Source organism: Streptomyces sp. NPDC060002, assembly GCF_042737245.1.
GTDB lineage: Bacteria > Actinomycetota > Actinomycetes > Streptomycetales > Streptomycetaceae > Streptomyces.
On sequence record NZ_JBHWUW010000001.1, the window covers coordinates 172,102 to 226,473 of the forward strand.

The 54,372-nt window shown below is 72.3% G+C and carries 55 protein-coding genes and 1 pseudogene (2 of these 56 cut by a window edge); 23 read left to right on the plus strand and 33 right to left on the minus strand.

Annotation, left to right across the window (positions count from 1 at the left end; genetic code table 11):
- On the minus strand, positions 1-1,287 hold the 5' portion of the coding sequence (locus ACFWBD_RS00705) for a ricin-type beta-trefoil lectin domain protein (protein ID WP_385660641.1). The gene continues 711 nt to the left of window position 1, outside the view; only the first 1,287 of its 1,998 coding nucleotides appear in the window; its start codon is at positions 1,285-1,287; its stop codon lies off the left edge, out of view.
- Between the two features lie 307 nt (positions 1,288-1,594).
- Positions 1,595-2,554 carry a helix-turn-helix domain-containing protein gene (locus tag ACFWBD_RS00710; protein WP_385660644.1) on the minus strand — a complete coding sequence of 320 codons (960 nt, stop codon included), beginning with the start codon at positions 2,552-2,554 and terminating at the stop codon, positions 1,595-1,597.
- Between the two features lie 69 nt (positions 2,555-2,623).
- Between ACFWBD_RS00710 and ACFWBD_RS00715 the strand changes: the two genes are divergently transcribed.
- Complete coding sequence (locus tag ACFWBD_RS00715) at positions 2,624-3,448, plus strand: phytanoyl-CoA dioxygenase family protein (protein WP_385660647.1); 825 nt, start codon at positions 2,624-2,626, stop codon at positions 3,446-3,448.
- A gap of 82 nt (positions 3,449-3,530) precedes the next feature.
- Here the strand turns inward: ACFWBD_RS00715 and ACFWBD_RS00720 are convergent, their stop codons facing one another.
- Positions 3,531-3,668 (minus strand): hypothetical protein, encoded by a 138-nt coding sequence (locus ACFWBD_RS00720; RefSeq protein WP_385660650.1) that lies wholly within the window; start codon positions 3,666-3,668, stop codon positions 3,531-3,533.
- A 108-nt stretch (positions 3,669-3,776) separates the two neighbouring features.
- On the opposite strand from ACFWBD_RS00720, the gene ACFWBD_RS00725 reads away from it, so the two are divergent.
- Entirely contained in the window at positions 3,777-4,010 is a 234-nt protein-coding gene (locus tag ACFWBD_RS00725) for a hypothetical protein (protein WP_385660652.1), read from the plus strand.
- On the opposite strand, the gene ACFWBD_RS00730 is transcribed toward ACFWBD_RS00725, so the two are convergent.
- The 4 genes from ACFWBD_RS00730 to ACFWBD_RS00745 all read right to left on the minus strand — a co-directional run bounded on the left by ACFWBD_RS00730 (position 3,980) and on the right by ACFWBD_RS00745 (position 9,791).
- Positions 3,980-5,995 (minus strand): M36 family metallopeptidase, encoded by a 2,016-nt coding sequence (locus tag ACFWBD_RS00730; RefSeq protein ID WP_385660655.1) that lies wholly within the window; start codon positions 5,993-5,995, stop codon positions 3,980-3,982. The two genes, ACFWBD_RS00725 and ACFWBD_RS00730, sit on opposite strands and share 31 nt — an antisense overlap.
- A gap of 52 nt (positions 5,996-6,047) precedes the next feature.
- The gene (locus tag ACFWBD_RS00735) at positions 6,048-8,024 is read right to left on the minus strand and encodes a M28 family metallopeptidase (protein ID WP_385660658.1); all 1,977 of its coding nucleotides are present in this window, start codon (positions 8,022-8,024) and stop codon (positions 6,048-6,050) included.
- 321 nt (positions 8,025-8,345) lie between these two features.
- On the minus strand, positions 8,346-8,549 hold the full coding sequence (locus ACFWBD_RS00740; protein ID WP_385660660.1) for a ferredoxin: 204 nt from the start codon (positions 8,547-8,549) through the stop codon (positions 8,346-8,348).
- A 9-nt stretch (positions 8,550-8,558) separates the two neighbouring features.
- A complete protein-coding gene (locus ACFWBD_RS00745; RefSeq protein ID WP_385661480.1) occupies positions 8,559-9,791 on the minus strand; it encodes a cytochrome P450 in 1,233 nt (410 codons plus the stop codon).
- Positions 9,792-10,229: 438 nt separating this feature from the next.
- Between ACFWBD_RS00745 and ACFWBD_RS00750 the strand changes: the two genes are divergently transcribed.
- Both ACFWBD_RS00750 and ACFWBD_RS00755 read left to right on the plus strand, forming a co-directional pair.
- Entirely contained in the window at positions 10,230-10,853 is a 624-nt protein-coding gene (locus ACFWBD_RS00750) for a LysE family transporter (protein ID WP_385660662.1), read from the plus strand.
- Positions 10,854-10,960: 107 nt separating this feature from the next.
- The gene (locus ACFWBD_RS00755; RefSeq protein ID WP_385660665.1) at positions 10,961-11,410 is read left to right on the plus strand and encodes a nitroreductase family deazaflavin-dependent oxidoreductase; all 450 of its coding nucleotides are present in this window, start codon (positions 10,961-10,963) and stop codon (positions 11,408-11,410) included.
- A gap of 135 nt (positions 11,411-11,545) precedes the next feature.
- Here ACFWBD_RS00755 and ACFWBD_RS00760 read toward each other — a convergent pair whose 3' ends face one another.
- Entirely contained in the window at positions 11,546-12,649 is a 1,104-nt protein-coding gene (locus ACFWBD_RS00760) for a cation diffusion facilitator family transporter (RefSeq protein WP_385660667.1), read from the minus strand.
- 126 nt (positions 12,650-12,775) lie between these two features.
- Here ACFWBD_RS00760 and ACFWBD_RS00765 point away from each other — a divergent pair, with 126 nt between their 5' ends.
- Entirely contained in the window at positions 12,776-13,828 is a 1,053-nt protein-coding gene (locus ACFWBD_RS00765) for a glutathione S-transferase family protein (protein ID WP_385660669.1), read from the plus strand.
- 7 nt (positions 13,829-13,835) lie between these two features.
- Positions 13,836-14,138, plus strand: coding sequence for a DUF4235 domain-containing protein (locus ACFWBD_RS00770; RefSeq protein ID WP_385660672.1), 303 nt, complete (start codon positions 13,836-13,838; stop codon positions 14,136-14,138).
- A 141-nt stretch (positions 14,139-14,279) separates the two neighbouring features.
- On the opposite strand, the gene ACFWBD_RS00775 is transcribed toward ACFWBD_RS00770, so the two are convergent.
- Both ACFWBD_RS00775 and ACFWBD_RS00780 read right to left on the minus strand, forming a co-directional pair.
- Positions 14,280-14,672 carry a VOC family protein gene (locus ACFWBD_RS00775; RefSeq protein WP_385660675.1) on the minus strand — a complete coding sequence of 131 codons (393 nt, stop codon included), beginning with the start codon at positions 14,670-14,672 and terminating at the stop codon, positions 14,280-14,282.
- Between the two features lie 73 nt (positions 14,673-14,745).
- Positions 14,746-15,210: a pyridoxamine 5'-phosphate oxidase family protein gene (locus ACFWBD_RS00780; protein WP_385660679.1), complete on the minus strand. Its 465-nt coding sequence runs from the start codon at positions 15,208-15,210 to the stop codon at positions 14,746-14,748.
- A 136-nt stretch (positions 15,211-15,346) separates the two neighbouring features.
- Here ACFWBD_RS00780 and ACFWBD_RS00785 point away from each other — a divergent pair, with 136 nt between their 5' ends.
- Together ACFWBD_RS00785 and ACFWBD_RS00790 are read left to right on the plus strand one after the other, a co-directional pair.
- Positions 15,347-15,709, plus strand: coding sequence for a DUF1304 domain-containing protein (locus tag ACFWBD_RS00785; protein WP_054241086.1), 363 nt, complete (start codon positions 15,347-15,349; stop codon positions 15,707-15,709).
- Positions 15,706-16,269, plus strand: coding sequence for a TetR/AcrR family transcriptional regulator (locus ACFWBD_RS00790; RefSeq protein ID WP_385660682.1), 564 nt, complete (start codon positions 15,706-15,708; stop codon positions 16,267-16,269). The genes ACFWBD_RS00785 and ACFWBD_RS00790 overlap by 4 nt, the downstream gene beginning before the upstream one ends.
- A 7-nt stretch (positions 16,270-16,276) precedes the next feature.
- On the opposite strand, the gene ACFWBD_RS00795 is transcribed toward ACFWBD_RS00790, so the two are convergent.
- On the minus strand, positions 16,277-17,131 hold the full coding sequence (locus ACFWBD_RS00795) for a hypothetical protein (protein WP_385660684.1): 855 nt from the start codon (positions 17,129-17,131) through the stop codon (positions 16,277-16,279).
- Between the two features lie 73 nt (positions 17,132-17,204).
- Positions 17,205-18,161 carry a GlxA family transcriptional regulator gene (locus ACFWBD_RS00800; RefSeq protein ID WP_385660687.1) on the minus strand — a complete coding sequence of 319 codons (957 nt, stop codon included), beginning with the start codon at positions 18,159-18,161 and terminating at the stop codon, positions 17,205-17,207.
- 70 nt (positions 18,162-18,231) lie between these two features.
- Here ACFWBD_RS00800 and ACFWBD_RS00805 point away from each other — a divergent pair, with 70 nt between their 5' ends.
- Complete coding sequence (locus tag ACFWBD_RS00805) at positions 18,232-19,182, plus strand: NADP-dependent oxidoreductase (protein ID WP_385660689.1); 951 nt, start codon at positions 18,232-18,234, stop codon at positions 19,180-19,182.
- Between the two features lie 7 nt (positions 19,183-19,189).
- On the opposite strand, the gene ACFWBD_RS00810 is transcribed toward ACFWBD_RS00805, so the two are convergent.
- Positions 19,190-20,296: an NAD(P)-dependent alcohol dehydrogenase gene (locus ACFWBD_RS00810; RefSeq protein WP_385660691.1), complete on the minus strand. Its 1,107-nt coding sequence runs from the start codon at positions 20,294-20,296 to the stop codon at positions 19,190-19,192.
- Between the two features lie 30 nt (positions 20,297-20,326).
- A complete protein-coding gene (locus ACFWBD_RS00815) occupies positions 20,327-21,781 on the minus strand; it encodes an aldehyde dehydrogenase family protein (protein WP_385660694.1) in 1,455 nt (484 codons plus the stop codon).
- Positions 21,782-21,885: 104 nt separating this feature from the next.
- Here ACFWBD_RS00815 and ACFWBD_RS00820 point away from each other — a divergent pair, with 104 nt between their 5' ends.
- Complete coding sequence (locus ACFWBD_RS00820) at positions 21,886-22,350, plus strand: MarR family winged helix-turn-helix transcriptional regulator (protein WP_385660697.1); 465 nt, start codon at positions 21,886-21,888, stop codon at positions 22,348-22,350.
- Between the two features lie 164 nt (positions 22,351-22,514).
- Positions 22,515-22,922 (plus strand): anti-sigma factor antagonist, encoded by a 408-nt coding sequence (locus tag ACFWBD_RS00825; RefSeq protein ID WP_385660700.1) that lies wholly within the window; start codon positions 22,515-22,517, stop codon positions 22,920-22,922.
- Positions 22,923-23,015: 93 nt separating this feature from the next.
- Here ACFWBD_RS00825 and ACFWBD_RS00830 read toward each other — a convergent pair whose 3' ends face one another.
- Entirely contained in the window at positions 23,016-23,969 is a 954-nt protein-coding gene (locus ACFWBD_RS00830) for a ribose-phosphate diphosphokinase (protein ID WP_385660703.1), read from the minus strand.
- A 497-nt stretch (positions 23,970-24,466) separates the two neighbouring features.
- Here ACFWBD_RS00830 and ACFWBD_RS00835 point away from each other — a divergent pair, with 497 nt between their 5' ends.
- Together ACFWBD_RS00835 and ACFWBD_RS00840 are read left to right on the plus strand one after the other, a co-directional pair.
- Positions 24,467-25,147, plus strand: a complete 681-nt coding sequence (locus ACFWBD_RS00835) for a DUF4230 domain-containing protein (protein WP_385660706.1) — start codon at positions 24,467-24,469, stop codon at positions 25,145-25,147.
- 565 nt (positions 25,148-25,712) lie between these two features.
- Positions 25,713-26,261, plus strand: a complete 549-nt coding sequence (locus ACFWBD_RS00840; RefSeq protein ID WP_385661483.1) for a VanZ family protein — start codon at positions 25,713-25,715, stop codon at positions 26,259-26,261.
- A gap of 6 nt (positions 26,262-26,267) precedes the next feature.
- Here ACFWBD_RS00840 and ACFWBD_RS00845 read toward each other — a convergent pair whose 3' ends face one another.
- Positions 26,268-26,504: a hypothetical protein gene (locus tag ACFWBD_RS00845; protein ID WP_351756711.1), complete on the minus strand. Its 237-nt coding sequence runs from the start codon at positions 26,502-26,504 to the stop codon at positions 26,268-26,270.
- 96 nt (positions 26,505-26,600) lie between these two features.
- Between ACFWBD_RS00845 and ACFWBD_RS00850 the strand changes: the two genes are divergently transcribed.
- From ACFWBD_RS00850 to ACFWBD_RS00860, 3 genes are all read left to right on the plus strand, one after another.
- A complete protein-coding gene (locus ACFWBD_RS00850) occupies positions 26,601-27,641 on the plus strand; it encodes a PHP domain-containing protein (protein ID WP_385660710.1) in 1,041 nt (346 codons plus the stop codon).
- Between the two features lie 47 nt (positions 27,642-27,688).
- Positions 27,689-28,345: an HAD family hydrolase gene (locus tag ACFWBD_RS00855; protein WP_385660713.1), complete on the plus strand. Its 657-nt coding sequence runs from the start codon at positions 27,689-27,691 to the stop codon at positions 28,343-28,345.
- Between the two features lie 369 nt (positions 28,346-28,714).
- Positions 28,715-29,677, plus strand: coding sequence for an SDR family NAD(P)-dependent oxidoreductase (locus tag ACFWBD_RS00860; protein ID WP_385660716.1), 963 nt, complete (start codon positions 28,715-28,717; stop codon positions 29,675-29,677).
- A 12-nt stretch (positions 29,678-29,689) separates the two neighbouring features.
- Here the strand turns inward: ACFWBD_RS00860 and ACFWBD_RS00865 are convergent, their stop codons facing one another.
- Together ACFWBD_RS00865 and ACFWBD_RS00870 are read right to left on the minus strand one after the other, a co-directional pair.
- On the minus strand, positions 29,690-30,523 hold the full coding sequence (locus ACFWBD_RS00865) for an alpha/beta fold hydrolase (protein ID WP_385660719.1): 834 nt from the start codon (positions 30,521-30,523) through the stop codon (positions 29,690-29,692).
- Positions 30,524-30,768: 245 nt separating this feature from the next.
- Positions 30,769-31,023: a hypothetical protein gene (locus tag ACFWBD_RS00870; protein ID WP_385660722.1), complete on the minus strand. Its 255-nt coding sequence runs from the start codon at positions 31,021-31,023 to the stop codon at positions 30,769-30,771.
- Between the two features lie 139 nt (positions 31,024-31,162).
- Between ACFWBD_RS00870 and ACFWBD_RS00875 the strand changes: the two genes are divergently transcribed.
- Positions 31,163-31,369: a hypothetical protein gene (locus ACFWBD_RS00875; RefSeq protein WP_385660725.1), complete on the plus strand. Its 207-nt coding sequence runs from the start codon at positions 31,163-31,165 to the stop codon at positions 31,367-31,369.
- A gap of 133 nt (positions 31,370-31,502) precedes the next feature.
- Here ACFWBD_RS00875 and ACFWBD_RS00880 read toward each other — a convergent pair whose 3' ends face one another.
- The 3 genes from ACFWBD_RS00880 to ACFWBD_RS00890 form a co-directional block, all read right to left on the minus strand.
- Complete coding sequence (locus tag ACFWBD_RS00880) at positions 31,503-32,795, minus strand: ROK family protein (protein WP_385660727.1); 1,293 nt, start codon at positions 32,793-32,795, stop codon at positions 31,503-31,505.
- A gap of 92 nt (positions 32,796-32,887) precedes the next feature.
- Positions 32,888-33,850, minus strand: coding sequence for a phosphotransferase family protein (locus ACFWBD_RS00885; RefSeq protein ID WP_385660730.1), 963 nt, complete (start codon positions 33,848-33,850; stop codon positions 32,888-32,890).
- A gap of 466 nt (positions 33,851-34,316) precedes the next feature.
- Complete coding sequence (locus tag ACFWBD_RS00890; protein WP_385660732.1) at positions 34,317-34,565, minus strand: hypothetical protein; 249 nt, start codon at positions 34,563-34,565, stop codon at positions 34,317-34,319.
- A 179-nt stretch (positions 34,566-34,744) separates the two neighbouring features.
- On the opposite strand from ACFWBD_RS00890, the gene ACFWBD_RS00895 reads away from it, so the two are divergent.
- The 3 genes and pseudogenes from ACFWBD_RS00895 to ACFWBD_RS00905 all read left to right on the plus strand — a co-directional run bounded on the left by ACFWBD_RS00895 (position 34,745) and on the right by ACFWBD_RS00905 (position 37,883).
- Positions 34,745-35,998, plus strand: coding sequence for an aromatic acid exporter family protein (locus ACFWBD_RS00895; RefSeq protein ID WP_385660735.1), 1,254 nt, complete (start codon positions 34,745-34,747; stop codon positions 35,996-35,998).
- A gap of 217 nt (positions 35,999-36,215) precedes the next feature.
- Positions 36,216-36,458: pseudogene (locus tag ACFWBD_RS00900) on the plus strand (hypothetical protein); the annotation flags it as partial.
- Between the two features lie 240 nt (positions 36,459-36,698).
- Complete coding sequence (locus tag ACFWBD_RS00905; protein ID WP_385661485.1) at positions 36,699-37,883, plus strand: lactonase family protein; 1,185 nt, start codon at positions 36,699-36,701, stop codon at positions 37,881-37,883.
- Here ACFWBD_RS00905 and ACFWBD_RS00910 read toward each other — a convergent pair.
- Both ACFWBD_RS00910 and ACFWBD_RS00915 read right to left on the minus strand, forming a co-directional pair.
- The gene (locus ACFWBD_RS00910) at positions 37,851-38,576 is read right to left on the minus strand and encodes a DUF2470 domain-containing protein (RefSeq protein WP_385660738.1); all 726 of its coding nucleotides are present in this window, start codon (positions 38,574-38,576) and stop codon (positions 37,851-37,853) included. The two genes, ACFWBD_RS00905 and ACFWBD_RS00910, sit on opposite strands and share 33 nt — an antisense overlap.
- 136 nt (positions 38,577-38,712) lie before the next feature.
- A complete protein-coding gene (locus ACFWBD_RS00915) occupies positions 38,713-39,327 on the minus strand; it encodes a TetR/AcrR family transcriptional regulator (RefSeq protein ID WP_385660741.1) in 615 nt (204 codons plus the stop codon).
- 107 nt (positions 39,328-39,434) lie between these two features.
- On the opposite strand from ACFWBD_RS00915, the gene ACFWBD_RS00920 reads away from it, so the two are divergent.
- Positions 39,435-41,024, plus strand: coding sequence for a cytochrome P450 (locus tag ACFWBD_RS00920; RefSeq protein ID WP_385660744.1), 1,590 nt, complete (start codon positions 39,435-39,437; stop codon positions 41,022-41,024).
- On the opposite strand, the gene ACFWBD_RS00925 is transcribed toward ACFWBD_RS00920, so the two are convergent.
- The 10 genes from ACFWBD_RS00925 to ACFWBD_RS00970 form a co-directional block, all read right to left on the minus strand.
- On the minus strand, positions 40,986-41,819 hold the full coding sequence (locus tag ACFWBD_RS00925; RefSeq protein WP_385661487.1) for a pentapeptide repeat-containing protein: 834 nt from the start codon (positions 41,817-41,819) through the stop codon (positions 40,986-40,988). The genes ACFWBD_RS00920 and ACFWBD_RS00925 overlap by 39 nt on opposite strands.
- A 47-nt stretch (positions 41,820-41,866) precedes the next feature.
- Complete coding sequence (locus ACFWBD_RS00930; protein WP_385660746.1) at positions 41,867-42,610, minus strand: PIG-L deacetylase family protein; 744 nt, start codon at positions 42,608-42,610, stop codon at positions 41,867-41,869.
- Positions 42,611-42,638: 28 nt separating this feature from the next.
- Entirely contained in the window at positions 42,639-43,940 is a 1,302-nt protein-coding gene (locus ACFWBD_RS00935; RefSeq protein ID WP_385660749.1) for an alpha/beta fold hydrolase, read from the minus strand.
- A gap of 126 nt (positions 43,941-44,066) precedes the next feature.
- Positions 44,067-45,104 (minus strand): LacI family DNA-binding transcriptional regulator, encoded by a 1,038-nt coding sequence (locus tag ACFWBD_RS00940; protein WP_385660752.1) that lies wholly within the window; start codon positions 45,102-45,104, stop codon positions 44,067-44,069.
- A 91-nt stretch (positions 45,105-45,195) separates the two neighbouring features.
- Positions 45,196-46,620 (minus strand): BNR repeat-containing protein, encoded by a 1,425-nt coding sequence (locus ACFWBD_RS00945; protein WP_385660755.1) that lies wholly within the window; start codon positions 46,618-46,620, stop codon positions 45,196-45,198.
- Between the two features lie 81 nt (positions 46,621-46,701).
- Entirely contained in the window at positions 46,702-47,022 is a 321-nt protein-coding gene (locus ACFWBD_RS00950; RefSeq protein ID WP_385660758.1) for an L-rhamnose mutarotase, read from the minus strand.
- Between the two features lie 47 nt (positions 47,023-47,069).
- On the minus strand, positions 47,070-48,152 hold the full coding sequence (rhaS, locus tag ACFWBD_RS00955; protein WP_385660760.1) for a rhamnose ABC transporter substrate-binding protein: 1,083 nt from the start codon (positions 48,150-48,152) through the stop codon (positions 47,070-47,072).
- A 34-nt stretch (positions 48,153-48,186) separates the two neighbouring features.
- Positions 48,187-49,179: an ABC transporter permease gene (locus ACFWBD_RS00960; protein WP_385660762.1), complete on the minus strand. Its 993-nt coding sequence runs from the start codon at positions 49,177-49,179 to the stop codon at positions 48,187-48,189.
- A complete protein-coding gene (locus ACFWBD_RS00965) occupies positions 49,172-50,266 on the minus strand; it encodes an ABC transporter permease (RefSeq protein WP_385660765.1) in 1,095 nt (364 codons plus the stop codon). Before ACFWBD_RS00965 ends, ACFWBD_RS00960 begins: the two co-directional genes overlap by 8 nt.
- Positions 50,263-51,780, minus strand: a complete 1,518-nt coding sequence (locus ACFWBD_RS00970) for a sugar ABC transporter ATP-binding protein (RefSeq protein WP_385660767.1) — start codon at positions 51,778-51,780, stop codon at positions 50,263-50,265. Before ACFWBD_RS00970 ends, ACFWBD_RS00965 begins: the two co-directional genes overlap by 4 nt.
- 261 nt (positions 51,781-52,041) lie before the next feature.
- Between ACFWBD_RS00970 and rhaI the strand changes: the two genes are divergently transcribed.
- Together rhaI and ACFWBD_RS00980 are read left to right on the plus strand one after the other, a co-directional pair.
- A complete protein-coding gene (rhaI, locus tag ACFWBD_RS00975) occupies positions 52,042-53,202 on the plus strand; it encodes an L-rhamnose isomerase (RefSeq protein ID WP_385660770.1) in 1,161 nt (386 codons plus the stop codon).
- Between the two features lie 141 nt (positions 53,203-53,343).
- A protein-coding gene (locus ACFWBD_RS00980) for a bifunctional aldolase/short-chain dehydrogenase (protein ID WP_385660773.1) crosses the window boundary here: on the plus strand, positions 53,344-54,372 show its 5' portion. 1,011 nt of this gene lie beyond the right edge of the window; 1,029 of the gene's 2,040 nt are visible here — the first part of the coding sequence; the start codon lies at positions 53,344-53,346; its stop codon lies beyond the right edge, outside the window.

Genomic DNA, 54,372 nt, shown 5'->3' on the forward strand with positions numbered 1-54,372 from the left:
GCGCAGGGTGCCCTGGGCGTCCTCGCCGGCGTCGATCCAGGACGGGTCGGAGGTGGCCGTGTCCGTCCCGGCGGCCGGGGTCTTCGCCGCCTTGCTGCCGGCGGTGGGCGCGGTTCCGTCCCCGGAACCGATGACGGCCCACACGCCGAGCGGCAGCACGACCAGCCCGCTCACGGTCAGCACGGCGGCGGCGAGGTTGCGGCGGCGGGCGCGGCGGGCCGCCTTCTGGGCCGAACGGCTCGCTCCGGGGCGGGAGTCGGCGCCGGGCACGGCTCGTGCGGCGGCACCGACCCGCGATCCGATGCGGGCGATCGCCCCGGCGCGCAGCCCGGCGCGGGAGTCCGTGCCGGCTCCGGTGCCGGGCGCCGCGGGGGCGGGGGTCCCGTCGGTGAAGGCCTCGCCCGCATAGCTCCGGGGCTGCTCCGCGGCGGTCTCGACGGATTCGCCGTCGCCGGCCACCCTGACCTCCACGTACGCCGCGGCGGCCCAGCCCAGGATGCCCTCGGCCAGGGCGGCGCCGAGCAGACCCTCGAACTGCCGCAGCTGGTCGGCGGTGTGCAGGCAGTGCCGGCACTGCTCCAAATGGGCGCGCAGATCGGGGTCGAGATCTGCGCCGCCGCGGCGGCAGGTGACGTCCAGCAGCCGGTCGTAGCGGTGGCACTCGTCGTCGGTGGCGAGTTCGCGGTGCACCTGGAGGCACTCCTCGCGCAGCCGCTCGCGGGCCCTGCGCAGTTCGACCCGGGCGCCCTCGTCCTCGAGGCCCAGCAGTCCGGCCGGGACCGCCAGGGGCTCGGCCTCGACCTCGATGTGCCAGAGCAGGCAGCGCGCGGACTGGGGCAGCCGCTGGAACGCCCGGGACAGGATGCGCCGGTTCAGCGGCGGCAGCAGCCGGGCGGCGGCGCGGTCGCGGTCCTCGCCCTCGGAGCGCAGCGCCGGGTGCAGCAGGTCACGGCGGCCGTCCGCGTCCCATTCGCCGGCGATGCGGCGCACGGTGACCAGCAGATGGGGGCGCCACGCGGCCGTCGGGCCGTTCTGCCGCAGACTCTCACCGAACAGCCGGGTGAAGGCGGCCGTGGTGAGCATGCCCGCCGCGCGCTCGCCGTCGGTGCACAGCCGTGCGTAGGCGAAAGCGGCCGCCCAGTGGCGGTCCAGGAGCTCACCGACGGGATGCAGCGCGGGTGACGCCCCCGTCCACTTCTTCAGCTCGGAGCTCAGCTGTTCGTCCGTCGCGTCGAAGCGGCGCGCCGAAGGGGAATTCGACAGGCCTGCGTCATTCACGGTCTGCATTCCTTCCGGGGGTATGCGGCATAAAGTCCATACCATCGGGTATGCGATCCCGCCGCACGAAGCGGGATCGACTCGCACAGGGTTCGGCACCTCTGACGTCCGCGGGGGGGGGTACCGCTCTTTGAAGCGTGGGGGGTGTGAACGGGAGGTGTCTCGCGCGCACCGGGGAAAATCGTTGCCCGTGCGCCGACAGGGCTCACCTTTGCACAGCCGGACCAGGCGGAACAAGAGATCTCGCGGTTTCATGCATTCCGTGCGAGCCGAATAATTTTGACGAAACGTCAACGGCGGAACCCCTGTGGGGTGGTCACTGTATCGGTGTCCCTTTTGGTGCCACTTTCGATGCGCCTTTCGGGACGGTAATTGCTTGACGCATTCCGTCCCGGTACGCGCCGGGCGGTGTGCCGTGCCGGGCCCGGAAGACGCGGCTGAAGTGGAACGCGCTCGCGAAGCCGCAGGCCGACGCCACGCGTTCCACGGACAGGTCGGTGCCCTCCAACAGCCGGGCGGCGTGCCGCAGTCGCGTCTCGAGCAGGGCCCGCATCGGGGAACGGCCGATCTGCTGCGTGAAGAGGTGGGCGAAGCGCGAGGGCGACAGCGCGACCTCCGCGGCGAGCGTGCGGACGGTGTGCGGGCCGCCGGGATCCGCCGCCATCCGCGCCTGCGCCCGGCGGACGCGGTCGTCGAGGCCGGGCGGGGACGCGGGAGGCCGGGCCGAGGCGGCCGCCAGCAGGACGGCCTCCTCCAGTCCGCACAGGGCGAGTTCCCGGGCCGCGGAGCCGTGGGCCACCACGATCCCCAGATCACCGGAGGGTGTGTCCGCGCCGGTCCACCGGGCGTCGGCGTGCGTCCGCCGCCAGGCTCCCTCCATCCGGTCGTGCAGGGCGGCCGGGACCGGGCCGACGGCGTACAGACCGTCCGGGCCGTCGCCGGTGGCGTACGGGCGGAGCCAGGGTGTCCAGGAGGGCCGGGCCTGGCAGTGGGCCCACCAGAACCGCCAGTGCCGGGCGCCGGGTTCGACGGCGTAGGCGTGCGGGACGCCCGGCGCGAGCACCACCAGATCTCCGGCGCCCGCCCGCACCTCGCTCCCGCCCTGCCGCAGCCTGCCGCACCCGCCCGTCGTCCAGGTGAACAGCCAACTGTCCGAACCCTGAGGCCGGTTGACGCCGTACCCGGCGTCCTCGTCGAAGTGACCGACCACCACCAGACCGGGCGGCGGGGACGGATCCGCGGGCCCGGCAGTCCTGGGCAGGTGGTCAGCACGCATGGGCATCCTCCCGGAGGGCGCGGCGGCCTAGCGTGGCGGGTCGAGACCAGTGGACCGAGGAGGGCAATTATGACCGTCACGGACACCGGCGCCGCCGGAGCACCCGTCCTGACCCCGGTGGGGCTGCGGCAGTACCGGGAGGACGGCTTCACCGTCGTACGCGGGCTGTTCGGGCACGACGAGGTCGAGCGGTTGTGCGGGGAGTTCACGGAGTTGCACGCGGCCGGGCGGCCGGTGCCCGGGCACTTCGAGCCGCGCCCCGGCGCCACCGACCCGCTGCACGCGTACCCGAGGGTGATGCATCCGCACGAGATCAGCGCCCTGGCCCGGCAGGTGCTGCTGGACGCGCGACTGCGGGGCGTGCTGGAGGAGTTGCTCGGCGAGGAGGTGCTGGCCGCGCAGAGCATGTTCTATTTCAAGCCGCCGGGCGCCCGGGGCCAGGCGCTGCACCAGGACAACTTCTATCTGCGGGTCGAGCCGGGCACGTGCGTGGCGGCCTGGCTGGCCTGTGATGTGATCGACCGGGACAACGGCGGCCTGGAGGTCGTGCCCGGCACCCACCGGATGGGGCTGTTCTGCCCGGAGGAGGCGGACGCGGAGGTGTCGTTCGCGCGCGAGTACGTGCCGCCGCCGCCCGGGCTCGCCGCGGTGCCGGTCGACATGGCTCCGGGTGACGTGCTGTTCTTCAACGGCAGCCTGGTGCACGGGTCGGGTCCCAACCGCAGCGACGACCGGTTCCGGCGGTCGTTCATCGGCCACTATGCCGGACAGTCGGCGCAGCGCATCGGCCGGTACTACCGGACGGTCTCCATGGGCGGGGAGCGGGTGCCGCTGGCCGTCAGCGAGGGGGCGGGGCCCTGCGGTACCGAGTTCGCACCGCAAGGCCCGCACTAGCAGTCCGCTCACCGGGCCGCGCTTCGGGTGCCGGTGCGCGGGGGCTGGTCGCGCGGTTCCCCGCGCCCCTGACGGGGCGTTTTCAGTGGCCGGCGACCGGGTGGGGCCTGTAGGGCTCCTCCAGTTCCGCCAACTCCTCTTCGGTGAGTGTCAGTTCGGTGGCCGCCACCGTGTCCTCGAGGTGGTGGGGCTTCGCGGCTCCGACGATCGGGGCGGTCACCGTGGGCCGGCCTTCGTCGCGAGCACGATCTCGCCCCTTGATCGACGGCGGTGCTTCACACAACCTGCCGACGGCCTTCACAGCCGGGCCTTCCCGACGGACGTCGGCGTGATCCTCACAGGGCGTGGAGGGGAGCGCCGGCGCGTCATCGGGGCAGAGTGGGCGAAGCCTTCGTCCGGGGAGCCGCGCGAACGTTTCTGGTGGCTGCCCCTCGGTACGGCGACGGACGTCACCGTGACCGCCGGGATCGACGGCGGCGCCGCCCCGGCGACGGAGGCACGCGAGGCGGCGCGGCTGCTGTCGGGCCGAACTCAGTCCTCGTGCCCGGCCGGGGGCAGCTGACCACCGGCCCGGCAGCCGACGAAGGAGGCATTGGGGCAGAAGGCGTCGAAGCCCATGCCGTACCGGGCGAACGATCCCCAGGCCGCCGTCCGGGCCTCGGCGTACTCGGCCGTGGTGAGCGACGTGCCCTTGAGATCCTTCAGGGCCCGCAGGATCGCGTCGCGGGCGGTGAGCATGGACGGGTTCTTGGGGGTGAGCTTCAGCCCGTCGACGACGGCCTGCCAGGCGACCCGGTAGCCGCGCTGCTTGCTGTCGAGCTTCGCGCTGATCCGGCGGGTCATCTCCATGAGCGCCGCGCACCAGATCTCGCCGACGTTGTGGATCTTCGTGTAGTCGAGCCCGCCCGTGAGCTGCCCGATGTCCCCGAAGCCACCGGGGTAGGCGTCGTCGTAGGGCCGCTGGCGGATGCCGGCCGGATTGTCGATCACCCAGTCGCCGACGACGGTGTGCTCCCGCTCCTGGGAGAAGTTGGGGATGGTCAGCGCGAAGAAGTCCGACCAGCCCTCGCCCATCGCCCTGGACTGGTCCTCGCGCAGGCCGTTGGCGTCGTGCAGGCCGCCGACCAGCCGGTTGGTCACACCGTGCGTGAACTCGTGGCGCACCACCTGCGCCTCGTTGGCCGTGTGCCTTCCGGTCGCGGCGACCAGACCCATGTTCATCTCCGCCGCCAGGCCGTCGGCGCGCGTGAGCATGTTGGCCGTGCCGAAGACCGGCCCGGGATGGGCGTGTGCGACGACCGGGTCGGCGCCCACGCCCAGGCCCGAGGAGTTGACGGTCTGGAAGTTGCCGTGCTCCTCGTCGAAGCCGAGCATCACGAAGATGTCGTGCATGTAGTTGCAGAAGAAGAAGATGTTGGTGACGAGTTGTTCCGGCGTGTCGGGGGTCGGAGTGAACAACCCGTTGCCCGCCGCGTCGACGTCGACCTTGAAGCTCTCCCCGGTGTCCCCGTCGACGGCCTGCACGTTGTTCCCGACGGTCGCCACGCTTCCGTTCTGCCGCTCCACCCACGGGCCGGGGAACCCGGGCCCCGTCGTCGGCCGCGGTGCGACCGGATAGTCGCTCAGCGGCAGCGGGAAGGAGGCCAGGGCGAACCCGGTCTCGACCGGGTTCTGCCGGAACACCAGTCCTCCGACGACATGATTGGTCAGGTCCTGGAGGTACAGGACCTGTGGTGCCGTCCTGTCCGCCTTCATCCCTTCGGCCTCCACGAGCGCGTGGAACTGCACGGCCCCCTGCGCGCGGGAGAACCTGAACGACCAGGCGAGACGGACGGTGTCGCCCATGTAGAAGTACACCAGCCGAGCGGGGATCGCCTCGTCGAAGGCGCCCTTGTCGAACGTCATCGGCTGGTCGTTGCGCGCCTGGGAGCTCAGTCGGCGGAAGCCGTCCGAGACGTCCAGGGCCGGCAGCTCGTCGGTACCGAGCAGGCCGTCGAGCGTGACCGCTTCGGCGGCCCTCGCGGCGCCGGCGGCCAGGGCTGTCCCGACCGGCACGGTCGGCATGGTGGGGACGTTGCCCGGCACACTCGCCGTGTCGCCGACGACCCGGTCGACCGTGCCGTCCTCGCGCAGCCACACCTTGGGGGCCATGCCCCACACATCGATGCCGTTGAGTGTCTGCTGGAGGCTGACCACGTGCATGCCGCCGCTCGTGACCGTCACCTTCGGGTCGGCTTCGAACTCGGCGGATTCTCCGGAGGCGAAGCCGATCGCCGCCGCGACCGAAGAGAAGTACTCCTTGGCCCTGGCGATGTAGTCGCCGTCGGCGGACGCGGCGCCCACCCGGTCGGCGAGACCGGCCGGTGCACCCTCCACCCGTAGCTCGGTCAGGTGGCCGGTGAAGCGGTTCACCTTGCCTTCCTCGGCGATCAGGGTGTGGCGCACCGACTCCGCCACCCGATCGGTCTCGGCGAGGAACGCCTCGGCGCCCGGAAGCCGGGCGAGCCGGTCGTACCCCAGGTCTCGCTTGTCGATCAACTGCGTCATGACGGATGCTCCTCCCGAGGGCGCGAGGCCCGTGTCTGGGCGGACTTGCGGGTCACAGGCCCGCGAGGGTCAGGGCGGTCGCCGTGACGGAGCGGGCTACCGTGGCGGCGAACTGCGTGCTGTGGTCCTGGTCGAGGAGGGTGTCTCCCTGGGTGTGGTACTGCCGGGTGCCCGTGCCGGGCCCGCCGTCGAGGGCGAAGATGTCCTCGGAGACGGCGACGGCCGCCCAGCCCCGCTCATGGAAGCTCGCGTGGTCGCTGCGCCCGATCGCCGGATCGGCGGGGCCCGTGAGCTGCTGGACCGTCACCCCGGTGTCGATGGCCGGGACGGTGTGCGCGACGAGAGCGCCCAGTGCGTCGGACGCGCTCACGACCGGGCCCGACACCGAGGAACCGGCGTGGATCTCCACGGTCGGCGTGCTGCCCTGCCGGCGGCCCGCGATCATGTCCATCTGAAAGACGCCGGCGATCCGCTCCCCCTCCGCGGCGGCGGCCCTGGCGTAGAACTTGCTGCCGACCAGGCCCTGTTCCTCGGCGTTGAAGAGCACGAAGCGCACATTCCGGGAGGGCGCCCTGCCGTCCGCGAGCAGCGCGTGCAGGCACTCGGCGGCGGCCAGGACGGCGGCGGTTCCGCTCCCGTCGTCGTCGGCGCCTGGTGCGGGATCCACGGCGGGGTCGTAGGGACGGGGGTCGCCGTTCGCATCGACGAAGTCGCCGCTGGACGCGGTGGAATCCAGGTGCGCGGTGATGAGCACCGTGGAGTCCGCCCCGGCTTCGCGGTGCTCGGCCTCCACGTTGAACAGCTGGTGCCCCCGCCACCGGAACCGGTGCAGCCGGACTCTCAGATCGAGGTCCTGGAAACGGTCCGCGAGCGCCTCGACGACCCGCGGGTTGTCCTCGGCGGACGCGTCCCGGCTGCGTACCAGCAGCCCCTCGCCGTCTCTCAAGGGCTCGACACCGGAGAGGCGCGCGACATGGCCGCGCAGTACCTCGGGGGTCACGGCCGCGCGCACCGCTGCGATCGTCTCCGGGGAGGGGTGACCGTCCATGGCCGCCATCGCGGCGGGGTCCGGCTCCGCGCCGCCCTCCGCCGGGCGGCCGGCGAGTCCTTCCGCCCATGCCTCGCCGGGCCGGGAGAGCAGCGCCGGGTCCGGCAGCAGCCGTTCGGTGTGCCCCGGCTTCGCACCCGGCAGGTGCACGTCCTCCACCGGAGCACCGGCGGGCGCCGCGAGGTAGACGCCGCCCGGCGCGGGCCCCAGGGGGAGGAGCGGCGCGGTGGCGGCCGCGGCGAGTTCGTCGGCGGCGAGGCCGAAGGCCGCCGTGGCGCGCGCCGTCGCCCCGCCCCGGGCGTCCCCGGCGGTCTGGACGGGGGTGAGCGGACGGTCGTCGCGGATCAGGAAGGCCGCCGTGTCCTCCACCGGTCCCCGCAAGTCGACCGTGAACCCGGCCTGTTCGAGCACCACGGCGCCGAGCGTGCTCGTCATGGCCAGCACGAGCCGCGCCGACGCGACATGCACGGGGACGACTTCGGTCTGGTTCGCGACCCCCTCCAGCGCGGGCAGCCCCAGGCCCTCGGGCAGCACGATCCGCGCCCAATGGACGGAACGGTTCTCCACGGAGGCGGCGGTGAACACGGGGTGGGCCGCCGTGCGCATCCCGGCTTCCCTTGCGAACGCGCGCTCCCGGGCGTCCTCCCCCACGAAGACGCACTCGTCGGCCGCCGAGGCAGGCGTCCCCTCACCCGCCGTGCCGGCCACCGCCCCGTCGAAGGCCTCCCGGCTGTCCTTGGCGCCCCAGTGCACGAGAGCCTCGTCCGTGAAACGGTCCGGGAACGCCTCCCGCAGGGCCGACGCGGCCCGCTCCGCGTCGGCCGCACCCGGCCCCGGGTCGGAGATGACGCCCTTGCGTACGTCGCGGAAGGCGTCGAGCACGGCGAGGACACGCGGTCGGGGCACCAGCGTCAGCGAGCCGTCGGCCTCCTGACGGGCATCCGCCAAGGTCGCCCCGATATCGAAGAAGAGCACAGGCATGGTGTGCCTCCGTGAAGTGAACCGGCCCCGGAGCGACAGGTGACAGGGCGGAGCCGTGCCGCGCAGATGAAGGGCCAAGGGGCTGACAGCCCCACGCCGTCTCCCCAGACGACACTCGCCGCTCCGGAAAGAGACCCCGCCCCTTCCATGGTCCGCCTCGGGTTGCGTTCTCGCATCCCAGGATGTACACGAATGCCGTTTAACGTAGGACAGTTGAAGGGGATACAGGGTGCGGGCGCGGTCGGCCCGACGGCCGCCGAGCTCCGCGCCCGCCCCTGGGGATCCGGCAGTTGATCAACCTCACGGGTGGCAGGCGGAGCCTCAACCGGCCGTCTCGGACACCTTGATCGCACCGACCGGGCAGGCCCGCGCGGCCTCCCGGACCATCAGGTCACCGCCGCCGCCCTCCCGGCCGGGCAGGAGGACGCTGAAGCCGTCGTCGTCCTGGGTGAAGACGCCCGGGGCGGCCAGGGCGCACTGGCCGGCGCCGATACAGACGTCCGTGTCGATGTGAATGTCCGTCACGGGTGCCCCCTACCAGGTCACGGGGAGTTCCAGCATCCCCTGGATGGTGTCGCCGGGCTTCCAGCGGACCTCGTCGGCGGGCACGGCCAACCGCAGGCCGGGGAGCCGGGCCAGAAGCGTGCCCAGGGCGATCTCCAGCTCCGCGCGGGCCAGGTTCTGGCCGAGACACTGGTGGATACCGAAGCCGAACGCCACATGGTGGCGGGCGGAGCGGTGCCAGTCGAGGGCGTCCGGTTCGCGGTAGGCGCTCTCGTCGCGGTTGATGACCGAGGTCGCGAAGACCACGCCCTCCCCGGCCCGGATCGTCGTCCCGGCCACCTCGATGTCCTCGGTGGCCTGGCGCAGCAGCCCGTCCGCGATGGACAGCATCCGCATCAGCTCCTCGACGGCCGCCGGCAGCCGTGCCGGGTCGGCGCGCAGCTCGGCCAGCCGCTCGGGGTGCCGGAGCAGGGTGTAGGTCCCCAGCGAGATCATGTTGGCGGTCGTCTCGTGGCCCGCGACCAGCAGGATCGTGGCCAGCGCGATCGCCTCCTCCCGGTCCACCGTGCCCGCCCGCACCTGCTCGTGGACCAGGGCGTCGAGGACGCCGTCGCCGGACGGCGCCGCCAGCTTCCGGTCGATCAGCGCGCCGAGGTAGGCGTCGAGCCGGTCGCGCGCCGCGCGCACCTCGTCCGGCACCCGGCTGCGCAGCAGCCGCCGCGACTGCTCCTCGAAGAACTCGTGGTCGGCGTACGGGACGCCGAGCAGTTCGCAGATCACCGTGGACGGCACGGGCAGCGCGAAGGCGTTCACGAGTTCCGCGGGCGGTCCCTGCACGAGCATCGCGTCGATGCGCTCGTCGACGATCCGCTGGATGGCCGGGCGCAGGGCGGTGGCACGTTTGAGGGTGAAGCTCGCGGCCAGCAGCCGGCGCTGGACGTGGTGCTCGGGGTCGTCGACGTTGAGCAGGGCGGAGCGGCGGTCGCGCAGCGCCACGAAGCGGGGCGAGGTCGCCGGGTAGCCGGGGCGGGTGCGGTCGGTCGACAGGCGGGGGTCGGCGAGCAGGGTGCGGGCCGCCTCGTGCCCGGTGACCAGCCAGGCGACCCGGCCGTCGTAGAGGGTGACGCGGGCCAGCGGACGGGTGTCGCGCAGGGGGTCGTAGGCGGCGGGCGGTTGGTAGGGGCAGGTGCGGTCCTGGGGGTAGGCGACGGGAGCCGGGCCGGACCGCCCCTCCGTCAGGTCCGGCGCATCCGCCGCGTTCATCCGGTCCGGCGCATCCGCCGCGTTCATCCGGTCCGTCGCATCCGCCGCGTTCATCCGGTCCGTCGTGTCCGTCGCGTTCATCCGGTCCGTCGTGTCCGTCGCGTTCTTCCGGTCCGTCGTGTCCGTCGTGTCCGTCATGGGTGACCTCGCAGACGAAGAGTGCGTCATGCCGATCTTCATTAGATGCCCCGGGCATCTATGGGGCGACGCACAGTTCGGCCAGATCGACCAATGGGGCGATTCGGCCGGAACCATGCGTTCCGAAGCGTCACTCTTGGGACGGCGGCGGGAAAACCGGTTGCCGCCGCCCGGCCCTCACCCGCAGGATCCGGCCATGTCCACATGCGAAGCCCTCCTGCCGCCGACGCCCGCCACCGCTCTCGCGGCGCGCGGCCGGCAGCAGCCCGGCCGTCCCCGGAGGCCCGATACCGCGCGACCGTGACGGCCGCGCTCGTCGCGGGCCTGGTCGCGGGCTACGGCATCGCCGTACCCGTCGGCGCGGTCGCGACCTATCTCGTCTCCCTCACCGCCCGCACCTCCCTGCGCACCGGCGTGTGCGCCGCGCTCGGCGTCGCCCTCGCGGACGGCGTCTACGCCCTGGTCGCCACGGTCGGGGGCTCCGCCGTCGCCGCCCTGCTGCGGCCGGTTCTGACGCCGTTGCGCTGGGCCTCGGCGCTGGTCCTGCTGGCGCTGGCGGCGCGCGGCGCGGCGACGGCCGTACGCCAGTACCGGGCCCGGCGGCTCAGCACCCGGTCCGCTCCCCCGCCGCCGAGCCCGGCCCGGGCCTGTCTGAGCCTGTTCGGCATCACCCTCCTCAACCCGACGACCGTGATCTACTTCGCCGCGCTGGTGCTCGGCACCGGCACCACCGAGTCCGTACGGCCCCTGGAACAGGGCGTGTTCGTGCTGGCGGCCTTCCTCGCGTCCGCCAGCTGGCAGGTTTCGCTCGCCGGTGGCGGCGCGCTGCTGGGCCGGGTCCTCACCGGCCACCGGGGGCGGCTGGTGACGGCGCTGGTGTCGAGCGGGGTGATGACGGTGCTGGCCGTGCGCATGGTGACCTAGACAGCCCCCGGGCGGATGAATCTCGCGGCCACCGGTGTTGAACCAGGTTGCGAGTGGGACGTACGTGACGCGAACGACGCGGCGCGATGACGAAGGGGACGGATGCCATGCCTCTCGAAGGCGAGTACGAAGCCAGCCCGACGCAGTGGGTGCGCGAACAGGTGGAGCAGTACGAGCGCTCCGGCGGCACCGAGGCGACGACTCTGCGCGACACCGGAATGCCCGTCATCCTGCTGACGACCCGGGGCGCGAAGAGCGGGAAGCTCCGCAAGACGCCGTTGATGCGGGTGGAGCACGACGGCCGGTACGCCCTGGTCGCCTCGCTGGGCGGGGCGCCGAAGCACCCGGTCTGGTACTTCAACGTCAAGGCCGATGCGCAGGTGGAGCTCCAGGACGGACCGCGCAAGCAGGACATGACGGCCCGTGAGGTCACCGGCACGGAGAAGGCCGAGTGGTGGGAGCGCGCCGTCGCCGCGTATCCGCCGTACGCCGACTACCAGGAGAAGACGGACCGGGAGATCCCGGTGTTCGTCGTGGAGGCCGCCGCCGGCAGCTGAGACGCCGGCCTCCGTCCGGGCGCGGAAGGTGTCCCTGCGGGGACCGTTCGAGCGATGCTCGAGGACTCCTCGAGCAGCTCGTAGAAAAATCTGTCGCGGACAGGCGTGACGGTGCTCCCACCGGGCACCCGACTGTCAGGCCCCGCCGCGTTCCCCCGTCGCGGCGGGGCTTTCCGCTGCCTCGCGCGCGCCCCGGTCGGTCACATCGAGGAAGATCTGGTCCGCCTCGGGCACCGTCGCCGCGATCGAGCGCTTGATGCGCACGGCGACCTCCTCGACCCGCTCGCTGTCCAGGCCCGGCATGAGGTCGACGCGGGCCGCCACCAGGGCCGCGTCGAGGCCCATCTTCATCGTGAACAGCGCTTCCACGCTGTCGATCTCGGGCTGGGCGTCGAGCAGCGCGCGGATCCGCGCCCCGGTCTCGGGGTCGGCGGCCTCGCCGATGAGCTGGTCGCGGGCCTCGCGCCCGAGCCGGTAGGCGACGTAGACGAGCAGCGCGCCGATCGCCAGCGAGGCGGAGGCCTCCCACACGACCTGCCCGGTCACCATGTGCAGGAACATCCCGATCGCGGCCAGGGTGACGCCGAGCACGGCGGTGCCGTCCTCGGCGACGACCGTGCGCAGGGCCGGGTCGCGCATACCCGCGACACCCCCGCCCTGCTTGTGGACCTGGTGCAGCGCGCGCAGCAGTGAGACGCCCTCGGCGAGGAAGGCTACGCCGAGCACGATCAGGCCCACCACATAGCCGCTGAACTTCTCGTCGGCGCCCGACCGGAGGGCCTCCACGCCCTGGAAGAAGGAGAAACAGCCGCCCATGACGAAGATCCCCACGGCGGCCAGCAGCGACCAGAAGAAGCGCTCCTTGCCGTAACCGAAGGGGTGCCGGGCGTCGGCCGGGCGCCGGCTGCGGCGCAGTGCGGCGAGGAGGAAGACCTCGTTCAGACTGTCGGCCACGGAGTGCGCCGCCTCCGACAGCAGCGCGGGCGAGCCCGCGAACAGGCCGCCCAACGCCTTGGCGACGGCGATCAGCAGGTTGGCGGCGAGCGCCACCAGGACGGTGACGCGGGTCTTGCGGTCGGCGGCCGACTCGGTGGTGCGATCTCCTTTCCCTCGCGCTTTCTCCTCGGCCGCCCGTTCGGTGTTCGCATCGGTGTCCCGTTCGGTGTTCGCGTCGGCGGTCCGGGTGGCGTTCGCGTCGGCGGTACGTGTGGTGTGCCGTTCTGAAGGTGTCCCTGTCACGTTCGCCGACTGCCCAGGCGGGTCGAGCTCATACCGTGCCGTCGGCGGAAATCGGGGAACGCGTTCAGCAGGACGTGCCCGCGACCGGGACACGCACGACAGGACACGACGACGGCGGGAGGCATCATGAGCGGCGGGGGCGACGGCAACAGCGCGTACGGCCACAAGGCGTTCCAGCGGTCGAAGAGTCACTTCACCGACCGGATCACGGCGGACGGCCGCGATGGCTGGCCCGTGGCGGAGGGCCGCTACCGGCTGGTGGTCAGCCGTGCCTGCCCGTGGGCGAGCCGGGCGGTGATCTCCCGGCGCCTCCTCGGTCTGCAGGACGCGCTGTCGATGGCGATCGCCGACCCGATCCAGGACGACCGCAGCTGGCGCTTCACCCTCGACCCGGACGGCCGCGACCCGGTCCTCGGCATCCGCCATCTCGGCGAGGCGTACGACCGGCGGGAGCGCGACCACGGGCACGGTGTCAGCGTGCCGGCGATCGTGGACGTGCCCAGCGGCGAGCTGGTGACGAACGACTACCAGCAGCTCACCCTGGACCTCGCCACCGAGTGGACGGCCCTGCACCGCCCCGGCGCCCCCGACCTCTACCCCGACCGGCTGCGCGACGAGATCGACTCGGTCATGGCCGACGTGTACGAGGACGTCAACAACGGGGTGTACCGGGCGGGTTTCGCCAGTGAGCAGGGCGAGTACGAGGCGGCGTGCGCGGGTGTGTTCCGGCGGCTGGAGCTGCTTGCGTCCCGACTGGCGGGGCAGCGCTACCTGGTGGGCGACACGATCACCGAGGCGGACATCCGGCTGTTCACCACACTGGTGCGTTTCGACGCCGTCTATCACGGTCACTTCAAGTGCAACCGCTGGAAGTTGACGGAGAATCCGGTTTTGTGGGCGTACGTCCGGGATCTCTTTCAGACGCCCGGCTTCGGTGACACCGTCGACTTCGATCACATCAAGCGGCACTACTACCGGGTGCACACCGGCATCAACCCGACCCGGATCGTCCCCCTCGGCCCGGACCTGGCCGGCTGGCACACCTCCCATCACCGCGAGGAACTCGGCGGCCGCCCGTTCGGCACCGGGACGCCGCCCGGCCCGGTCCCCGTCGGCGAAGAGGTTCCCGTGGGGACGACCCTGAGACCCCCATCCACGCAGCACCGGAAGAAGGAGTGAGACACACGTGGCCAAGAAGAAGAAGAGCAAGCTCCCCCTTGCCTACAAGCCCGTCGGATTCGCGCTGAGCTGGGCGAGCGGCGCCCTGGCGGGACTCGCGTTCCGCAAGGCGTGGAAGGTGATCCGACACGAGGACGACGCTCCGGACGCCCTGGACCGGGACCGCGGATGGGGCGAGATCCTGCTGGCCGCGGCGGTCCAGGGCGCGATCTTCGCGGCGGTCCGCAGCGCCGCGGACCGCACCGGCGCCAAGGCGATCGAACGGTCCACGGGAGTGTGGCCGGCCCAGGACAAGGGCGGCCGGGACTGAGCGGGGCGCCCGGGAACTCCCGGGGCCGGCGGTGGCGGCGCGGCGCCCCTGCGGGCTCCGCGGGGCCACCGCCGGCCCGGTCCGGGCCCGGCCCTGCCCGGCGCCGTCCGGGCGGGGGCCGGGCCGCTCCCGTACCCGGCTTCAGCCCTGCTTCGGCGCCGTGGGGGGCTCGAGGCGGATGGTGAAGGAGTGGCCGGACGGGTCGGAGTAGCCGCGCTCCTCGTGCGGACCGGGGGCGCCCCTGGTCTCCAGGGGGCGGCCTCCCAGACCCACGACCCTGCGTTCCACCTCGTCGAGGTCGTCGACGAGGAAGTCCAGGTGGGCCTGAAAGGAGTTCTCGGGGCGGGGCCAGCTCGGCGGGGTCGCGTTCACGTCGCGCCGGAATGCCAGGCGGGTCCCGTCCTCGCCCCTGATCTCCACCCGGTTGGCGGACGCGACGATCTCCTCGGCGTCCAGCAGCCCCTTGTAGAACTCGGCGAGCTTCTCGGGCTCGGCACAGTCGAGCACCACGACGCCCGCTTTCACCAATGCCATGTCGTCGTCTCCTCCGCGAGATCCGGACCGGGGCGGGCGAGTCCCGTCCCCGGACCTTGCGGATACCCCCGTTTCAGTCGGCCACCAGCCATGTCCCGTCCCGCATCAGCTCCCGCCCCTGGATCTCGTTGGCCGCCCGCCAGGCCTGGATCCGGCCGGGGAGGACTCGGAAGTACAGGTAGGGCGCGGCCAGTTCGCGCGGGTCGAAGCCGGTCTTGCCCGCGAAGATCTCGGCGTCCTCCTCCGGCAGTTCGACGGGCGGCACGGCCACGGCGGTGCCCTCGATCATCACGACGTCCTGGGTCGGGCCGACGGCGATGCGCGTGACACCGGTGGCCACCAGGTTGCGGCCGGTGGGGCTGGTGGCGGGCGTGGCGAAGAGCAGGGTCGCGCCGTCCCAGACGAAGGAGAGGGGGACCAGATAGGGGGCGGCGCCGCCCTCGGCGGCCGTGGCGACCCAGGCGTCTACGTCGTGTTCCAGCCGGTGGAGGGTGTCGAGCTTGCGCTGCTTCGCGGGGCGTGCGGGTGCTGGCGTCATGGTTTCAGTGTGGCCGTCACCGAGCGGTTCGCACCAAGAGTTCCGCCCCGGGGGTCACACGAGTCCCACCGGCGACCGACTTCCTGGACAGGTGTCCCGCTATAGTGGACACCTGTCCAAGAAATTGAGGGAGACCATGGAGATCCTGGCGAACGTGCTGGTCGTTCTGGTGGCCGCACTGCATCTCTACATCCTGGTGATGGAGATGTTCCTGTGGCAGAAGAAGCCGGGGATGTCGTTCCACGGCCTGGACGCGGAGATGGCGAAGCGGACCGCCGCGCTGGCCGCCAACCAGGGGCTCTACAACGGTTTCCTCGCGGCCGGCCTGGTGTGGGGGCTGATCGCGGCCGACCCGACCGGATTCCGGGCGCAGGTGTTCTTCCTGTCCTGTGTGATCGTGGCCGGCGTGTACGGCGCGGCCACCGCGAACCGCCGGATCCTGGTCGCCCAGGCCCTGCCCGGTGCGCTCGCCCTGGCCGCCGTCCTGATCGCGCAGTGACCCGCGGCGAGCCCGAGGACCCGCGCGCGGCCCGCACCCGGGCGAGGCTGCGCGCGGCGCTGCTCGAGGAATGCGCCGAGCGGCCGCTGGAGGAGGTCGGCGTCGCCGCGCTGGCGCGGCGGGCCGGGGTCGGCCGGGCCACCTTCTACGTGCACTATCCCGACCTGGAGGCGCTCGCGGTCGACGCCTGCGCGGACGTCGTGCGCGAGGCCGTGGAGGCGCTGCACGCGTGGCGGGGGCGGCCCGACCCGGTACGGGCGCCGGCCGCGCTGCCGGAGTTCTTCGGCTCGCTGACGCCGCACGCCGCGCTGTACCGCACCCTGCTCGCGCCGGGCGGCGGCGGACCGCTCGGCCGTGTGCTGCACCGGGACCTGCGGGCCTACAGCCTGCGGGAGCGGGAACGGGCGGGCGCGGCCGACGCGCCCCTGGTCGCCTCGGCCGTCGCCGCGACCTTCGCGGGGGTGCTGGCGGACTGGCTGCACGGCGACCTCGAGGGCACGCCCGGTGAGATCGCCGACCAGGTGTGGCAGTTGCTGGTCGCGCTGCACGCGAGCCGCTGACCGGCGGTCACGCGCACGCCACCGTCTCCTTCGCCAGGGGCCATGCCTCCACACCCTCGGAGGTGCGGACGTACGCCGTCGAGGCGTCGTCCGTCAGCCACAACCGCCGGTCGCCGTAGCGGTATCCGGTGTCGTGGGCGTCAGCGGGCACAGCGGCGTCACCGTCGTACGGCGAGGTCAGCAGGTCCTTCTCGATCACGCCGTCGGGGTCGCGGACGTACTGCCGGTAGTTCTCGCCGCGGCCCGTTCCCAGGAAGTGCGCCGTCTGCCAGCCGCAGTGCTCGGCACCGGAATGGCTGCTCACGATCGTGGTCGCGACCCGCTCACCGTGCCGGTCGGTCCAGATCTCCGGTTCGCCGGAGCCCGTGACGCTCGCGGGAAGTTCGGCCGGATCACAGGAGGCGTTGGTCTCCGGACCCCAGCCCGGCCGCTCCTTCTGGTCCCGGGCGACGACGACGGCGACCTTCGTCCGGCCGTCCACGTCGTACGAGTACAGCACCCGGTCGGCCTCCTCGCGCTCCGCCCGGAAGCCGGAGTGCGGGCCCGTCGGCTCGAACATGTCGAAGTAGAGCCGCAGCCCCTCCTCCGGGGTGTCACCGCCGTCGCGCTCGCTCCAGCCGTCCGGCCCGCCGCCCCAGAAGATCTCCCCGTCGCACTCCAGCGCCCGGCCCGCGGCGCCGGACACGCTGCGCAGGGCCTCCGGCGTGCTCTCGTCCAGCTCCTTCGTGGCGATGTCCAGGGGACCGGCGTACGGGGTCGCCGGGGGCGTGCCCTCGACGGTCACGTCCTTCTCGTCCCCGGCACCGCATCCGGCGGCCGCCAGCACCACCAGCAGCCCCGACGCCACGAACCGTGCGCGCATACCCGTCCCCCGTTCCCGTCCCGCGGTCGCCCTTTCGCGCCCGCTCCTGTGACGCGGCAGCGATCCGGAACGTTCAGCGGGCCGTCTGGAACGTCCTGCGGTACGCCTGGGGGGAGACCCCGATGGCCGCGTGCAGGTGCTGGCGCAGTGAGGCGCCGGTGGCGAAGCCGACCCGGCCGGCGATCTGGTCGACGGAGAGATCGCTGGCCTCCAGCAGGTGCCGGGCGTGCACCACACGCTGCTGGATCAGCCAGCGGCCGGGACTCATGCCCACCTCGTCCTGGAAACGGCGGGCGAAGGTGCGCGGGCTCATCCTGGCGTGCGTGGCGAGGTCGGCGAGGGCGAGGGACTCGTCGAGGCGCCCCAGGGCCCAGGCGCGGGTGGCCGCCGTGCTCGCCGGGCCGGTCTCGGGAACGGGCTGTTCGATGTACTGCGCCTGACCGCCGTCGCGGAACGGCGGGACCACGCAGCGGCGGGCCACCTTGTTGGCGAGTTCGCTGCCGTGGTCCTTGCGGACCAGGTGCAGACAGATGTCGACCCCGGAGGCGGCGCCCGCCGAGGTCAGCACGCGGCCGTCGTCGACGAAGAGGACGTCCGGGTCGAGGTCGACCTGCGGGTACATCCGGCCGAACGCCTCGGCGACCTGCCAGTGGGTGGTGGCCCGGCGGCCGTCCAGGAGACCGGCGGCGGCGAGGACGAACGCGGCGGTGCAGATGGAGACGATGCGCGCCTCGGGTCGGATCCGGGCGAGCGCCTCGGCGACCCCGTCCGGCAGTTCGGCGGTGATCCAGCCGGACGCCACCGGGGCGACGACGACCGTGTCGGCCGTGGCCAGCGCCTCCGGGCCGTGCTGCACGCCGACCGTGAAGTCGGCGTTGGTCTGGACGGGGCGGCCGTCGACCGAGCAGGTCAGGATCTCGTAGTGGCCGTCGGCCGCGCCGAGGATCCGGCTGGGAATGCCGAGCTCGAAGGGGTAGACGCCGTCGAGGGCGAGGACGACCACCCGGTGCTTGCGCTGCTGTGCCTGCATGGCACGATCCTATCGAAGCTTGGCAATCTTGCCATTTCCCGGTCGGGCACGGCCCGGCAGGCTGGTCACCATGAGCACTGTGAACACCATGCGCGTCATCAGCCAGAACGTCCTCGGCGGACCCGGGGTCCTCGAGGAACAAGAAGTGGAGCGACCCGCACCGCGTCCCAACGAGGTGCTGGTCCGGGTGCGCGCCGCCGGCGTCAACCCGACCGACTGGAAGCACCGCGCGACGGGCGGATTCCTGGGCGAACCGCCCTTCGTCCTGGGCTGGGACCTCTCCGGGACCGTCGAGGCGGTCGGCATCGGCGTGGCCGCCTTCCGGCCGGGCGACGAGGTCTTCGGCATGCTGCCGTACCCCTACGGCCACGGCTCGCACGCCGAGTACGCCATCGCCCCGGTCCGTGCCCTGTGGCACAAGCCGGCCGGGATCGACCACGTCCAGGCGGCCGCGCTGCCGCTGGTCTCGCTGACCGCCTGGCAGGCCCTGGTGGAGAACGCCGCACTCGAGGCCGGACAGCGGGTACTGATCCACGCGGCCGCGGGCGGTGTGGGCCATGTCGCCGTGCAGATCGCCAAGGCGCGCGGCGCGTATGTGATCGGTACGGCCAGCGCGGGCAAGCACGAGTTCCTGCGGGAGCTCGGCGTCGACGAGGTGATCGACTACCGGGAGAACGACGTCACCGAGGCCGTCAAGGACGTCGACGTGGTCCTGGACACGCTGGGCGGGGACACCTCCGTGCGGTCCCTGCGCGTGCTGCGGCCGGGCGGGACCGTGGTGTCGATCCTGCCGGTGGGGTCGAACGAGTTCTACGAGGAGGCGGAGCGGCTCGGCGTACGGGCGGTGCGGATGCTCGTGGACGCCGACCGGGCCGGGATGCGGACGATCGCCGAACTGGTCGGGACGGGGAAGCTGCGCGCCACGATCGCGGGAACGTTCGCGCTGGCCGATGCCGCCGAGGCACACACGCTCGGCGACACCGGCCGGACCACCGGCAAGCTGGTCCTGACGGTCGACTGACGAGCCGTCAGAACAGCAGCACGGGCTTGATGGTCCTGCCCGCGGTCATGTCCCGCACCGCCTGGTCGATGTCCGCGAACGGATAGGTGCCGATCAGGCGGTCCAGCGGGAGCCGCCCCTCCTTGACCAGCTCGACCAGGGCCGGGATGAAGGCTTGCGTCTCGCTGTCGCCGAGGGTGAGCCCGACGACCCGTTTGCCGCCCAGCAGCCCGTTGACGTCCAGGGCGACCTCACTGCCGAAGGGCGGTGCGCCCACGACGACGAGGGTGCCGCGGGCGGCGAGCGCGTCGACGCCCTGGCGCAGCACGGCCGTGTTGCCCGTGGTCTCGACGATGCCGTCGGCGCCCCGCCCGCCGGTGATCTCCGCGACCGCCTCGCCCAGCGGGGTCCCGCCCGCGTCGACGGTGTGCGTGGCGCCCAACTCCTTGGCCAGCTGCAGGCGTTCGGCGACCCGGTCGACCGCGATGATCGTGGTGGCCGGGGTGAGGGCGGCCGCCATGACCGCCGACAGGCCTACGGCGCCCGCGCCGAGGACGACGATCGTGCTGCCGGTCGCCGGCTTCAGCACGTTCCAGACGGCGCCGACGCCGGTCTGGACTCCGCAGCCCAGCGGGGCGATCGACGCCAGCGGTACGCCGCGGTCGACCTTGACGAGACTGCGCTCGTCGACCAGGGCCCGCTCGGCGAAGGAGGACTGGCCGAAGAAGTGGCCGCCGAGGGGCTCGCCGTCCCGGCTGATGGTGCTGGTGCCGTCGGCGCGACGGCCGCCGATGAGGTTCAGCGGCAGCCAGGTGGCGCAGTAGGCGGGGTGGCCGCCGTGACAGTTGCGGCACTCGCCGCAGGAGGTGAAGGACAGCACGACATGGTCGCCGGGCGCCACCCCGGTGACGGCCGAGCCGACCGACTCCACGACGCCCGCGCCCTCGTGGCCGAGGACTCCGGGCAGCGGGAAGGGCAGCCCGCCGCTCGCCACACCGAGGTCGGTGTGACACAGTCCGGCCGCCACCAGACGGACGACCGCCTCGTGCGGGGCGGGGTCGTCGAGGACGACGTCGGACAGGGTGAAGGGGACTCCGCCGGACTCTACGACGGCGGCGCGCGTGGTGATGGACATGGGTTGGACTCCCTGTGCTTCGCGGCGCGTTCAGTCGAGCGAGACGACGACGGACTTGACCTTGGTGTACGCGTGGAGCGCCTCGGGGCCGTACTCGCGGCCGAAACCGGAGTCCTTGACGCCGCCGAAGGGGACGGCCGGGTCGAGCATCGCCCAGTCGTTGACCCAGACGATGCCTGCCTGGAGGCGGTCGGCGACGCGGTGGGCGCGGGCCAGGTTGCCGGTCTGGATGCCCGAAGCCAGGCCGTACGGCGTGGAGTTGGCCAGCGCGACGGCCTCGTCCTCGTCGTCGAAGGGCTGGACGGTGAGGACCGGGCCGAAGATCTCCTCCTGGACGACACGGGAGTCGTTCGCGAGGTCGGCGATCACGGTGGGCTGGTAGTAGTAGCCGCCGTCGAGGTCGAGGCGCTCGCCGCCGCAGACGACGCGGGCGCCCTCCTTGCGGGCCAGTTCGACGTACTCCTCGACCTTGTGCAGGTGCTTCTCCCCGGCCATCGGGCCGACGACGGTCTCCACCTGCCGGGGGTCGCCGACCGGCACGCCGGGGACGGCCTCGGCGAGGATGTTCAGCAGCGTGCTGTAGACCGGGCGCGCCACCAGCAGACGTGGGCCGCCCATGCAGAACTGGCCGGTGTTGAAGACGAATCCCTTGATGACCGCGCCGACGGCCTTCTCCAGGTCGGCGTCCTCGAAGACGATGTGCGCCGCGTTGCCGCCGAGTTCCATGGTCACCGGCGTGAGGTTCTCACCCGCGATGCTCGCGGCGTGCCGGCCGACCGCGGTGGAGCCGGTGAAGGCGATCTTGTCCACGCCGGGGTGCCGCAGCAGCGCCTCGCCTGCGACCGGACCGGCGCCGGTGACGACGTTGACCACCCCGTCCGGGACGCCGGCCCGCTGGAACAGTCCCGCCATGTACAGGGCACTGAGCGGGGTCTCGTCGGCGGGCTTGTGGACGACCGTGTTGCCGGCGGCGAGCGCCGGGGCGATCTTCGAACCGGCCAGGATCAGCGGGAAGTTGAACGGGGTGATCGCGGCGACCACACCGATCGGACCCCGCTTGGTGTAGGCGAGGGCGTTCATCGGGGTGTCGCGGGTCGCGCCGTCCAGGGAGAAGGCGAGGGAGGCGAAGTACTCGTAGTCGTTGGCCGCGTTCGTGACGTCGACCGCGTGCGCCAGGGTGATCGGCTTGCCGACGTCCAGGCTCTCCAGCCGGGCGATCTCGTCGGCCTCCGCACGGATCAGTTCCGCCACCCGGAGCAGGACGCGGCCGCGCTCCCGGCCGCTCAGTCCGGACCACTGCCCGGCGTCGAAGGCCGCGCGCGCGGCCTGTACAGCGGCGTCGACGTCGATGGCGCCCGCCTCCGCCACGGTGGTGACGACCGTGCCCCGGGACGGGTCGACCACCTCGGTCCGCGCTCCGCCTGCGGCCTCACGCCACTGTCCCCCGATGAACAGCCGACCGGGGTCGGTCTCGAAGGTGGTCATCGCCACTCCTCAGCATCGTCGCCAAGATTTCAACCAACAGGATTCCTGTTGGTCCGCAGTCTCATTACAGACAGGTTTCCTGTCAATGGTCTACGCTCGGACTCATGGCCGGCACCCAGACAACCAAGACAGCGTCCGCACCTCAGCCCCACAAGGAGCCCCCGTCCCTGCTCTACATGGTGAAGCAGGTGGAGCTGGTCGTGCGATCCCACCTGGACGAGCTGGTCAAGCCGTCGGGGATCACTGCCCTGCAGTACACGGCGCTCACCGTGCTGGAACGGCACGACGGTTTGTCCGCCGCCCAGCTGGCCCGGGACTCCTTCGTGACCGCCCAGTCCATCGCCGACCTGGTGCGCTCCCTGGAGACCCGCGGTCTCATCCGCCGCGAACGCAATCCACGCAACCGGCGCGAGCTGCTGATCCTGCTCACCACGGAGGGGCGCGAACTGCTGGACCGGCACGCCGGGCCGGTGCGGGAACTGGAGGAGCGCATGGTGCGGGAGCTCACCGCACACCAGGCGGAGCAGTTGCGCACAGCGCTCTCCAAGGCGTGGCACGCCCTGTCGTAGCACTCGGCGCACCCCTTCGCTCACGGCGCGAAAAAACTCCGGCGGAGTCGGTTGCATTTCGAAGACATATGTCAATCGAACATGCTGGAATTCACTCGATCAGGGGTAACTTGCTGGGGCGGGGAACGGCTGTCTGCTCCCCGCCCGTTGGAGGCTCCCGACCGGTGGAGCGGGTTGGAGGCGATGTCGTCGTGCTGGAGAAACCCGCAGCGGACACCCCACATCTGCGCGTCCGCGAGGACCGGGGGTACACCGTGCTGGAGTTCCGCGGCGAGATCGACATCGTCGCGGCGACCGAGATCTCCCCGCTCCTCGACGACGCGACCGGCGGTCCTGCCCCCCGGATCGTGATCGACCTGAGCCGGATCGAGTTCTTCGACTGCTCCGGGCTGCGCCTGCTGTACCGGGCGCGCGGGCGCGTCCTCGACCACGGCGGCCATCTGCACCTCGTCTGCACCCATCGGCTCACCCTGCGGATCCTGCGGGCCACGGGGCTGTACCGGCTGCTGCCGCCCGCCACGACGCTGGACGCGGCCCTGGAACACCCCGAGGCCACCTCCGGCACGTTATGACGGCGCTCGAAGCGCTCCTCCCGTTACCTCAGTCCCCTCAGTCCCGCAGCCCCCTGGTCCCCGGTCCCCAAGCCCCCTGGTTCCGGTCCCCGGCTATGGGCCGCGCGCCGCGTCGAACAGGGCACTGACGGACTCACCGTTGTGAATACGGCGCACGGCCTCCGCGAGGGCGGGCGCGATGGACAGGATCCGCAGCTTGTCGGTGTGCTCCTCGGCGGGCACCGGCACCGTGTTGGTGCACACGATCTCCAGCACGTCGGGCTGCTCGCTGAGCCGCTTGAGAGCACCGGCCGCGAACAGGCCGTGCGTGCACGCCACCCGTATCGACCTCGGCTCCGACTCCCGCAGCCGGTCGAGCAGTTCCAGGACCGTACTGCCCTTGGCGATCTCGTCGTCGAGGACGATCACGTCCCGCCCGGCCACCTCGCCGATCACGGCGCTGATACTGACCCGGTCGTCGGCGTACCGCTGCTTGGCGCCGGCCGCCACCTGGGCGCCGATCATCCGGGCGAAGGCGGCGGCCTCCTTGGCGTTGCCGAGGTCGGGCGAGACCACGGTGGTGCGGGTGAGGTCGTAGCGGCGGAAGTGGGCGGCCAGCTCCCGGTGGGCGTGCAGGTGGTCCACGGGCATCGAGAAGAAGCCGTGCACCTGGGGCGAGTGCAGGGTCATGGTGAGGACCCGGTGGACGCCGGCCGCCGCCATCAGGTCCGCGACCAGGCGTCCGCCCAGGGAGATGCGGGGCGCGTCCTTCTTGTCGGAGCGGGCGTAGGAGTAGTGCGGCATGACGACGGTGATCCGGCCCGCCGACGCCCCGCGGGCCGCGTCGCACATCAGCAGCAGCTCGACGAGGTGCTCCTGCACGGGCCGGACCAGGGGCTGGACCAGGAAGACATCCCGTTCCCGGCAGTTCGCCTGGAGCTGGACCTCCAGGCAGTCGTTGGCGAACCTGCTCAGTCGGGTGGGGCTCAGGGGCACGCCGAGGTGGGCACAGACCTCGGCGGCCAGCTCGGGGTGGGCACTACCGCTGAACACGGAGATGTCTCGCACGATCGGCTCCTCGCTGACCATGTCCGGCTGGGGCGGGAGCTCTCATGCTACGGACCGCGTCCGTTTTGCCCACCCCCAGGAGTGCGCGGGAGTCCCGCACGGCCACTCGAAGTCACTCGGAGTCCCTCAGACCCCGGGGAAACCGGTCGCCGCCTGCCACCGCGAGCCCCGGACCGCTCGAAGCGGCCAACCGGGTGGAGCGGCCACAACCACGCCGGTCGCGGCGGCGGACGTCGTCACCACGCCGGTCGCGGCGGGCGGACGTCGTCTGCGAGCGCTGCTTCCTCTCCCCCAGCCGGCGCTCGTTGGTCCCGGGCGGCCACCGGCCCGGCGGGCCGGGACCGTCACCCGGCGCCCCCGGGGCTGCCCCGCGGCACGCTCCAGCCCGCTCACCCGGGCGGCCGGTCGTCCCTGCCCTCACTGTCACAGGTTGTCAACAGCGCGGTCTGACAGGGCGATTGGCGGGCATCCGGACAGCAGGAAGGAGGGCCGTTCGCATGACGACTTCCATCAAGCCCGACAAGCCCACCACGCGCCTGCCCCGGCGCATGCCCGGCTGGGCCAAGGTGCTCACCGCCGTCGTGGTCGTACTCGTCGTGATGTTCGCCGGGATCCGGCTGAGCCTGCTGCCGGGACTGCGCGACTTCTTCGGCACCGAGACCCATGACCGCTCGGGCCCCGCCCTGCTGGAATCCATCCAGGACATGAGCCGTTACGACGCCGCCTCCGGCAACTTCCAGGTCGTCGTCGACCTGGAGAAGGACGCCAAGTACCTCCCCGACGCGATCCGCGGCACCCGCACCCTGTACGTCGGGGCGGGCACCGTGGACGCCTATGTCGACCTCGGCAAGGTCGGCGACAAGGACGTGACGGTCGACGAGGACCGCACCTCGGCCACGCTCCGGCTGCCGCACGCCCTGCTCGGCAAGCCGGCGCTCGACCCCGACCGCTCCTACGCGGTCTCCAAGCAGCGCGGCCTTTTCGACCGCCTCGGCGACCTCTTCTCGGACAACCCGAGCGGCGAGCAGGCCGTGCAGAAGCTGGCGGTCAAGCACATCTCCGAGGCGGCGAAGGAGAGCGAACTGACCGCCCGCGCCGAGACCAACACCACCGACATGCTCCAGGGGCTGCTGCACTCCCTCGGCTTCAAGGAGGTGAAGGTGACCTACCACACCTGACCGCCTACGCAGGGCGCTCGTCCCGCCGCGTCAGCCGCCGAACACCCCCGACAGCACCGGCGCGGCCTGTAGTGGGGCGGTTGTGGGCGACGACGCGGCGGCGCGGCGGGCCGGGGCCACGCCCCGCAGGGACGCCCCCACTCACCCGGCCAGGGCGACGGCCGCCGCGAGCGGCCGGCCGTTCACCGGTCGGTCACGCTCGTCGCCCGCGCCGCTCGGGCGGCCTCCGAGCACCACCCCTGTCGTGCCGGGGACCGGGGGGTCGGCACGTGCAGGCCTGCGCCCGGAGTTCCACGGCAGCTCGAACGCAAACGCGGGCCGCGGCGATTCGGACCGCATCCCTCGGCAGTTCGGGGGTAAGCGCCCTACCACGCAGGGAACTTGCAGACTGGAGGACCGGATGGCCCGTACAGCCCTACGTCCGCTTGCCGTGTTCCGCCCACGCGCCGGCAGGACCAAGGAGCCCGCCCCGCCGAAGGACGGGACCGGGAAGTCGGGCCCGAAGCGCGCTTTCCCCTTCGGGCCGCGCTCGAGATCCGGCCCGGAATCCGGCCCGAAGCCCGGCCTGAAGCCCCGCTCGAAGTCGGGACCGAAGGCCGGTTCGTCGAAGAAGCCGGAACGCGCCGAACGCCGGCCGTTGCCGCTCCCGCTCCGGCTGCTGGCGATGCTGTTCGCCTTCGGGTTCATGGTGGCGTTCGCCGTCGTGCTCGCCCGGCTCACACTGGAGCCGTCACCGGCCTCCGTGGCACTGGTGCACTCCAACCTGCGTCCGGGCGACTCCCTGCGTGCCTACCTCGACCAGCCCGAACTCCGCGACGCGGTCAAGCAGATCGGCGGGAACATACTGCTCGGCGTGCCCTTCGGCGTCCTGGTGCCGGTGGTCGCACCCCGGGCGCGCGGGGTCCTGCGCGTCCTGCTGCTGACCGCGACCGTCATGCTGCTGGTGGAGTTCGCCCAGGGCGCGGTGGTGACCGGACGCGCCTTCGACATCGACGACGTCATCCTCAACACCACGGGCGCACTGATCGGTTACCTGCTCGTGGGCCGCCGGATGAGCCGTGCGGTGCACGCACGGGAACGGCACCTGCGGCGGGACGCCCGAGAGGGAGCCTGACCGCCGTCAGCGCGGGGTCCAGGTGTACCGGTCCCCGCCCACCCATCGCACGACGTCGGGGTCGTCGAGGTCGTGGACCGTGATTCCGAACGCGGCGGCGATCTCGAGGACGTCGGTCACGTCCCTCGCCTCGCCGACCACCTCGGTGTCGATTTCCACGATGCGGAACGGCGCCGGGCCCGGCTGCACCCCGAGCACCATGATCCGCGGGTGGGAGATACGGAGACTCGCGATTTCGGTCATGACATAGAGGGTAAAGCGGAATCTCCCGGTACGAATCATCCGATTTCCTGGTGCGGTCCCTGCGCCGGTGGGGAACTCTGGAGCCAGGAGGTGGCGATGGATCCCGTCGAAGCCCTGGACCGGATCGCCTTCCTGCTGGAGCGGTCCCTGGCGCCGACCTACCGGGTCCGCGCCTTCCGGACCGCGGCCGGCGTGCTGACCCCGCTGCCCGCGGCGGAGGTCGCGCAGCGGGCGGCCGACGGGACGCTGGAGTCGCTGAAGGGCGTGGGCCCCAAGACCGCCCAGGTGGTGCGCGAGGCGCTCGCCGGGCAGGTCCCGTCCTATCTGGAGAAGCTGGAGGACGAGGCCGGCGGGCCGCTCACGGACGGTGCGGGGTCCGAGCTGCGGGCGCTGCTGCGTGGGGACTGCCATGTCCACTCCGACTGGTCGGACGGCGGCAGCCCCATCGAGGAGATGGGCCGGGCGGCGGCAGCGCTGGGCCACGAGTGGGCCGTGCTGACCGACCACTCACCCCGTCTGACGGTGGCCCGCGGGCTGTCGCCGGAGCGGCTGCGCCGGCAACTGGAGGTGGTCGAGGAGCTCAACGCGACCTGGGCGCCGTTCCGGCTGCTGACCGGCATCGAGTGCGACATCCTCGACGACGGATCCCTGGACCAGGAGCCGGAGCTGCTGGAGCGGCTCGACGTGGTGGTCGTGTCCGTGCACTCCAAGCTGCGCATGGAGTCCCGTGCGATGACGCGCCGCATGGTCAACGCCGTGCGCGATCCGCACGCCGACGTCCTCGGCCACTGCACCGGGCGGCTGGTCACCGGGCGGGGACGGCCGGAGTCGGAGTTCGACGCGGACGCGGTGTTCGCCGCGTGCGCCGAGTCCGGTACGGCGGTCGAGATCAACAGCCGGCCCGAGCGGCTCGACCCGCCGCGCCGGCTGCTGCGCCGGGCCGTGGAGGCGGGCGCGCTGTTCTCGGTCGACACCGACGCGCACGCGCCCGGCCAGCTGGACTGGCAGATCCTGGGCTGCGCGCGGGCCGTGGAGTGCGAGGTGCCGGAAGAACGGATCGTGACCGCCTGGTCGCAGGCGGACCTGCTGGCCTGGACACGGGAACGGCGGCTGCCGGCGGGCGTGACGGTTGCCTGAGGTGGTACCCGGGGGCTACTGGAGGGGCTCGAGAGAAAGGACCCGTGATGACACGCGCCGCCGTGTTCGACGTCGACGGCACCCTGGTCGACACCAACCACCTGCATGTCACCACCTGGTGGGAGGCCTTCCGGCAGGCAGGCCACCGGGTCCCGATGCACGCCGTGCACCGGGCGGTCGGGCTGGGCTCCGACGATCTCATCGCCCACCTGCTCGGCGACGACCGGGACAAGGACGAGGACGCCGGGATCGGCGCCGCGCACAAGGCGCTCTACGGGCAGTACTTCGACCGGCTGCCGGCACTGCGGGACGCCGGTCCGCTGCTGCGCAGGCTGCACGACGACGGCTGGACGGTCGTGCTGGCCACCTCCGCGAGCGGGGCCGAGCTGTCCGCCCTGCGGAGCGCCATCGACGCCGACGACGTCATCGCCGCCACCGCGAGCGCGGACGACGTGGAGGAGGGCAAGCCCGCCGCGGAACCCGTGGAACACGCGCTGGAGCTGGCCGGGGCGAGCGCCGAAGGGGCCGTGTTCGTCGGGGACACCGTGTGGGACATGCGCGCCGGCCGCCGGGCCGGGGTGCGCTGCGTGGGCGTCCTGTGCGGCGGCATCCCGCGCGCCGACCTGCTGGAGGCGGGTGCGGAAGCGGTCTACGCCGACCCCGCCGAGCTCCTGGCGTCCCTGTCGGACAGCCCGCTGGCCTGAGGGAAGGTGATCCGCGCGGTCCCTTCGGAGCCGGTGACACACATCACCGCGCGTGGCCACGGGCCCGGGAACACCCATAGAAAGTTCCCCGTTGAACCATTCGTGGGTGTGGATGGGACAGTGTCCCCGGGCCTCACCTTTTGCCCGCAGGGACGATCGTCCGGCTGAAGCCCTGTGGAGCCTTTCGCCGACAGGCGACCGCCATCCGTGCCCACGCTCAGACCGCCCCGACCGTGATTCCCCCGTCCGGTCGGGGCTTTCCCCTGTCCGCCCGGCTCAGACCCCACCACCGGGCCCGGACCCCACGGCTCCGCCGCTCGCATCGGAGCACTTGACTTCGAGCGCACTCCAATCCGTAGCGTTCCGGACATGAGCGACACGGCACAGCACAAGATCGGCTCGGGCTTCGGCGCCACGAGCACCGCCGACGACGTCCTGCGGGGCATCGACCTCACCGGGAAGCTGGCCGTCGTCACCGGCGGATACTCCGGCCTCGGTCTGGAGACCACCCGCGCGCTGGCCAAGGCCGGCGCCCATGTCGTCGTGCCCGCGCGCCGCCCGGACACCGCTCGCGAGAACCTCGCCGGCCTCGACGGCGTCGAGACGGACACCCTCGACCTCGGCGACCTGCAGAGCGTGCGCGCCTTCGCCGACCGTTTCCTCGCCTCCGGCCGGAGCATCGGCCTCCTCATCGACAGCGCCGGGATCATGGCCTGCCCGCAGACCCGGGTCGGCCCCGGCTGGGAGGCCCAGTTCGCCACGAACCACCTCGGCCACTTCGCCCTCGTCAACCGTCTCTGGCCGGCGATCGAGCCCGGCGGCGCCCGGATCGTCTCCGTGTCCTCGCGCGGCCACCACTTCTCGGGGATGCGCTGGGACGACGTCCACTGGCGCGACGGCTACGACAAGTGGGAGGCGTACGGGCAGGCCAAGACGGCGAACGTGCTGTTCGCCGGCCACCTCGACCGGCTCGCCCGGGACCGGGGCGTCCGCGCGTTCTCCCTCCACCCCGGTGGCATTCTCACGCCCCTCCAGCGGCATCTGCCGAAGCAGGAGATGGTGGACCGCGGCTGGATCGACGAGGACGGGAACGTACTCGACGTCGAGGGCTTCAAGACCCCGGAGCAGGGCGCGGCCACCCAGGTGTGGGCGGCGACCTCGCCGCAGTTGGCCGGTATGGGCGGCGTCTACCTCGAGGACTGCGACATCGCCGAGCCCGCCCCGGCGGACGGCGAGCGGGTCGGCGTCAAGGACTGGGCGACGGACCCGGAACAGGCGGCTCGGCTGTGGGAGCTGTCGGCACGGCTGACCGGTGTGAACGCGTTCGCGTAGCCGGACGCCGGGTCAGCCCCCGGCCGCGAACTTCCGCAGATCCGCGGTGAGGCGGTCGGCGTGGGTGGCGAAGAGGCCGTGGCCGGCGTTCTCGTACACCTCGAGGGTGGAGTTCGGGGCGAGGCGCGCGGCGCGGCGGCCGGTCAGCTCGATGGGCCCGGAGGTGTCGTGGGTGCCGTGGACGACGAGCACGGGCAGGTCGAGCGCGGCCAGTTCGGGGGCGACGTCGAGTTCGGCGATCAGCTCACCGAGGGCGACACCGGCCCGTGCCGTCGAGCCGTGACAGCTCCGGATCATGGACTCGACGTACGCCTCGGACAGCTCGTTGCCCGGCCGGTCCAGCGCGAAGAAGGCGTGCGCGCCGTCGGCGAAGAACGCGGAGCGGTCGCGCCGGAAGGCCTCGGTGCCCGCCCGTATGAGCTCCGGGTCGACGCCCTCGGGGTGGTTCGCCGACCGGGCCGGACCGGGCGCCATGCCGGCGATCAGCGCCACCCGGGCCACGCGGCCGGCGCCGTGCCGGGTCAGGCAGCGGACGATCTCGGCGGTTCCGAGGGAGTGCCCCACGAGGGTGGTCCCACTCAGGTCAAGACGGTCGAGGAGGCCCTGCACGTCGTCGGCGAGGCTGTCCAGGTCGAAGCCGCCCCACACGTCGTCGGAGCGGCCGTGGCCGCGCCGGTCGAAGCCCACGCAACGGTGGCCCTCGCGGGCCAGCGGCAGCATCTGGTACTCCCACATCCCGGTCCCGAAGTACAGGCTGTTCACGAAGACGATCACGGGCCCGTCCGCGGGCCCGTAGTCGACGTAGTGCAGCCGTGCGCCGTCGACGGGACTCGTGAAGTACGGCATGGGTCGCTCTCCTGAGGTGCTGGGGGACGCGGTGGCCGGGTACGTCGCCCATGCTTGCGGCCGGCACCGCCGGCGTCGATTACCTCTGGGGTCATGGCCGCGTGCGACGGGCCGGTCCTGGGTGCCCGGTCGGTGCCGAAGAGAGTCGGGCGCCGGCGGAGAGTCGGGCGTCGGCGGACAGGCGCGGCCGGTCAGTGCGTCCCGGCCACGAGCGGATCCGGTCGGCCGTACCCATGAGGTGCTCCTCAGTCGGACGGCTCGTCGGGCACGGGGTGGTCGGACTGACCGCTGCCCGCGCGGGGCGCGCCCCGCCGGCCGGTGCCCGACTCGTCGGTGTCGGGGACGTCAGGGGCGTCCTCCGCGGATCCGTCGGACTCGCCGGGGCGCTCGGGGGCGTCGACGTCCCAGGGGTCCTCTCCCCCGTCGGCCTGCTGGTCCGGCAGATCGCGAGGGATCGGCGTGCCGTTCTCGCCGGGGCCTTCGGGGCGCTGTGCGGCCACGACGTCCTCCCTTCACCGTCGCACCACGCCGGACGCGGGCGACTTCCCCGGACGGCGATCGCCCGGGCGAGGAGGCGAGTACCTCCACGGTGATCGGCGAAACGTGGCCGCGCGGCCGGGTGTGCGGAGGCAGGTCCGGATGGCGCGGTCGGGCGGCGGCGCGGAGTCGACGCGGGACGTCCTCGCGGCGCGGACCCGGCAGGGGGTGCCGACCTGGCGCGGGGCGCGGGATGCCGACCTGGCGCGGGGCGCGGGCTCAGCGGGGCGCGGACTCACCGCCGGGCGTCGTCGCGGCGCGGACCCGGAGCAGAATCCCGAACCGGCGCGGGGCGTCGTCGCGGCGTAGACCCGGCGCGGAATGCCGACCCGGCAGGACTGCCGACCCGGCACGCACTGGCGACCCGGCGCGTGGGCCCGGCCGGCGCGGGGCCCGGCCGGGCGTGGGGCCCGGCCGGCGCGGGGCCCGGCCGGGCGTGGGCTCAGCGCGGGGCGCGTTCCTCCAGGACTGTGCGCCAGGCGGGAGCGGGGCCGGTGGGGGTGGGCTCGGGGCGTCGGCCGCCGCGGGCGAAGAAGTCGGCGAGCGGAAGGATCGCCGCGCCGACGGTGACCGCGTCGGGGCCGAGCCGTCCCAGCTCGACGGTGACCTTCTGCGCGGGGTGACGCAACGCGTACGCGGTCGCGTGGCGGCGTACGGCGGGCAGGAAGCGGGCGCCGAGCTGCAGTCCGGCCCAGCCGCCGATGAGGATGCGCTCTGGCTGGAAGAGGTTGATCAGGTCGGAGAGGCCGGCGCCCAGGTACTCGGCCGTCTCCTCCAGAACCTCGAGCGCGACGGGGTCGGGCGACTCCTCGCTCTCCAGGGGATAGGCGGCGCCGAGCATCGCCGTCAGCGCGGTCTCCTCGTCCACGCCCTCCGGCGGCCGGCCTCCCTGCTCGCGCCAGCGTTCCAGCAGCGCCTCGGCGCCCGCATAGGCCTCCAGACAGCCGAGGGCGCCACACCGGCAGCGGCGGCCCCGCACGCGTACGGTCAGATGCCCCCATTCGACGGCCCGGCCGTGTTCCACCTCGGGCGTGACGAGACAGGCGCCGACACCCGAGCCGAAGAGGACGACGACCGCGTTGTGCGCACCGCGTCCGCCGCCGAACCACATCTCGGCCTGGCCGAGGGTCTTGGCGCCGTTGTCGATGAAGTACGGCACCGATTCGGGAAGGATGGACCGCTCGCGGAGCAGCGCCTCCAGGGGGACGGCGTCCCAGCCGATCGTCTGGCCGTGTACGACGGCTCCGCGCTCGGGGGTGTGCTCGATGATGCCGGGGACGCCGATACCGACCCCGAGCAGCTGTTCCGGGCCGATGCCGGCGGCGTCCAGCACTTCGGCGACGCCGTCCCGGATGTGCCCGACGATCCCGTCGACCTCGTACCGCCGCTGCTCCAACGGCCTTTCCACGCGCGCGAGTTCGGTCAGGGTCAGGTCGAAAAGCTCGATCCGCACCCGGGTCTCGCCGACGTCGACGCCGATCATGTGACCGCTGGCGGGCACGACCCGCAGCAGGATGCGGGGCCGACCGCCGTCGGAGTCGACGCTGCCGGCCTCCTCGACCAGCCCGTCGGCGACCAGGTCGGCGACGACGTTGCTGACCGAGCCGGAGCTCAGGCCGGTGGCCGGACCGAGCTCGAAACGGCTGAGGGGCCCGTCGAAGTAGAGCCGTTGCAGCACTGCCGTGCGGTTGGCCCGCCTCAGGTCGCGTACCGTGCGCCCGTTCCGCCCCGTCATGTCGTTCCCCTTCGCACCCTGCCCGACCTGCAACATACCCCTGCGGGCGGGCGGCACGCGACATTCCTCCAACCCTTAGTTCACGATGTGAGCTAAGAGACGCCCGCGGACTCGATCTCGTCCAGTGCCGCCACGAGCTGCGGGGCGACCACTTTCTGCACCCACTCCTCCTGATCCGCGCCGACCGCCCGCGGAATCGTCTCGGTCAGCATGATGAGGTAGAGGTACGCGCGGTAGAGGGCGAGACGGAGCCGGGCCGACGCGTCGAACACGGCGTGCCCTCCGGCGTCCCGGTAGCCCGCCAGGAACGCCTCGTCGTCTCTGATGTCCTGCAGCAGCGCCAGGGAGACGAAGTCGGCGAGGGGATCGCCCCAGAACATGCGCTCGCCGTCGATGAGTCCCCCGATCCGGGGCTTCGCGCCGGCACGGTCGACCAGGACGTTGCCCGGCCACAGGTCGAAGTGGACGAGGCGGGCGACGGTCACCTCGTCGAGGGCGTCGTACGCGGCCCGCGCGACGGCGGCCACCTCGTCGGCGGGGCGCGGCAGCCGGGCGCCGTAGCGGCGGGCGTCGGCGAGCACGGCGTCGAAGATCGCCGTGAACGCGGAGCGCCAGTCGGCGGCGAGCGGGCCGAAGGCGCCGGAGGGGTAGCCGAAGCCCGGCCCGGTCACCTGGTGCAGCCGGGCGACCTGACCTCCCAACTCCCTGCGCAGCTCCACCTGTTCGGCGGGCGCCAGCGATCCGTTCCAGGGTTCCCCCGGGCACACCGTCATCAGCAGCCACTGCCCGTCGAGGGCTATGACACGCGGTGCCGTCACTTCGGCCCGGGCCGCCCCGCGACAGAACTCCGCCTCTGCGGACAGCAGTCGGCTCTCGTAGCTCAGGCCCGGCGCCGTGGGCGCGACCTTCAGTACGTAGTGGCCGCCGTCCGTCAGACGGAGCTCCTCGACGGTGTTGTACGTGCCGCCGCCGAGCGGCCCCACGTGGGCCAGCCGGTCGGGCGGGATGCCCGCCGCCGCCAGGACGCTCCGGGCCCGCTCCCAGGAATCCGTCACCCCGCCCGCTCCTTCCTCCGAGTCACCCCGCCGCGTAGACGTCCTCCACACGACGGCCGTCCGCGATCAGCCCGTCGAGCCACGCCTCGGCGGCCGTGTCGCCGGGCAGCACGTGCGGTCCGGTACAGGGTACGGAACGCCTCCCGCGCACCCGGCGCCATTAGTGAACCGTCGCCGCACACGTACACCCGCGCTCCCGCGGCCGGCAGCCGCCGCACTTCGTCGGGCTCGGCGGCGATGCGGTGCTGGACGGGACATCACCCCGTTCCCGGGGCCGCGCTGAAGGCGGGGCGCAGCGAGACCGCTCCGAGGGTCTCGGCGGCGCGCGGCTCCCGTGCGTGCGGGAGGTCCGCGTCGGGGCCGTCGCAGCCGAAGCAGCAGAGTGCGGGCGGGGTTGGCGGCTTGCCGACGACGTGTAGACGCGCAGGTGACGCGTAGGAGGTCGGCGGCCCGTCCCGCCGCGCCCTCAGGTCGCGCGCGGGGACCAGCGTGGGTCGCGGCCGAGGAAGGCCAGCAGTGTCGCCGACCGGTCGTGGCCGTCCGGGGTCTCGCGCGCCGGGGCGAAGACCTTGAACGAGTCCCGCAGGTGGTCCAGAGGTGTTCCGCCGTCGGCCCGATCCCTTCGGCCGTCTCGGCCGGGGATGCCCGGTGCGCCCGCCCCGTCGGCCCGGTCGGCCGTGGCCGTCTCTCCGGCCCCGGCTGCCTTGTCCGCCATGGAGCTTCCCCCTCCGCTTCATGCACCCGGTGTCTCCCCGGCCGATGAGAACGATCCAGGCTCACTTGAGGACAGTCACGGTCCTCGATACAGCCGATCGACGCAGCAGGTCGCCCTTCGCGTGCCGCGAGGTGGTGAAGAAGCGTTCGAGGTCGCGGGTAAGGGGAACTGGACTGTCGATGCAAGAAGTAAGTGAGCGAGCGGCGCCGCTCGTGCGATTCGTACAGCGCCACCGGGAACCCGTCGTCGTCCAGGCAGTGCGGTCCGCCACCGCGGCGACGATCGCCTATGTCATCGCCCTGCGCCTGAGCCCCGAGGCGCTGCCCCTCACCGCACCGCTGACCGCGCTGCTCGTCGTCCAGGTCACCCTGTACGCGACGCTCACCAACGGGATCCGCCGGGTGAACGCGGTGGTGGCCGGTGTGCTCGTGGCCATCGCCTTCAGCCTCCTGGTGGGTCTGACCTGGTGGAGCCTCGCGCTGCTGATCGTGGCCTCGCTGGGGGTGGGGCATCTGGTGCGGGTCGACGAGTACGTCCCCGAGGTGGCGATCAGCGCCATGCTGGTGCTGGGCGTGACCACCGTCGGGGACACGGCGTGGGCGCGTGTGGTGGAGACGCTGATCGGCGCGTTCGTCGGGCTCGGCTGCAATCTGCTGCTGCCGCCCCCGGTGTGGGTGGAGGAGGCGGGCGAGTCGATCGAGGGCCTGGCCCGTCGGCTGCGCCGGCTGATGCTGCGCATCGGCGAGGAGGCTTCGGACCGTACCCCGGTGGAGCAGGCGGCCGCCCGGCTGCACGAGGCCCGCCGTCTGGACCACGACATCGTCGAGGTGGACGCGGCCCTGCGGCAGGCCGAGGACAGCCTGCGCTTCAATCCACGCGTGCGGGAGGGGCTGCTGCACCGGGTGGTGCTGCGCACCGGTCTGGACACGCTGGAGATCTGCACGGTCGTACTGCGGGTGCTCGCCCGCACCCTCACCGACCTCGCCAAGGAGCGCGAGCCGCGGCCGCTCTTCCCGGCCGGGACCGGCGAGATCGTGGAGCGGCTGCTGTCCGAGATCGCCGACGCGGTGGTCAGCTTCGCGGTGCTGGTGACCACGAGCGTCAGCCTCAACGCGGACGCCGCCGAGGAGCGGCTCACCGCAGAGCTGCGGCAGGCCGCGGCCACCCGCGACAAGCTCGCCCAGCTGCTGCTGGAGCAGCTCCAGCACGACGCCCGCCAGTGGCAGCTGCACGGCGCGGTGCTGACCGAGGCCACCCGCATCATCGACGAGCTCGACACCGAGCACCGCTCCCGCCGGCTTCTGGAGGAACTGGACCGCAACAGCCGTGAGCAGCGTGAGCGCCGGCCGGGGCTGTACCGGCTGAGGCAGCGGCTGCGCGTTCCGGCCCGGCTGCGACGGAACCGGGCCGGCGCCCCCCGTCGTTCCAGCTGATGTGCGCGACGACGAGGGGAGCACCCGGATCGCCGACACCACCGTACGGATCGCCGGGGACACGCCGAGGCTGCCGGGCGGGGTGGCGGTCCGGTTCATGCGGACGCTGCCGCTGCCGGAGAAGGGAACGCGCACGCACTGCCGCCCGGTCTCGGGGTGTTCCCCGTCCGGCGGGTTTCCGACCACCCCGACACCATGCCCGCCGAGTGGCTGACGGCGCCGCATCACCGGCGAGGAGCCGCCGCCGTCCCCGGTGGACCGCGCCGTGTACACCAGGGCCGCGCTGCCCTGGTACGACTACTACGACGACGCGCGGGACGTGGCCCCCGGCGACACCCTGACCGCCGTGCGGCCGTTCGACGAGTGGCTCGGCGCCGGCCTGGACCCGTGGGAGCCGCCCGCCCCCGGCCAGGTGCGCCACCTCGAGGACAAGCCGGGCAAGCCGGTGGGGGACGGCGACCGGTGGCCGGGCCCGGCCGCCGTCCGTCCGCCTGCGGGGCGACCCCGGCCGTCCGCACCGCCGGGGTCCGCTTTTGCGTTCGACGGCCGGTCCGGGTCAAGGTGGCTGTCACGGCGGAGGCGTACGACGACCTGAGGTGCGGGCATGGGCAGTGGGACGGAAGCGGCACGCTGGGGGTCGCCCCGGCCCGGGCGAAGCCGGGAGCTCGGCGGAGGCTGGAGCAGGCGCCGTTTCGTCGGGATGCTCGGCGGCACGGCCGCCGCGTCGGCCCTCGCCGGGTGCGGCGGCGACGGCGAAGGCGGCCGGGCGACGGCCCGGGAATCACCGCAGGCCGCGCCGCCCGGGCAGCCGTCCTCGTCGGCGTCCGCCGCCCCCGGGTCCTCACGGAGTTCTTCCGGCCCCCGCGCCCTCTACCTGGGCACCTATACCTCCGCCGAGGGCGGCGGGAAGGGCGTCGGGGTCGCCTCGTACGACCCCGTCTCGGGGCGGATCACCGGCCGGGGCACGATCACCGGTGTCCAGGATCCGTCGTACCTCGCGGTGCACCCGGACGGCGGAACGCTGTACGCGGTCGACGAACGTGAGCGGGGTGCCGTGACCGCCGTGCGGCTGTCCGACGAGAAGGTACTGGGCAGTCGGCCGACGGGCGGGGCGCACACCTGCCATCTGTCGGTCCATCCGGGCGGCCGGTGGCTGCTGAGCGCCGACTACGGCTCGGGCAGCGTGGCCGTGCACCCGATCGACGCCTCGGGGGCGCTCGGTGAGCGCACCGACAAGGTGACGCACCGTCGTCCGGCGCCCCGGTCGGGGCAACAGGGCCCGCACGCGCACCAGTTCATCACGGCTCCGGACGGCGGCCATGTCCTCGCCGTCGACTTCGGCACGGACACGGTGTACAGCTACCGACTGGACGAGCGGGCCGGGACGCTCACGGAGGTCGCGCAGGCGCACACCCGGGCGGGCGCCGGTCCGCGCCATCTCACGTTCCATCCCGGCGGCCGGTACGCCTACCTCGCCGACGAGGCCGACGACACGGTCGCGGTCTGCGCTTACGAGCCGTGGAGCGGCCGGCTGACGATCGGGAGGCCGCAGTCCACGGGCGCGAAGGCGGACACCAACTACCCGGCGCAGCTGGCGGTCACGCCGGACGGCGCGTACGCCTTCCTCGCCAACCGCGGGGACAACACCCTCGCCCGCTACGCGGTGGAGGCGGACGGGGCCCGGCTGCGGTTGCTCGGCACGGTGCCGGTGGAAGGCGACTTCCCCCGGCAGATCGCCCTCTCGCCGGACGGCGGCCTGCTGTTCGCCGCCAACCAGCGCTCCGGCACGGTCAGCGTCTTCCTGGTGGACGGCACCGACGGTGAACTGCGGCTCGCGGGCGAGCCGTTCGCGTCACCCGTCGCCGTCTGTGCGCTGCCGCTGTAGGGCGCGGGGGCAGGCCGCGGCCGCCGCCTGGGTGAGCAGGACGTGCATGCGCTCGGTGAGCTGGCCGACGTCGTCGGCGGGCGCGTGGAAGGGCAGGCGTACATCGCCGTGGGTGCGGGCGCGCTCGATGCGCAGCGTCAGTCCGTGCCGGTCCACGGCGAGCGGCTGGACCCGGACGGCGCCGTGCAGACTGTCCCGCTGGACGAGCCGGGTGAGCCGCTCCACCGCGTCGGGGTGGGCGTCGGCGAGATGCGTGAGCAGCTGTGCCTCGGCGGTGGCGAGCGGGTCGGGCTCGGCGCCGGCGAACTCATCGAGGTCGACGACGACCGCGCCGGTGGACTCCTTGAGCACGACGCGGGTGGCGTGGAAGGCGAGATGGCCGTCCTCGGGGGTGAACCAGCCGGCCAGCCAGAGCCGGGCGCGGATCCGGCCGCGTACGGGAACGGGCGCCACGTCCGCGAACTCCAGCACGGCGGACGGCTCGCCGCGGGGCGCGCAGATCGCGGCCGTGAGCAGGGCACTGTCCTCGGGGACGTGCAGGATCACCCGGCCGTCCTCGTCGACGGTGTGCGCACCGACGAACTCCTCGCGCCCGCCGTCCGCGGTCACCGCGCAGGACCATGAGGCCGCGAGTACCGAACGGGCCCGCTCGGCAGCGGCAGGCACGGCCGCCCAGCTTTGGCTGTCACCCATTCCAAAACCTCCTTAGGTAAGGCTTGCCTAACTTATCGGAGATCCGGACGTTCGCCAACCGTGGGCGCACCTCGTCGCACGCGGACATCGGCCCCCGGCCCTCGCGGAGCCGGGGCCGTGACCGTCCCGTCGATGATCACGCCGGACCTGCGATGACCCCCAGCAGCGCCCGCGCGCACAACTCCCCCACCTGTTCCCGTGACAGGTCCGACCCCCGCAGCCACTCCAGGCAGACCGCCGTCGTGAACGCCAGCCAGCCGCGCACCGCCAGCCGCACGTCGGGGCGCTCCTCGAAGACCGGACCGAACTCCGGGTCGGCGCCGAGCGCCGCCAGGATCTGCCTCTCCTGCGCCGCGAGCGCCCGCCGGTAGACCCGGCGCACGGCCTGGTCACCGGAGGCGTCGGCACGGTGGAAAGCCCGGTAACCGTGCGCGTGGGCCGCCACGTACGCCAGATAGGTGTCGAGGCCGGACGTCAGCTGTTCGCGGACCGGGATGCCGGGAACCGCCGCCGTCATACGCAGCATCCGCTCGCTCTCGCGCTCCACGACCGCCGCGAAGAAGTCCCGCTTGGTGGGGAAGTAGTGGTACAGCAGCCCACGGGAGACCCCGGCGATCTCGGCGACCTGCTCGATCCACACGTCGTCGTACGGGCTCTCCGAGAACAGCCGCGCACCGACCGACAGGAGCTGCTCCCTGCGCTCCTCGGTGCTGAGTCGGCGCCGGATGCGCTCCCCCTGATTCGCGGCCATGCCCGCACCTTACTTGACGTCGGTTCAACAGCGGCACCAGACTGAGTCCGCTATTGAACCCACGTACAACATGCTCAACCTGCCGCTGCATCAAGGGAGATCGGGTCATGGCGGAGACGACGGGGACGACAGGCGGACCGGCCACGACGGAGACGACGGGGCCCACGACGGCGGACGCCCTGCCGAAGGGGTTCCGCAGCGCGGAGCTCGGCTGGCCCGAGCTGGAGCGCATACCGCATCCGCCGCGCAGGCTCCCCCTGCTCGGCGACGTTCTGGGAGCGAGCCGGCGCACGCCGCTCCAGGACTCCCTGCGCTACGCCGGGCAGCTGGGGCCGATCTTCCGCCGCAAGGCGTTCGGCCGGGAGTTCGTGTTCGTGTGGGGCTCCGAACTGGCCGCCGACATGGCGGACGAGACGCGGTTCGCCAAGCATGTGGGGCTGGGCATCGCCAACCTGCGGCCCGTCGTCGGGGACGCCCTGTTCACGGCGTACAACCACGAGCCGAACTGGCAGCTGGCGCACGACGTCCTGGCTCCGGGGTTCAGCCGCGAGGCGATGGCGGCCTACCACCCGATGATGCTGGACGTGGCGGAGCGGCTCACCGGTCACTGGGACCGGGAGCTGGCCGCGGGCCGGGCCGTTGACGTGCCCGGCGACATGACCAAACTGACCCTGGAGACGATCGCCCGCACCGGCTTCGGGCACGACTTCGCGTCCTTCGAGCGGGCCCGGCCGCACCCCTTCGTCACGGCGATGGTGGGCACCCTCACCTACGCGCAGCGCCTCAACACCGTGCCCTCTCCCGCTCTGCTGCGGCGGGCCACGCGCCGCAACGAGGCCGACATCGCCCATCTGAACCGCACGGTCGACGAGCTGGTACGGGCGCGCCGCGACGGCGGCGGCGGAGACGGCGACCTGCTCGACCGGATGCTCGACACCGCCCACCCCACGACGGGCGAACGGCTGTCGGCGCAGAACGTGCGGCGTCAGGTCGTCACCTTCCTGGTCGCCGGCCACGAGACCACCTCGGGCGCGCTCTCCTTCGCCCTGCACTACCTCTCCCTCAACCCCCGCGTCGCGGCCCGCGCCCGCGCCGAGGTGGACCGGGTGTGGGGGGACGCGGCCGTACCGGGGTACGAGCAGGTCGCGAAGCTGCGCTATGTCCGCCGGGTCCTCGACGAGGCACTGCGGCTGTGGCCGACGGCGCCCGCCTTCGCCCGCGAGGCCCGGGCGGACACCGTGCTGGGCGGGGAGCATCCGATGCGGCGGGGCGGGTGGGCGCTGATCCTGACGGCCATGCTGCACCGCGATCCCGCGGCGTGGGGGCCGGACGCCGACCGGTTCGACCCGGACCGGTTCGACGCGGCGGCCGTACGCGCGCGTGCCCCGCACACCTTCAAGCCGTTCGGCACCGGGGCCCGGGCCTGCATCGGACGGCAGTTCGCGCTGCACGAGGCCACGCTGGTGCTCGGGCTGCTGCTGCGCCGCTACGAGCTGCGGCCGGACCCGGCGTACCGGCTGCGGGTCACGGAACGGCTGACGCTGATGCCGGAGGGGCTGCGGATGCACCTGGAACGGCGGACGCCTACGCCGACACCGACACCGACGCCGACTTCGTCCGGCGGGCCGGTCGGCGAGGGGCGCGCGGCGACGGCGCCCTCAGAGCCGCGCTGTCCAGTGCACGGGGCGGGTGACTGACTCCGGCAGCCTGGTGCCCGCGCTCCCCCGGGCCGCGTTCAGCTGCGGCTGGGTCAGGAAGAACGCGTCGGTCAGGTCGGCGTCGGCGAGGCCGGTGTCGCGCAGGTCCGCGCCGATCAGATCCGCTCCGCGCAGATCCGCGCCGGTGAGGTCGGCGGCGATCAGACAGGCCCCGCGGAGGTTCGCGCCCCGCAGGTCGGCGCCGCGGAGACGGGCGCCCATCAGGTCGGCGCCCCGGCGCTCCTTCCTGCGTCCACGGATACCCGCCCGGGCCAGTTCGCTGGTCTTCAGCAGCAGCACGTTGACGTCCTGACGGTGCGCCGGGACGTCGAGGGCGATCAGCTCGTCCGGGGACAGACGGGTGAGTTCCTCGGTCTTCGCCAGGGTCCGGCGCAGATCGCCGTGGATCGGGCGGGCGGCGGGGAGGCCGAGCGCCTCGGTGAGATACCAGAGGAGTTCGTGGAGCTGCCGGACGACCGGGAACACCTCGGACATCCGGCGGGCGTCCTCGGGTTTTGCCGTACGCCGGTCCCGGCCGCCGAAGGTGAGCTGCGAGACCTTCTGCCCGGCGCCGAAACAGTCGTAGACCGTGCAGCCGGTGAAGCCGCTCTGCCGCAGTCGCGCGTGGATCCCGCAGCGATGGTCCTCGCCGAGGTTGGGGCACTCCCTGCCCGCGGGCTTGTCGATCGCGAAGTCCGCGGAGCGGGCGAAGGGCAGGGCCACGCAGCACAGGCCGAAACAGTTCTCGCAGTCGCCGCGCAGTCCGGTCCCCTCCACCGCCGTCTTGTCGTGCATGCCGTCCAGCTCGTCTTGCATGCCGTCCAGCCTACTGACCGGCTCGGCTACCGGTTGAACAGCTCGAACGCCACGGCGGGCCTGCCGCCGAACCGTTCGCCCACCGACTTCGCAACCCCGGTCAGGAACCCCCGTACGTAGCTCTCCGGCTCCTCGTCGGTCAGCGCCTCGATGTAGGCGCGGTGTTCGAGCAGCGAGCCCACCGCCCGCTCCAGTCCCGCGGACGCGTCCACGGCGTGGGTGGGCGTAGAGGAACCGGCCACCGCGACCCAGCGCACGCCGCTCCAGGGCTCCAGGCCCTGCTCGACGAGTTCGGGGAAGATCCAGCGGTTCCCCGCGTCCCCCGCCGCGTCGAGGGTGGCGCGGCCGACCGCGACATGGTCGGGGGTGTTCCAGGCGACCCCGCCCCAGGTGTCGCGGTGGTTGAGGGTGATCACCAGCTCGGGGCGGTGTCTGCGGATCGCGGCGGCGATGTCGCGGCGCAGGGCGGGACCGTACTCGACGACGCCGTCCTGGTGGTCCAGGAACTCGACCCGCGACACGCCCACCACGGCGGCACTGGCCCGCTGCTCCCGCTCGCGCAGCGGACCGCACTCGGCGGGCGCGAGGGTGTCGATGCCCGCCTCGCCGCGGGTCGCCAGCACATAGGCGACCTCACGGCCGGCGTCGGTCCAGGCGGCGACCGCCGCGGAGCACCCGTACTCGAGGTCGTCCGGGTGCGCCACCACGGCCAGGGCGCGCCGCCAGTCCTCGGGCATGGGCTGGAGCTGGGTGATCGTGGGCTCGGTCATGCCCGCAGACTAACGCGTAACCGAGCCGTCACACCTCGTCACGGGCGAGGGCGAGCAGCCGGTCCAGGACGCGTGGGCCGCCGGCCCTGACGCCGTCGTGTTCGAACTCGTCGGTGACCCAGGTGCGCAGGCCGCGGATGGCGCGGGCCGTGCGCAGGGAGTGGGCGGTGTCGACGTACAGGTCGTCGTGGTAGATCGCCGCCGCGACGGGGACCTCGTTGGCGGCGAGGCGCGCGGAGTCGTACAGGGGCGGCCAGTCGGTGCGGGCGGCGAGGAGTTCGGCGGTCTCGCGGAGCGGGCGCAGCGCGGGATCGGTGTCGAACATCCAGGGGTGGACCGTCTCGCCGGTGAGCAGCAGCGGTCCGTCGCCGGTGAGCGCCTTCGCCGCGTCGAACTGCGGGAACTCGGCGCGTACCCGGTCGGCGGCCCAGGCGGTGGGGCGGCCGCCCTGACCGTAGATCGCCTCGTGGACCAGGGCGTAGAGGGGGTGCCCTGCGTAGGAGAGCTGGCTCTGCATCTCCTCCTGGAAGGCGTCGGACAGCGCCGGGCCGTGCGGGGTGGGGACGAAGGCCTCTTCGAGGAGGTGGTGCAGGCGGTGGCTGCCCTCGGCGCCGCCGAGGAGGATGCCGAGCGTCTGGAAGGCCTCGGCGGTGAGGCGGTAGCCGTTCGGGAGGCTCACCTCGTGGTGGAGGAGGTGGTCGGCGATACGGCGGACGCGGTCGACGTCCTGCGGGTAGCGGGCGTAGTGCGCGGCGACCTTGCGTTCCATGCGCGGGTAGGCGGCCCGGTACACGTCGTCGGCGTCCGCGTCGAGGGCCGGCAGACCGCCGGTGATCAGCGCGGCGGCGAGGCCCTCGGGGGCGAGGGAGAGATAGGAGACCGTGCAGAAGCCGCCGAAGCTCTGGCCGAGGACGGTCCAGGGGGCGCCGCCGGTGACCTCCGGGCGGATCAGCTCGCAGTCGCGGACGATGGAGTCGGCGCGGAAGTGCGCCAGGTAGTCGGCCTGTTCGGCCGGGCCGCCGCGCAGCGGGAGCGTCTGGCGGTTGGCCGGGGTGGAGTGGCCGGTGCCCCGCTGGTCCAGGAGGAGGACGCGGTACTCCTTCAGCGCCCGCTCGAGCCAGGCCGGCCGGCCGACGAACCGGTTGGCGCCGAAGCCGGGGCCGCCCTGGAGGTAGAGCAGCCATGGCAGGTCCTGGCCCGCCTTCTCGCCGGCGACGACCTCGCGGGCGTAGAGCCCGATCGTCTCCCCGTCCGGGTCGGCGTGGTCGAGGGGCACGGTGAAGCGGCGGTCGGTGAGGACGACGCCGGGCTGGCGGTAGCTGACGGACAACGGAGGCTCCCGGGACGATCGGTGTACGGGCCGCGTCCCAGTTCAGCACATGTCCGGGCGGTCCCGGAGCCCGGGGGATCATGAACAGCTACTGAACGGGCACTCAGCGCGGTACTGAACAGCCGCTCAGCGCGCCGAGAGGCTGGACCTGCGCACCACCAGCTCCGGCTGGAGCACCACCCGCCGGTGTTCGTGCCGGCCGGCGCCCGCCCCGCCCGCCCCGCCCTCTTCGGTCTCCTCGAGCAGCATCTCGGCGGCCAGGGCGCCCATGGTGACGGCGGGCTGCCGGACCGAGGTGAGGGGGACGGCCGCTGCGGCCGCGAACTCGATGTCGTCGTATCCGACGATGGCCAGGTCCTCCGGGACGTTCACCCCCGCCGCGTACATCGCCTGGAGCACGCCGAGCGCGAGGAGGTCGTTGGCGCAGAACACGGCGGTCGGGCGCTCGGCCAGGCCGAGCAGCCGGGCGCCCGCGTCCCGCCCGGCGGCCACGTCGAGCCGCTCGGTGGCCAGCTCGCGCAGGCACTCCGGGCCGAGGCCCGCCTCGGCCAGCGCGTTCAGGGCCCCGGTGCGGCGGTCGCGGACCTGGGTGAAACCGGGCGGGCCGCTGACATAGGCGATCGAGCGGTGTCCGGCGTCGATCAGATGCCGGACGGCGAGCGCGCCGCCCGCCACGTCGTCCACGGACACCGAGCACTCGGTGGTGCCCTCGGAGACCCGGTCGACGAGGACGAAGGGGATGCCGTGCCGGCGGAAGGAGGCGATGTTGCGGCCGGTCGCGTCGGCCGGGGTGAGCAGCACGCCCCGCACCCGCTGCTCGGCGAAGAGCGACAGGTACTCGGCCTCCTCGCCCGCGCTCTCGGCGCTGTTGCAGACCATCACACCGAGCCCGGCGTCGCGGGCGGCCCGCTCGGCGCCGCGGGCGACGTCCACGAAGAAGGGGTTGCCCATGTCGAGGACGAGCAGCCCCATGATCCGGCTGCGTCCGGCGCGCAACTGGCGGGCGGACTCGCTGCGCACGTAGCCGAGCCGGTCTATCGCCGAGAGCACACGCGCCCGGGTTTCGGTGGCGACGGTGTCGGGGCGGTTGATGACGTTCGACACCGTGCCGACGGAGACTCCGGCGGCACGGGCGACGTCCTTGATTCCCACCGGCTGGGCCATCAGGCGGGGACCTCCAGGTGAACGGGGTACGGCGGGACGGCCTTCACATTACCGTCACCCCGCCGCGCCCCTGTCCGAGTACGGGTACGGGTCACGCGGGCAGTGCGAAGTCGACGACGTGGAGCGCCGAGGGGGTCGTCCCGCTCGACTTCTCCTGGTACATGAACGACAGCACGTTGTCGGCCTTGACGCGCAGTTCGTCGATCACGACCTCGCCGAAGGCGTTGAGGCCACTGCCGTCGAAGAGCACCGTCCAGTCCGTGTGGCCGGAGGCCCTGGAGGCGCCGGCGATCCGGCCGAAGGGGAAGACCGCGTACGCGTTGTCGTACTTGTCCAGGACCAGCTTGGTGCGCTGGCTGGAGCCGAGGACGACGGGGATCTCCGTCTTCTGCCAGCTCCCGGAGGAGTTCTTGCGCAGATGGAAGGCGCGGCCGTTGGCGGTGCGGTCGCTGACGTAGTCGGTGGTGCACTGGCCGAAGCGGCCGGGCACGTAGCTGATGATCGCGTGCGGGAGGCCGGTGGAGTCGGTGGCCTGGCTCTCCTGGTTCATCAGGGAGTGGTCGGGGTTGAGCGCGTCCACGACGAGTCCGGGGTCCGTGACGGCGACCTTGTCGGAGCCGCCCGTGGTGCTGACGACGGTGCCCGCGTTGTCGAGCCAGGTGCGGCCGCGGTCGGTGGAGTAGACGTAGCCGGTGTCGTGGTTGGTGATGCCGCCGCCGGAGCACATCACGGCGCCGTTCTGCTCGCGCCAGGTGAAGAAGGAGTGCAGCCGGCCGTTGACGTCGTAGTCGATGCCGTGCAGGTACATGTTGCGCGCGGTCGAGGAGCCGTGCTCGCTGGTGTAGGTGCCGGTGGAGCCGGACCACTCACCGAGGTTCGTCCAGCTCGAACCGTCGTACTCCGCCAGCGCGTTGCGGCCGTTGCCGGAGATGCCGACCCGGTAGCTGAGCTGGAGCCTGCCCTCGGGGGTGGCGACGAACTGCGGGTAGGTGAACTGGGTGGTGAGCGCGAGGCCGTCGAGGGTGGTCTGCACGGCGCCGAAGACGGACGACGTCCAGGAGGTGGTCGCCGGGTTGTCGAGGAGTCCCGCGGCCGACTTCACGTAGAAGAAGCCGTCGCTGTGGGAGTCCATGTTGAGGTGCAGACGCCCGTCGGCCTTCGAGACGCCCATGGAGATGACGTTGTGCGAGTCGCTGGCCTTGAGCTGGTGCGCGAGGGTGACCGTGGACCAGGTGGTGCCGCCGAGGACGCGGCGGGCGACGACCGCGTTCCTGGTGGAGGTGTACCAGGCGGCGTACTGGTAGCCCTTGTAGGTCAACAGGCCGTTCTTCTGGAACGAGTTGTTGTTGACCAGGCCGTCGTAGGACACGAAGAACACGGCCGTGGCGTCGAGTTGGGTGGTCGCCTTCTTGGTGACCGAGGGGCCGGGGTCGGCGGCGCGCGCGGTGCCGGCGGCGAGGACGGGGGACGCCGCGGCGCTGAGGAGGGCGCCGGCCAGCAGGGTGCGTCGTCTCATCTCGGGGGACTCCATCGTCTGCGAGAGCGGGAAACGGAGAGGAACAGAGGGAAACGGAAGGGAACGGAGGGGACGGGGGTGTCAGGCGAGGTGGAACACTTCGGTGAGAGGTTTCATCGCCTCGTCGGGCCGGGCTCCGTCGAGGGACTCGAAGAACGGGGCCATCTCCGCCTGCCAGCGGGCGTTGACGTCGGTGGCCTCCATGCCGGCCTGGGCGGCGGCGAAGTCCTCGGTCTCCAGACAGCCGACGAGCAGGCCGTCGTCTCTCAGGAACAGGGAGTAGTTGTGCCAGCCGGTGGCCGAGAGAGCTTCCAGCATCTCCGGCCACACGGCGGCATGACGTTCGCGGTACTCCGCCAGCCGGTTCTGACGGACCTTGAGCAGGAAACAGACGCGCTGCATGAAGTACCGCTCCTTCGTGGGGGGTTGAAGCGACCGTCGAGCGGTGACTAGAAGTTGAACTGGTCGATGTTCTTGGCGTCGAACACGGTCGGCTTGCCGAGGCTGATCACGCCGTCCTTGCCGATGGTGTACGTGGTGCCGCCGGCCTTGAAGGTCTCGCCCTCCGCGCCGGTGATCTGGCCCGAGACCAGCGCCACCGCCGTCTGGGCGGCCAGCGCGCCGAGCTTGGCCGGGTCCCACAGCTCGAAGGCCTCGACGGTGCCGTTCTTGACGTAGGTGCGCATGTCGTTCGGGGTGCCGAGGCCGGTCAGCTTGACCTTGCCCTTGTACTTGGAGCCCGACAGGTACTGGGCGGCCGCCTTGATGCCGACGGTGGTCGGGGAGATGATCCCCTTCAGGTTCGGGTACTCCTGGAGCAGGCCCTGGGTCTGCTGGAAGGACTTCTGGGCGTCGTCGTCGCCGTACGCGACCTTGACGAGCTTGATGTCCTTGTACTTGGCGTCCTTCAGCTCGTCCTTCATGAAGTCGATCCAGGTGTTCTGGTTCGTCGCGGTCTGCGCGGCGGACAGGATCGCGATCTCGCCCTTGTAGCCGATCTGTTCGGCGAGCAGCTGCACCTCGGTACGGCCCAGGTCCTCGGCGGACGCCTGCGAGACGAAGGCGTTGCGGCACTCGGGGTTGGTGTCCGAGTCGTAGGTGACGACCTTGATCTTGTTGCTCATGGCCTGCTTGAGCGCGGTGCACAGGGCGCCCGGGTCCTGGGCGGACACGGCTATCGCGTCGACCTGCTGCTGCGTCAGGGTGTTGACGTAGGAGACCTGGCCGGAGGTGTCGGTTCCGCTGTTGGTGCCGACCTCCTTGTAGCTGGAGCCCAGCTCCTTCAGAGCCGCCTCGCCGCCCTTGTCGGAGCTGGTGAAGTAGGGGTTGTTGACCTGCTTGGGCAGGAAGCCGACGGTCAGGCCCTTCTTGGTGGCCGCGTTCGGGTCGGCTTTGCCGGCCGGGACGGCCGCGCCGGTGCTCTCGTTCTTCACGTCCTCCTTGGTCGTGCCGCCGCAGGCGGTGGCGGCGAGCGCGAGGGAGGAGACGGCGGCGAGGGCCGCACAGGCACGACGGAGGGATGACTTACGCATCACGGGGTTCCTTTACGAGGTGTGCGAGGCGGAGTTAAGCCGTCGGAGTCGGGGCCGTGGCTCTACGGCCCGCCCGTGCGACGGAGATCTGCCGTGCGACCCGGGGGCCGAGCACGGAGACGACGAGCAGGACGCCGGTGACGACGATCTGCGACTGCGCGGAGACGTCCTGGAGGCTCATCACGTTCTGCGCGGCGCCGAGCAGGAAGACTCCCGCGATCGCGCCGCCGAGCGTGCCCCTGCCGCCGTCGAAGTCGATACCGCCGAGCAGGACGGCCGCGATGACGGAGAGTTCGAGGCCGGTGGCGTTGTCGTAGCGGGCGCTGGCGTAGTGCAGGGCCCAGAAGATGCCGGTGAGGGAGGCCAGCAAGCCGGTCACCGTGAACAGGATCAGCTTGTGCCGCCTGACCCGGATGCCGGCGAAGCGGGCGGCCTCCTCGCTGGCGCCGATCGCGAACAGCGAGCGGCCGAACGGGGTGGCGTGCAGGACGACCACGGCGATCGCGAGCAGGACGACGAAGGGCAGGAAGGCCTGCGGGAGGAAGGTGTCCCCGAGCCGGCCGGCCGCGAAGTCCAGGTACTGGGTGGGGAAGTCGGTGACCGCGTCGGAGCCGAGCACGATCTGCGCGATGCCCCGGTAGGCGGCCATGGTGCCGATGGTGACGGCGAGCGAGGGTAGCCCGAGGCGGGTCACGAGCAGGCCGTTGACCAGCCCGCACACCACGCCGAGCAGCAGGCAGACCGGGATGATCGCCTCGATCGTCAGGCCCTGGTTCCACAGGGCGCCCATCACCGCGCCGGACAGCCCGGCGGTGGAGGCGACGGACAGGTCGATCTCGCCGGAGACGACCAGCAGGGTCATCGGCAGCGCGATGAGCGCGATGGGCAGGGTGTTGCCGATCAGGAACGACAGGTTGAGGGCGTTGCCGAAGCCGTCCACGAAGGAGAACGAGAACAGCAGCAGGACGATCAGGAGGGCGCCGACGACCGTGTCCCAGCGGACGGCGCGGGTGAGCGACTCAGGCATGGCCGGCGTCTCCCTTCTTGACGGTGGTCTTCTCGGGGGCGGTGGTGGTCCTGGCCGCGGCCGACTTCTTCTTCAGCGCGGACGCCACCCGCAGGGCGACGACCCGGTCGACCGCGATGGCCAGCAGGAGCAGCACGCCGTTGATGGCGAGCACCCAGACCGAGCTGACGCCGAGCGCGGGCAGGACGCTGTTGATGGAGGTGAGCAGCAGCGCGCCGAGGGCCGCGCCGTAGACGCTGCCGGAGCCGCCGGTGAAGACGACGCCGCCGACCACGACCGCGCTGACGACGGTGAGTTCGTAGCCGTTGCCGGTCCCGGAGTCGACGTTGCCGAACCGGGCCAGGTACATCGCTCCCGCGAGGCCGGCGAGGCCGCCGCAGAAGGTGTACGCGGCGAGGATCCGCTTGCGGACCGGGATGCCGGCGAGCCGGGCGGCCTCCGGGTTGGAGCCGAGCGCGTACAGCTCGCGGCCGCTGCCGAAGTGCTTGAGGCAGTACGCGGTGGCGATGAGGACGGCGAGTGCGATGAGCGCCAGCCACGGCACGGCCGAGAGTCCGCCGGAGCCGAAGTCGACGAACGAGTTCGGCAGGTCGGCGGCGGTGATCTGGCGGGAGCCGACCCAGATGGAGTCGATACCGCGGATGATGTACAGCGTGCCGAGGGTGACGACGAGGGCGGGCACCTGACCGAGGCTGACCAGCAGGCCGTTGAGGAGCCCGAAGCCGACGCCCAGCAGGACCGCCAGCACGATCGCGATCACCGGGTCGCCGCCGCCGTGCAGATACGTACCGGCGGCGAAGGCGCTGATGCCCAGGGTGGAGCCGACCGACAGGTCGACGTTGCGGGTGATGACGACCAGGGACTGGCCGGTGGCCACCAGCACCAGGATGGTCGCGTTCAGCAGCAGGTCCTTGATGCCCTGCTCGGACAGGAACTCGCTGTTTCCGGCCTGGGTGACGGCGATCATCACCAGGAAGACGACCAGGATGGCGAGTTCGCGCATCTTGAAGACGCGGTCGACCAGCCGGGTGCCGCTGGACTTCGGCACCTCGGCGACGGGGGCCTCGTGGGAGGTGGTCACCGTCATGCGGCGGCCCTCCCGGTGGCTGCGGCCATCACGGTTTCCTCGGTGGCTTCGGTGCGGGGGATCTCGGCGGCGAGCCGGCCCTCGTGCATCACCAGCACGCGGTCGGCCATACCGAGGATCTCGGGCAGGTCGGAGGAGATCATCAGGACGGCGACCCCGTCGGCGGCCAGCTCGCTGAGGAGCCGGTGCACCTCGGCCTTGGTGCCGACGTCGATGCCGCGGGTCGGCTCGTCGACGATGAGCACCTTGGGGCCGGTGGCCAGCCACTTGGCGAGCACGACCTTCTGCTGGTTCCCGCCGGAGAGCGTGTTGACGGTGTCCGCGATCCGGGCGTACTTCACCTGGAGCTTGACCGCCCAGTCGAGGGAGCGGCTGCGCTCGGCGCCGCGGTCCATCAGGCCTGCCTTCACAGTCGTCCGCAGGCCGGTCAGGCCGATGTTGCGCTCGATGGACATGTCCATCACCAGGCCCTGGGCCCGCCGGTCCTCCGGGACCAGCGCGAGGCCGGCCGCCATCGCGGTCGAGGGTGCGCCGTTCGTCAGTGTGCGGCCGTCCACCGTGACCTCTCCGGCGTCCCAGCGGTCGATGCCGAAGACCGCTCGGGCGACCTCCGTACGCCCGGCGCCGACGAGTCCGGCGAGGCCGACGATCTCACCGCGGCGGACCTCGAAGGAGACGTCGGTGAAGACGCCTTCCCGGGTCAGCCGGCGGACGCTGAGGGCGACCTCGCCCGGTGTCACGTCCTGCTTGGGGTAGAGCTCGTCCAGGTCGCGGCCGACCATCCGGCGGACCAGGTCGTCCTCGGTCATGTCCGCCAGCGGCTCGCTGGCGATCCAGGCGCCGTCGCGCAGGGTGGTCACCCGCTGGCAGATCTCGAAGATCTCCTCCAGCCGGTGCGAGATGAACAGCACCGCCGCGCCCTGCTCACGCAGGGTGCGCACGACGCCGAAGAGACGGGCGACCTCGCTGCCGGTGAGAGCGGCGGTCGGCTCGTCCATGATCAGGACCCGGGCGTCGAAGGAGAGCGCCTTGGCGATCTCGACGATCTGCTGGTCCGCGATGGACAGGCCGCGCGCCGGACGGTCGGGGTCGAGCTCGACGCCGAGGCGCCGCATCAGGGCGGCGGTGGCCGCGTGGGTGGCCTTGTGGTCGATGCGGCCGAGGGCGCGCCGGGGCTGGCGGCCCATGAAGATGTTCTCGGCGATCGACAGGTCGGGGAAGAGCGTGGGCTCCTGGTAGATCACGGCGATACCGGCGTCGCGGGCGTCGCCTGGGCCGTGGAAGACGACGGGCTCGCCGTCGAGCAGCACCCGGCCCGCGTCGGGTCGGTGCACTCCCGCGAGGGCCTTGATGAGCGTGGACTTGCCCGCGCCGTTCTCGCCGGCGAGGGCGTGCACCTCGCCGGGGTACAGCTCCAGGGAGACGCCCCGCAGGGCGCGCACGGCGCCGAAGGACTTGGTTACGTCCTTCAACGCCAGCACCGGGGCCGGTCCCGCGTCGGACGGGTAGGTCATGGATGGCTCCTCGACGACGCCCGGGACGTGCCCTCACGGCGTCGTGAAAGGTTTCAACTGGATTGCCGGGACGTTAGGCATCCGGGCCATGTCACGTCAATGGGTACGTCTCGAAAAGTTTTCGATAGCCGAAGTTCACGCGGCGGTCACGGACAACGGTGCGACCCGGAGGGGTTGACACTCTCCCCGCGGCCTCATAGCTTCCCGTTCTGAATCGTTTCATCCGGGAGTTGTTCCGGACCGATGTCACAGGAGCCCGAAGTGACCGACCTCGCCGCGGTGAAGGCCGCGCTGAAGACCCAGGCCGTCGAGACGCCGTCGTGGGCGTACGGGAACTCAGGCACCCGTTTCAAGGTGTTCGCCCAGGAGGGCGTCCCGCGCACCCCGCAGGAGAAACTGGACGACGCGGCGCAGGTGCATCTGTTCACCGGCGCGGCCCCGACCGTGGCCCTGCACATCCCGTGGGACAAGGTGGAGGACTACTCCGCACTTGCGAAACATGCCGAGGACCGCGGGGTGAAGCTGGGGGCGATCAACTCCAACACCTTCCAGGACGACGCCTACAAGCTGGGCAGCGTCTGCCACCCGGACGCGGCGGTGCGGCGCAAGGCTCTCGACCATCTGCTCGAGTGCGTCGACATCATGGACGCGACCGGCTCCGCCGATCTGAAGCTGTGGTTCGCCGACGGCACGAACTATCCCGGCCAGGACGACCTCCGGGAGCGCCAGGACCGGCTCGCCGAGGGCCTCTCCGCGGTGTACGAGCGGCTCGGGGACGGGCAGCGGATGCTGCTGGAGTACAAGTTCTTCGAGCCCGCCTTCTACTCCACGGACGTGCCGGACTGGGGCACGGCGTACGCGCACTGCCTGAAGCTCGGGCCGAAGGCGCAGGTCGTGGTGGACACCGGGCACCACGCGCCCGGCACCAACATCGAGTTCATCGTCGCCACGCTGCTGCGTGAGGGGAAGCTCGGCGGGTTCGACTTCAACTCGCGGTTCTACGCGGACGACGACCTCATGGTGGGTGCCGCGGACCCGTTCCAGCTGTTCCGGATCATGTACGAGGTCGTGCGCGGGGGCGGGTTCACCTCCGATGTGGCGTTCATGCTCGACCAGTGCCACAACATCGAGGCGAAGATCCCGGCGATCATCCGCTCCGTGATGAACGTGCAGGAGGCCACGGCGAAGGCGCTGCTGGTCGACCGGTCGGCGTTGGCCGCCGCGCAGGCCTCCGGTGATGTGCTGGAGGCGAACGCGGTGGTGATGGACGCGTACAACACGGACGTACGTCCACTGCTGCGTGAGGTGCGGGAGGAGTCGGGGCTGGACCCCGACCCCATGGCCGCTTACCGGGCGTCCGGATGGGCCGAGAAGATCGTCGCTGAGCGGGTGGGAGGGGAGCAGGCCGGTTGGGGCGCGTAGGCCTCTGCCTTCACCTGTTCGTCGCGGACTGCGGGCCCGTCGTGGCTGGTCGCGCCCGCGCGGCGGGAGCCGCATACCGACAGAGCCCCGCGCCCCTCTCGGGCGCCCCCCTCACCCGCGTTCCAGAAGTAAGGAATCTGCATGACCACCCACCCCGAAGCCGCCGCCCTCCTCGGCCGGTCCCGAAGGCTCGGCGCTGATCCCCGTAACACCAACTACGCCGGCGGCAACACCTCCGCCAAGGGCACCGACACCGACCCCGTGACCGGTGGGGACGTCGAGCTGATGTGGGTGAAGGGGTCCGGTGGAGACCTGGGCACCCTCACCGGGACCGGGCTGGCCGTGCTGCGGCTCGACCGGCTGCGGGCTCTGCGGGACGTCTACCCGGGCGTCGAGCGCGAGGACGAGATGGTCGCCGCGTTCGACTACTGCCTGCACGGCAAGGGCGGGGCGGCGCCTTCGATCGACACCGCCATGCACGGGCTCGTCGACGCAGCCCACGTCGATCATCTGCACCCCGACTCCGGGATCGCGCTCGCCTGCGCGGCCGACGGGGAGAAGCTGACGGCCGAGTGCTTCGGGGACGCGGTCGCGTGGGTGCCCTGGCGGCGGCCCGGGTTCCAGCTGGGGCTGGACATCGCCGCCATCAAGGCGGCCAACCCGCAGGCCATCGGTGTGGTCCTCGGCGGACACGGGATCACCGCCTGGGGCGACACCTCCGAGGAGTGCGAGCGCAACTCGCTGCACATCATCAGGACCGCCGAGGCCTTCCTCGCCGAGAAGGGGAAGGCCGATCCGTTCGGACCGGTCCTCGCGGGCTACGAGGCGCTGCCCGAGGACGAGCGGCGGGAGCGGGCCGCCGCCCTCGCGCCGTACGTGCGGGCGATCGCCTCCCAGGACCGGCCCCAGGTGGGGCACTTCACCGACTCCGACGCCGTGCTCGACTTCGTGGCCCGGGCCGAGCACCCGCGGCTCGCCGCGCTCGGCACCTCCTGCCCCGACCACTTCCTGCGGACCAAGGTGCGGCCGCTGGTCCTGGACCTGCCGCCCGCCGGCACGGTGGAGGACGCGGTCGCGCGGCTGAAGGAGCTGCACGCCGAGTACCGCGAGGAGTACGCCGCCTACTACCGGCGGCACGCCGATGCCGACTCGCCCGCCATGCGCGGCGCC

Excerpts from the sequence above, each read along its gene's own strand:
- ACFWBD_RS00710 (WP_385660644.1), bottom strand. The coding sequence starts at position 2,554 with ATGCGTGCTGACCACCTGCCCAGGACTGCCGGGCCCGCGGATCCGTCC.
- ACFWBD_RS00715 (WP_385660647.1), top strand. The coding sequence starts at position 2,624 with ATGACCGTCACGGACACCGGCGCCGCCGGAGCACCCGTCCTGACCCCG.
- ACFWBD_RS00730 (WP_385660655.1), bottom strand. The coding sequence starts at position 5,995 with ATGACGCAGTTGATCGACAAGCGAGACCTGGGGTACGACCGGCTCGCC.
- ACFWBD_RS00735 (WP_385660658.1), bottom strand. The coding sequence starts at position 8,024 with ATGCCTGTGCTCTTCTTCGATATCGGGGCGACCTTGGCGGATGCCCGT.
- ACFWBD_RS00745 (WP_385661480.1), bottom strand. The coding sequence starts at position 9,791 with ATGAACGCGGCGGATGCGCCGGACCTGACGGAGGGGCGGTCCGGCCCG.
- ACFWBD_RS00755 (WP_385660665.1), top strand. The coding sequence starts at position 10,961 with ATGCCTCTCGAAGGCGAGTACGAAGCCAGCCCGACGCAGTGGGTGCGC.
- ACFWBD_RS00765 (WP_385660669.1), top strand. The coding sequence starts at position 12,776 with ATGAGCGGCGGGGGCGACGGCAACAGCGCGTACGGCCACAAGGCGTTC.
- ACFWBD_RS00775 (WP_385660675.1), bottom strand. The coding sequence starts at position 14,672 with ATGGCATTGGTGAAAGCGGGCGTCGTGGTGCTCGACTGTGCCGAGCCC.
- ACFWBD_RS00780 (WP_385660679.1), bottom strand. The coding sequence starts at position 15,210 with ATGACGCCAGCACCCGCACGCCCCGCGAAGCAGCGCAAGCTCGACACC.
- ACFWBD_RS00785 (WP_054241086.1), top strand. The coding sequence starts at position 15,347 with ATGGAGATCCTGGCGAACGTGCTGGTCGTTCTGGTGGCCGCACTGCAT.
- ACFWBD_RS00795 (WP_385660684.1), bottom strand. The coding sequence starts at position 17,131 with ATGCGCGCACGGTTCGTGGCGTCGGGGCTGCTGGTGGTGCTGGCGGCC.
- ACFWBD_RS00800 (WP_385660687.1), bottom strand. The coding sequence starts at position 18,161 with ATGCAGGCACAGCAGCGCAAGCACCGGGTGGTCGTCCTCGCCCTCGAC.
- ACFWBD_RS00805 (WP_385660689.1), top strand. The coding sequence starts at position 18,232 with ATGAGCACTGTGAACACCATGCGCGTCATCAGCCAGAACGTCCTCGGC.
- ACFWBD_RS00810 (WP_385660691.1), bottom strand. The coding sequence starts at position 20,296 with ATGTCCATCACCACGCGCGCCGCCGTCGTAGAGTCCGGCGGAGTCCCC.
- ACFWBD_RS00815 (WP_385660694.1), bottom strand. The coding sequence starts at position 21,781 with ATGACCACCTTCGAGACCGACCCCGGTCGGCTGTTCATCGGGGGACAG.
- ACFWBD_RS00820 (WP_385660697.1), top strand. The coding sequence starts at position 21,886 with ATGGCCGGCACCCAGACAACCAAGACAGCGTCCGCACCTCAGCCCCAC.
- ACFWBD_RS00835 (WP_385660706.1), top strand. The coding sequence starts at position 24,467 with ATGACGACTTCCATCAAGCCCGACAAGCCCACCACGCGCCTGCCCCGG.
- ACFWBD_RS00845 (WP_351756711.1), bottom strand. The coding sequence starts at position 26,504 with ATGACCGAAATCGCGAGTCTCCGTATCTCCCACCCGCGGATCATGGTG.
- ACFWBD_RS00850 (WP_385660710.1), top strand. The coding sequence starts at position 26,601 with ATGGATCCCGTCGAAGCCCTGGACCGGATCGCCTTCCTGCTGGAGCGG.
- ACFWBD_RS00855 (WP_385660713.1), top strand. The coding sequence starts at position 27,689 with ATGACACGCGCCGCCGTGTTCGACGTCGACGGCACCCTGGTCGACACC.
- ACFWBD_RS00860 (WP_385660716.1), top strand. The coding sequence starts at position 28,715 with ATGAGCGACACGGCACAGCACAAGATCGGCTCGGGCTTCGGCGCCACG.
- ACFWBD_RS00865 (WP_385660719.1), bottom strand. The coding sequence starts at position 30,523 with ATGCCGTACTTCACGAGTCCCGTCGACGGCGCACGGCTGCACTACGTC.
- ACFWBD_RS00875 (WP_385660725.1), top strand. The coding sequence starts at position 31,163 with ATGGCGCGGTCGGGCGGCGGCGCGGAGTCGACGCGGGACGTCCTCGCG.
- ACFWBD_RS00880 (WP_385660727.1), bottom strand. The coding sequence starts at position 32,795 with ATGACGGGGCGGAACGGGCGCACGGTACGCGACCTGAGGCGGGCCAAC.
- ACFWBD_RS00890 (WP_385660732.1), bottom strand. The coding sequence starts at position 34,565 with ATGGCGGACAAGGCAGCCGGGGCCGGAGAGACGGCCACGGCCGACCGG.
- ACFWBD_RS00895 (WP_385660735.1), top strand. The coding sequence starts at position 34,745 with ATGCAAGAAGTAAGTGAGCGAGCGGCGCCGCTCGTGCGATTCGTACAG.
- ACFWBD_RS00905 (WP_385661485.1), top strand. The coding sequence starts at position 36,699 with ATGCTCGGCGGCACGGCCGCCGCGTCGGCCCTCGCCGGGTGCGGCGGC.
- ACFWBD_RS00910 (WP_385660738.1), bottom strand. The coding sequence starts at position 38,576 with ATGGGTGACAGCCAAAGCTGGGCGGCCGTGCCTGCCGCTGCCGAGCGG.
- ACFWBD_RS00915 (WP_385660741.1), bottom strand. The coding sequence starts at position 39,327 with ATGGCCGCGAATCAGGGGGAGCGCATCCGGCGCCGACTCAGCACCGAG.
- ACFWBD_RS00920 (WP_385660744.1), top strand. The coding sequence starts at position 39,435 with ATGGCGGAGACGACGGGGACGACAGGCGGACCGGCCACGACGGAGACG.
- ACFWBD_RS00925 (WP_385661487.1), bottom strand. The coding sequence starts at position 41,819 with ATGCACGACAAGACGGCGGTGGAGGGGACCGGACTGCGCGGCGACTGC.
- ACFWBD_RS00930 (WP_385660746.1), bottom strand. The coding sequence starts at position 42,610 with ATGACCGAGCCCACGATCACCCAGCTCCAGCCCATGCCCGAGGACTGG.
- ACFWBD_RS00940 (WP_385660752.1), bottom strand. The coding sequence starts at position 45,104 with ATGGCCCAGCCGGTGGGAATCAAGGACGTCGCCCGTGCCGCCGGAGTC.
- ACFWBD_RS00945 (WP_385660755.1), bottom strand. The coding sequence starts at position 46,620 with ATGAGACGACGCACCCTGCTGGCCGGCGCCCTCCTCAGCGCCGCGGCG.
- ACFWBD_RS00950 (WP_385660758.1), bottom strand. The coding sequence starts at position 47,022 with ATGCAGCGCGTCTGTTTCCTGCTCAAGGTCCGTCAGAACCGGCTGGCG.
- rhaS (WP_385660760.1), bottom strand. The coding sequence starts at position 48,152 with ATGCGTAAGTCATCCCTCCGTCGTGCCTGTGCGGCCCTCGCCGCCGTC.
- ACFWBD_RS00960 (WP_385660762.1), bottom strand. The coding sequence starts at position 49,179 with ATGCCTGAGTCGCTCACCCGCGCCGTCCGCTGGGACACGGTCGTCGGC.
- ACFWBD_RS00965 (WP_385660765.1), bottom strand. The coding sequence starts at position 50,266 with ATGACGGTGACCACCTCCCACGAGGCCCCCGTCGCCGAGGTGCCGAAG.
- ACFWBD_RS00970 (WP_385660767.1), bottom strand. The coding sequence starts at position 51,780 with ATGACCTACCCGTCCGACGCGGGACCGGCCCCGGTGCTGGCGTTGAAG.